47 protein-coding genes and 15 pseudogenes (1 of these 62 running past the window's edge) are annotated in these 56,871 nt (G+C 68.7%); 33 read left to right on the forward strand and 29 right to left on the reverse strand.

Annotated elements, in window-relative coordinates; translation table 11 throughout:
• Positions 1 to 457 carry the 5' end (the start) of a hypothetical protein gene (locus BLW14_RS00335; protein WP_093703181.1) on the reverse strand. The gene continues 566 nt to the left of window position 1, outside the view, so the window shows 457 of its 1,023 coding nt (coding positions 1–457); its start codon is at positions 455 to 457; its stop codon lies beyond the left edge, outside the window.
• 469 nt (positions 458 to 926) lie between these two features.
• On the opposite strand from BLW14_RS00335, the pseudogene BLW14_RS35655 reads away from it, so the two are divergent.
• The 3 genes and pseudogenes from BLW14_RS35655 to BLW14_RS34870 all read left to right on the forward strand — a co-directional run.
• Positions 927 to 1,049, forward strand: a pseudogene (locus tag BLW14_RS35655) (transposase family protein); the annotation flags it as partial.
• A 383-nt stretch (positions 1,050 to 1,432) separates the two neighbouring features.
• Entirely contained in the window at positions 1,433 to 1,876 is a 444-nt protein-coding gene (locus tag BLW14_RS34865) for a transposase (protein ID WP_256332608.1), read from the forward strand.
• Positions 1,877 to 1,954: 78 nt separating this feature from the next.
• Positions 1,955 to 2,485, forward strand: a complete 531-nt coding sequence (locus BLW14_RS34870) for a transposase (RefSeq protein WP_371128034.1) — start codon at positions 1,955 to 1,957, stop codon at positions 2,483 to 2,485.
• Between the two features lie 50 nt (positions 2,486 to 2,535).
• On the opposite strand, the gene BLW14_RS00345 is transcribed toward BLW14_RS34870, so the two are convergent.
• On the reverse strand, positions 2,536 to 3,261 hold the full coding sequence (locus BLW14_RS00345; RefSeq protein ID WP_093703183.1) for a DUF4241 domain-containing protein: 726 nt from the start codon (positions 3,259 to 3,261) through the stop codon (positions 2,536 to 2,538).
• A gap of 252 nt (positions 3,262 to 3,513) precedes the next feature.
• On the opposite strand from BLW14_RS00345, the pseudogene istA reads away from it, so the two are divergent.
• A pseudogene (istA, locus tag BLW14_RS00350) lies at positions 3,514 to 5,154 on the forward strand (IS21 family transposase).
• Positions 5,151 to 5,948, forward strand: a complete 798-nt coding sequence (gene istB, locus BLW14_RS00355) for an IS21-like element helper ATPase IstB (protein ID WP_093703185.1) — start codon at positions 5,151 to 5,153, stop codon at positions 5,946 to 5,948. The pseudogene istA and the gene istB overlap by 4 nt, the downstream one beginning before the upstream one ends.
• Before the next feature lie 2 nt (positions 5,949 to 5,950).
• Here the strand turns inward: istB and BLW14_RS00360 are convergent, their stop codons facing one another.
• Entirely contained in the window at positions 5,951 to 6,736 is a 786-nt protein-coding gene (locus BLW14_RS00360; RefSeq protein WP_093703187.1) for a GNAT family N-acetyltransferase, read from the reverse strand.
• 415 nt (positions 6,737 to 7,151) lie between these two features.
• Between BLW14_RS00360 and BLW14_RS35660 the strand changes: the two genes are divergently transcribed.
• Positions 7,152 to 8,009: a helicase associated domain-containing protein gene (locus BLW14_RS35660; RefSeq protein WP_371128109.1), complete on the forward strand. Its 858-nt coding sequence runs from the start codon at positions 7,152 to 7,154 to the stop codon at positions 8,007 to 8,009.
• A gap of 14 nt (positions 8,010 to 8,023) precedes the next feature.
• Here the strand turns inward: BLW14_RS35660 and BLW14_RS00370 are convergent, their stop codons facing one another.
• Positions 8,024 to 8,248 carry a LexA family protein gene (locus tag BLW14_RS00370; protein WP_093703189.1) on the reverse strand — a complete coding sequence of 75 codons (225 nt, stop codon included), beginning with the start codon at positions 8,246 to 8,248 and terminating at the stop codon, positions 8,024 to 8,026.
• Complete coding sequence (locus BLW14_RS00375; RefSeq protein WP_093703191.1) at positions 8,245 to 8,493, reverse strand: hypothetical protein; 249 nt, start codon at positions 8,491 to 8,493, stop codon at positions 8,245 to 8,247. Before BLW14_RS00375 ends, BLW14_RS00370 begins: the two co-directional genes overlap by 4 nt.
• 253 nt (positions 8,494 to 8,746) lie before the next feature.
• Here BLW14_RS00375 and BLW14_RS00380 point away from each other — a divergent pair, with 253 nt between their 5' ends.
• Positions 8,747 to 9,931, forward strand: a complete 1,185-nt coding sequence (locus BLW14_RS00380; RefSeq protein WP_093703193.1) for a PP2C family protein-serine/threonine phosphatase — start codon at positions 8,747 to 8,749, stop codon at positions 9,929 to 9,931.
• Positions 9,932 to 11,029: 1,098 nt separating this feature from the next.
• Here the strand turns inward: BLW14_RS00380 and BLW14_RS35665 are convergent.
• Positions 11,030 to 11,401 (reverse strand): transposase, encoded by a 372-nt coding sequence (locus tag BLW14_RS35665; RefSeq protein WP_371128035.1) that lies wholly within the window; start codon positions 11,399 to 11,401, stop codon positions 11,030 to 11,032.
• Positions 11,332 to 12,269 (reverse strand): annotated as a pseudogene (locus tag BLW14_RS00385) (IS110 family transposase). The gene BLW14_RS35665 and the pseudogene BLW14_RS00385 overlap by 70 nt, the downstream one beginning before the upstream one ends.
• 437 nt (positions 12,270 to 12,706) lie before the next feature.
• On the opposite strand from BLW14_RS00385, the pseudogene BLW14_RS00390 reads away from it, so the two are divergent.
• A pseudogene (locus BLW14_RS00390) lies at positions 12,707 to 12,981 on the forward strand (transposase); the annotation flags it as partial.
• Positions 12,982 to 13,042: 61 nt separating this feature from the next.
• Here the strand turns inward: BLW14_RS00390 and BLW14_RS00395 are convergent.
• Complete coding sequence (locus BLW14_RS00395; RefSeq protein WP_256332610.1) at positions 13,043 to 13,633, reverse strand: DUF1700 domain-containing protein; 591 nt, start codon at positions 13,631 to 13,633, stop codon at positions 13,043 to 13,045.
• A complete protein-coding gene (locus tag BLW14_RS00400; protein WP_093703195.1) occupies positions 13,630 to 14,022 on the reverse strand; it encodes a PadR family transcriptional regulator in 393 nt (130 codons plus the stop codon). Before BLW14_RS00400 ends, BLW14_RS00395 begins: the two co-directional genes overlap by 4 nt.
• Before the next feature lie 343 nt (positions 14,023 to 14,365).
• Between BLW14_RS00400 and BLW14_RS34875 the strand changes: the two genes are divergently transcribed.
• The 4 genes and pseudogenes from BLW14_RS34875 to BLW14_RS34880 form a co-directional block, all read left to right on the forward strand.
• On the forward strand, positions 14,366 to 14,713 hold the full coding sequence (locus BLW14_RS34875) for a helix-turn-helix domain-containing protein (protein WP_256332971.1): 348 nt from the start codon (positions 14,366 to 14,368) through the stop codon (positions 14,711 to 14,713).
• 199 nt (positions 14,714 to 14,912) lie between these two features.
• A complete protein-coding gene (locus BLW14_RS35670; protein WP_371128110.1) occupies positions 14,913 to 15,287 on the forward strand; it encodes a transposase in 375 nt (124 codons plus the stop codon).
• Positions 15,244 to 15,780 (forward strand): IS3 family transposase, encoded by a 537-nt coding sequence (locus BLW14_RS00415; RefSeq protein ID WP_177153859.1) that lies wholly within the window; start codon positions 15,244 to 15,246, stop codon positions 15,778 to 15,780. Before BLW14_RS35670 ends, BLW14_RS00415 begins: the two co-directional genes overlap by 44 nt.
• A 2-nt stretch (positions 15,781 to 15,782) precedes the next feature.
• Positions 15,783 to 15,860 (forward strand): annotated as a pseudogene (locus BLW14_RS34880) (hypothetical protein); the annotation flags it as partial.
• An 89-nt stretch (positions 15,861 to 15,949) separates the two neighbouring features.
• On the opposite strand, the pseudogene BLW14_RS00425 reads toward BLW14_RS34880, so the two are convergent.
• Positions 15,950 to 16,699, reverse strand: a pseudogene (locus tag BLW14_RS00425) (helicase associated domain-containing protein); the annotation flags it as partial.
• Here BLW14_RS00425 and BLW14_RS00430 point away from each other — a divergent pair.
• Positions 16,696 to 16,907 (forward strand): annotated as a pseudogene (locus BLW14_RS00430) (ISL3 family transposase); the annotation flags it as partial. The pseudogenes BLW14_RS00425 and BLW14_RS00430 sit on opposite strands and share 4 nt — an antisense overlap.
• A gap of 860 nt (positions 16,908 to 17,767) precedes the next feature.
• On the opposite strand, the gene BLW14_RS34885 reads toward BLW14_RS00430, so the two are convergent.
• Both BLW14_RS34885 and BLW14_RS00440 read right to left on the reverse strand, forming a co-directional pair.
• A complete protein-coding gene (locus BLW14_RS34885; RefSeq protein WP_256332611.1) occupies positions 17,768 to 18,160 on the reverse strand; it encodes a transposase family protein in 393 nt (130 codons plus the stop codon).
• A gap of 64 nt (positions 18,161 to 18,224) precedes the next feature.
• On the reverse strand, positions 18,225 to 18,980 hold the full coding sequence (locus BLW14_RS00440) for a vWA domain-containing protein (RefSeq protein ID WP_177153860.1): 756 nt from the start codon (positions 18,978 to 18,980) through the stop codon (positions 18,225 to 18,227).
• 492 nt (positions 18,981 to 19,472) lie between these two features.
• Here BLW14_RS00440 and BLW14_RS00445 point away from each other — a divergent pair, with 492 nt between their 5' ends.
• Both BLW14_RS00445 and BLW14_RS00455 read left to right on the forward strand, forming a co-directional pair.
• Positions 19,473 to 19,844, forward strand: coding sequence for a hypothetical protein (locus tag BLW14_RS00445; protein ID WP_256332612.1), 372 nt, complete (start codon positions 19,473 to 19,475; stop codon positions 19,842 to 19,844).
• A 511-nt stretch (positions 19,845 to 20,355) separates the two neighbouring features.
• Positions 20,356 to 20,955 (forward strand): GNAT family N-acetyltransferase, encoded by a 600-nt coding sequence (locus tag BLW14_RS00455; protein ID WP_256332613.1) that lies wholly within the window; start codon positions 20,356 to 20,358, stop codon positions 20,953 to 20,955.
• Between the two features lie 334 nt (positions 20,956 to 21,289).
• On the opposite strand, the pseudogene BLW14_RS33875 reads toward BLW14_RS00455, so the two are convergent.
• A pseudogene (locus BLW14_RS33875) lies at positions 21,290 to 21,430 on the reverse strand (IS5/IS1182 family transposase); the annotation flags it as partial.
• Between the two features lie 270 nt (positions 21,431 to 21,700).
• On the opposite strand from BLW14_RS33875, the gene BLW14_RS00460 reads away from it, so the two are divergent.
• Together BLW14_RS00460 and BLW14_RS34190 are read left to right on the forward strand one after the other, a co-directional pair.
• Positions 21,701 to 23,158, forward strand: coding sequence for a YVTN family beta-propeller repeat protein (locus tag BLW14_RS00460; RefSeq protein ID WP_256332614.1), 1,458 nt, complete (start codon positions 21,701 to 21,703; stop codon positions 23,156 to 23,158).
• Between the two features lie 542 nt (positions 23,159 to 23,700).
• The gene (locus BLW14_RS34190) at positions 23,701 to 24,051 is read left to right on the forward strand and encodes a hypothetical protein (RefSeq protein WP_143051985.1); all 351 of its coding nucleotides are present in this window, start codon (positions 23,701 to 23,703) and stop codon (positions 24,049 to 24,051) included.
• A gap of 28 nt (positions 24,052 to 24,079) precedes the next feature.
• Here BLW14_RS34190 and BLW14_RS00470 read toward each other — a convergent pair whose 3' ends face one another.
• Together BLW14_RS00470 and BLW14_RS00475 are read right to left on the reverse strand one after the other, a co-directional pair.
• Positions 24,080 to 24,559: a DUF5707 domain-containing protein gene (locus BLW14_RS00470; protein WP_093703206.1), complete on the reverse strand. Its 480-nt coding sequence runs from the start codon at positions 24,557 to 24,559 to the stop codon at positions 24,080 to 24,082.
• Positions 24,560 to 25,295: 736 nt separating this feature from the next.
• A complete protein-coding gene (locus tag BLW14_RS00475) occupies positions 25,296 to 25,922 on the reverse strand; it encodes a TetR/AcrR family transcriptional regulator (protein WP_093703208.1) in 627 nt (208 codons plus the stop codon).
• A gap of 132 nt (positions 25,923 to 26,054) precedes the next feature.
• On the opposite strand from BLW14_RS00475, the gene BLW14_RS00480 reads away from it, so the two are divergent.
• Positions 26,055 to 27,506, forward strand: a complete 1,452-nt coding sequence (locus BLW14_RS00480) for an amidase (RefSeq protein WP_093703210.1) — start codon at positions 26,055 to 26,057, stop codon at positions 27,504 to 27,506.
• 300 nt (positions 27,507 to 27,806) lie between these two features.
• Positions 27,807 to 28,175, forward strand: a pseudogene (locus tag BLW14_RS00485) (transposase family protein); the annotation flags it as partial.
• A 254-nt stretch (positions 28,176 to 28,429) separates the two neighbouring features.
• On the opposite strand, the gene BLW14_RS00490 reads toward BLW14_RS00485, so the two are convergent.
• A protein-coding gene (locus tag BLW14_RS00490) for an IS5 family transposase (protein ID WP_093703212.1) occupies positions 28,430 to 29,247 on the reverse strand; the annotation gives its coding sequence in 2 pieces (ribosomal slippage) (positions 28,430 to 28,899 and positions 28,899 to 29,247; 819 coding nt in all).
• Between the two features lie 181 nt (positions 29,248 to 29,428).
• On the opposite strand from BLW14_RS00490, the pseudogene BLW14_RS35675 reads away from it, so the two are divergent.
• Positions 29,429 to 29,842: pseudogene (locus tag BLW14_RS35675) on the forward strand (helix-turn-helix domain-containing protein); the annotation flags it as partial.
• A 133-nt stretch (positions 29,843 to 29,975) separates the two neighbouring features.
• The gene (locus BLW14_RS34895; RefSeq protein ID WP_256332615.1) at positions 29,976 to 30,329 is read left to right on the forward strand and encodes a hypothetical protein; all 354 of its coding nucleotides are present in this window, start codon (positions 29,976 to 29,978) and stop codon (positions 30,327 to 30,329) included.
• A 660-nt stretch (positions 30,330 to 30,989) separates the two neighbouring features.
• Here the strand turns inward: BLW14_RS34895 and BLW14_RS34195 are convergent.
• On the reverse strand, positions 30,990 to 32,147 hold the full coding sequence (locus BLW14_RS34195) for a hypothetical protein (RefSeq protein ID WP_143051986.1): 1,158 nt from the start codon (positions 32,145 to 32,147) through the stop codon (positions 30,990 to 30,992).
• 402 nt (positions 32,148 to 32,549) lie between these two features.
• Here BLW14_RS34195 and BLW14_RS00505 point away from each other — a divergent pair, with 402 nt between their 5' ends.
• Complete coding sequence (locus BLW14_RS00505) at positions 32,550 to 32,978, forward strand: hypothetical protein (protein WP_093703214.1); 429 nt, start codon at positions 32,550 to 32,552, stop codon at positions 32,976 to 32,978.
• Positions 32,979 to 33,529: 551 nt separating this feature from the next.
• Here BLW14_RS00505 and BLW14_RS00510 read toward each other — a convergent pair.
• From BLW14_RS00510 to BLW14_RS00540, 7 genes and pseudogenes are all read right to left on the reverse strand, one after another.
• Positions 33,530 to 34,081: a hypothetical protein gene (locus BLW14_RS00510; RefSeq protein ID WP_093703216.1), complete on the reverse strand. Its 552-nt coding sequence runs from the start codon at positions 34,079 to 34,081 to the stop codon at positions 33,530 to 33,532.
• Positions 34,082 to 34,556: 475 nt separating this feature from the next.
• Positions 34,557 to 38,030 carry an NYN domain-containing protein gene (locus BLW14_RS35600; protein ID WP_107468430.1) on the reverse strand — a complete coding sequence of 1,158 codons (3,474 nt, stop codon included), beginning with the start codon at positions 38,028 to 38,030 and terminating at the stop codon, positions 34,557 to 34,559.
• Entirely contained in the window at positions 38,027 to 39,055 is a 1,029-nt protein-coding gene (locus BLW14_RS00525) for an AAA family ATPase (protein WP_093703218.1), read from the reverse strand. The genes BLW14_RS35600 and BLW14_RS00525 overlap by 4 nt, the downstream gene beginning before the upstream one ends.
• Positions 39,052 to 41,001: a VMAP-C domain-containing protein gene (locus BLW14_RS00530; RefSeq protein ID WP_093703220.1), complete on the reverse strand. Its 1,950-nt coding sequence runs from the start codon at positions 40,999 to 41,001 to the stop codon at positions 39,052 to 39,054. The genes BLW14_RS00525 and BLW14_RS00530 overlap by 4 nt, the downstream gene beginning before the upstream one ends.
• Positions 41,002 to 41,040: 39 nt before the next feature.
• Positions 41,041 to 41,451: a CU044_2847 family protein gene (locus BLW14_RS34345; RefSeq protein WP_177153862.1), complete on the reverse strand. Its 411-nt coding sequence runs from the start codon at positions 41,449 to 41,451 to the stop codon at positions 41,041 to 41,043.
• Positions 41,452 to 41,562: 111 nt separating this feature from the next.
• A pseudogene (locus tag BLW14_RS34910) lies at positions 41,563 to 41,715 on the reverse strand (beta-1,3-glucanase family protein); the annotation flags it as partial.
• A gap of 304 nt (positions 41,716 to 42,019) precedes the next feature.
• Complete coding sequence (locus tag BLW14_RS00540; RefSeq protein WP_093703224.1) at positions 42,020 to 42,742, reverse strand: SMI1/KNR4 family protein; 723 nt, start codon at positions 42,740 to 42,742, stop codon at positions 42,020 to 42,022.
• Between the two features lie 283 nt (positions 42,743 to 43,025).
• On the opposite strand from BLW14_RS00540, the gene BLW14_RS00545 reads away from it, so the two are divergent.
• The 4 genes from BLW14_RS00545 to BLW14_RS34350 all read left to right on the forward strand — a co-directional run bounded on the left by BLW14_RS00545 (position 43,026) and on the right by BLW14_RS34350 (position 45,490).
• Positions 43,026 to 43,292 (forward strand): hypothetical protein, encoded by a 267-nt coding sequence (locus BLW14_RS00545; RefSeq protein ID WP_256332616.1) that lies wholly within the window; start codon positions 43,026 to 43,028, stop codon positions 43,290 to 43,292.
• Between the two features lie 16 nt (positions 43,293 to 43,308).
• Complete coding sequence (locus BLW14_RS34915) at positions 43,309 to 43,584, forward strand: hypothetical protein (RefSeq protein WP_256332617.1); 276 nt, start codon at positions 43,309 to 43,311, stop codon at positions 43,582 to 43,584.
• Positions 43,585 to 43,996: 412 nt separating this feature from the next.
• Complete coding sequence (locus tag BLW14_RS00560; RefSeq protein WP_093703226.1) at positions 43,997 to 44,323, forward strand: STAS domain-containing protein; 327 nt, start codon at positions 43,997 to 43,999, stop codon at positions 44,321 to 44,323.
• An 879-nt stretch (positions 44,324 to 45,202) separates the two neighbouring features.
• Complete coding sequence (locus tag BLW14_RS34350) at positions 45,203 to 45,490, forward strand: DUF6355 family natural product biosynthesis protein (protein ID WP_177153863.1); 288 nt, start codon at positions 45,203 to 45,205, stop codon at positions 45,488 to 45,490.
• Between the two features lie 53 nt (positions 45,491 to 45,543).
• On the opposite strand, the pseudogene BLW14_RS00565 reads toward BLW14_RS34350, so the two are convergent.
• Together BLW14_RS00565 and BLW14_RS00570 are read right to left on the reverse strand one after the other, a co-directional pair.
• A pseudogene (locus BLW14_RS00565) lies at positions 45,544 to 45,865 on the reverse strand (transposase); the annotation flags it as partial.
• 165 nt (positions 45,866 to 46,030) lie between these two features.
• Positions 46,031 to 46,711 (reverse strand): DUF5701 family protein, encoded by a 681-nt coding sequence (locus tag BLW14_RS00570; RefSeq protein ID WP_093703228.1) that lies wholly within the window; start codon positions 46,709 to 46,711, stop codon positions 46,031 to 46,033.
• A gap of 215 nt (positions 46,712 to 46,926) precedes the next feature.
• On the opposite strand from BLW14_RS00570, the gene BLW14_RS00575 reads away from it, so the two are divergent.
• Entirely contained in the window at positions 46,927 to 47,364 is a 438-nt protein-coding gene (locus BLW14_RS00575; protein WP_093703229.1) for a DUF6924 domain-containing protein, read from the forward strand.
• Between the two features lie 45 nt (positions 47,365 to 47,409).
• Here BLW14_RS00575 and BLW14_RS00580 read toward each other — a convergent pair.
• A pseudogene (locus BLW14_RS00580) lies at positions 47,410 to 48,204 on the reverse strand (IS5 family transposase); the annotation flags it as partial.
• 437 nt (positions 48,205 to 48,641) lie between these two features.
• Here BLW14_RS00580 and BLW14_RS00585 point away from each other — a divergent pair.
• Positions 48,642 to 49,076, forward strand: a pseudogene (locus tag BLW14_RS00585) (transposase); the annotation flags it as partial.
• 462 nt (positions 49,077 to 49,538) lie between these two features.
• Here BLW14_RS00585 and BLW14_RS34355 read toward each other — a convergent pair.
• A complete protein-coding gene (locus BLW14_RS34355; RefSeq protein WP_093703231.1) occupies positions 49,539 to 49,721 on the reverse strand; it encodes a hypothetical protein in 183 nt (60 codons plus the stop codon).
• Positions 49,722 to 49,738: 17 nt separating this feature from the next.
• Between BLW14_RS34355 and BLW14_RS00595 the strand changes: the two genes are divergently transcribed.
• A complete protein-coding gene (locus tag BLW14_RS00595; protein WP_256332618.1) occupies positions 49,739 to 50,056 on the forward strand; it encodes an ester cyclase in 318 nt (105 codons plus the stop codon).
• A gap of 1,389 nt (positions 50,057 to 51,445) precedes the next feature.
• Here BLW14_RS00595 and BLW14_RS00600 read toward each other — a convergent pair.
• On the reverse strand, positions 51,446 to 52,657 hold the full coding sequence (locus BLW14_RS00600; RefSeq protein ID WP_093703233.1) for a YncE family protein: 1,212 nt from the start codon (positions 52,655 to 52,657) through the stop codon (positions 51,446 to 51,448).
• Between the two features lie 391 nt (positions 52,658 to 53,048).
• Here BLW14_RS00600 and BLW14_RS00605 point away from each other — a divergent pair, with 391 nt between their 5' ends.
• The 4 genes and pseudogenes from BLW14_RS00605 to BLW14_RS00620 all read left to right on the forward strand — a co-directional run bounded on the left by BLW14_RS00605 (position 53,049) and on the right by BLW14_RS00620 (position 56,772).
• The gene (locus BLW14_RS00605; protein ID WP_093703235.1) at positions 53,049 to 53,693 is read left to right on the forward strand and encodes a TetR-type transcription factor C-terminal domain-containing protein; all 645 of its coding nucleotides are present in this window, start codon (positions 53,049 to 53,051) and stop codon (positions 53,691 to 53,693) included.
• A 665-nt stretch (positions 53,694 to 54,358) separates the two neighbouring features.
• Complete coding sequence (locus BLW14_RS00610; protein WP_093703237.1) at positions 54,359 to 55,099, forward strand: SDR family oxidoreductase; 741 nt, start codon at positions 54,359 to 54,361, stop codon at positions 55,097 to 55,099.
• A 55-nt stretch (positions 55,100 to 55,154) separates the two neighbouring features.
• Positions 55,155 to 56,055 (forward strand): annotated as a pseudogene (locus BLW14_RS00615) (SDR family NAD(P)-dependent oxidoreductase).
• 150 nt (positions 56,056 to 56,205) lie between these two features.
• Positions 56,206 to 56,772 (forward strand): TetR/AcrR family transcriptional regulator, encoded by a 567-nt coding sequence (locus tag BLW14_RS00620; RefSeq protein WP_256332619.1) that lies wholly within the window; start codon positions 56,206 to 56,208, stop codon positions 56,770 to 56,772.
• Positions 56,773 to 56,871 lie beyond the last annotated feature (99 nt).

Below are 56,871 nucleotides of genomic sequence, written 5' to 3' on the forward strand. Positions count from 1 at the left end.
CGGGCGCCCACAGCACCTGCAGCAGATCCGCGCCCTCCGGGAAGGTCAGCGCGGGCACATCGCGCGCGTAGAGCTGCACGAGCGGGATCAGCGGCTGCGGGCCCGAGGACAGCAACGCCGGGTCATGCCCCGCACGCAACCGATTCACCGTCTCGCTCTCCTGCGCGGACAACAGGTTCTCCCGCGGGCCGCGCGGTCTCGCCCACGCTTGGGTCAGCACGGCCCGCACCTGGTGGACGTCTGCCAGCGTCTGCAGGGGCTTAACCGGCGGGTACCCCGACTCGCCCTCTGGCCAGGGTTCGTCAGCCGGCCACAGCAGGGGCCCGCCCACCGAACTGTCGTGGACGGTCGGCATTCCAGGCGTCGGGTGCAGACGGGTGGTCATCCTGGTCAGACCGGCCAGCTCCGGAAACACTGCAGTGATGTCCAGCGGTCGCGGTGGTGTCGTGCGCGTCATGTCCTCTTCCTCCCGCCGATGGGGGCAACGCCGCATCCAAGCACGGCGCGCCGACAGCCCTGGCGGCGCGGTCGTTCCTGACGTATGCCGACGTCGGGTCATCCCTGGAGCGATCAGCTCCGAGCGGAAGCGCTGCTGCATCGTGTGAACATCCCGCCATGGCTCTATCGAGCAGTAGTGGGTTCTGGCACAGATCTTGGGGAACCATCGCGGAGCGTGACCTCGGTGTTCGATTGCGAGTGACTGACTCGTGCGAGACGGCGCACGCCTTGGCGTCTGAAGGCCGGAAGTGACGCTCCCTCAGGTGCATGCCGCTCGCTGCTTTGGCTGGCTGTGACCAGTGATGGTGCTAGTCATGCAGACCGGTGCACCGTTCTGGGATTCGTTGGTGTTCGACTGGATCGACGATGTGGAGGTCGAAGCGGTTGCGGTCGCGTTCGGCACGGTCGAGGTGGTAGCAAGAGGCCGCATGGCGGGGGCGGCGTGTCCAAACTGCGGCCGCTTCGCGGACCGGGTCCACGACCGTTACCAGCGCAGGCTGAAGGACCTTCCGCTCGCTGAGCAGGGCTTTGTGATCCGGCTGATGGTCCGGCGATTCATCTGCGGGTCGGCGGACTGTCCGCGCCGAACGTTCGCCGAGCCGTTCTCCCGGCTGGCCGCGCCGTACGCACGGTTCACCACGCGGCTGAACCGCGCCCTGGAGCGGGTGGGGCTCGCCTTGGCGGGACGAGCCGGCGCTCGACTGGCGGCCCAGCTCGGCTTCGGTGCGGGACGGATGACCTTGTTACGCAGGGTCATGGCGTTGCCCGATCCGCGATTCAGTACTCCACGCGTGCTGGGCGTGGACGACTTTGCGATCCGTCGCGGCCAGACCTACTCCACCGTCTTCACTAGCGTCGAAGACCATCGCGTGGTCGACGTGCTCCCGACCCGTGAGCCGGGCCGCTGGCAGCTTGGCTGGACCGCCACCCCGGCGTGGAGATCATCTGCCGGGACCGGGCGGGTGCCTACGCCGAGGGCGCGCGGCGCGGTGCACCCGACGCTTTGCAGGTCGCCGACCGGTTCCATCTGTGGCAGGGCCTCGGCCGCGCCGTGGAGACCTGCGTCGCTGCCCACCGCGACTGTCTGCGCACGCCGTCGCCCAGCGGCACGCTGACGGAGGCCACCCGACCGACTTCAGGGGGATCGCAAGACGACGCGGAGCCCGTCGGCCGGCGGGCCGCGCGAAACAAGGCCGCACACGCCCTGGTCCACGAAATGCTCGCCCAGGAGCACTCGCGCCGGGCGATCGCCCGGCACTTGGGCTGGGGCCTCAACACCGTCCTCCGGTACGCGAACGCCTCACGCTGGCAGGACACTATCCGTGAGAACCGGCCCCGGCCCAGCAGACTCGATCCCTACAAGCCCTACCTCGAATGACGATTCACCGCGGGATGCACCAGCGTCACCCAACTCCACGGCGAACTGGTCGCCGAGCAGGCTCCCGTCACCTACGGCATGGTCCGAGCCCACATCGCCACCTTGCGCAGGGACCCGTCCGCCGCACCGCCACGGCCACGGCCAGCGACCGTACGGCAGGTGACCGGCTGGCTCACCCGCCACCCCGCAACCCTGAGTGAGGAGGACCGCATCGGCCTCAAGGACCTTTTGACCCGTTGTCCGGAACTGGACACGGCTGCCGGACATGTCCGCGACTTAGGCGAGATGCTCACCGACCGCCTCGGCACCACGCTCCCTGCCTGGATCGACGCAGTCGAAGCCAGCCGGCTGCCCGGGCTCACTGGCTTCGCGCTCCACCTGCGGCGAGACCTCGACGCCGTGATCGCCGGTCTCACCCTGGACTGGGGCTCGGGCAGCGTCGAGGGAGCCGTGAACCGCATCAAGAAGATCAAGAGACAGCTCTACGGCCGAGCCGACTTCCACCTGCTCCGGAAAATGATCCTGCTGCAGTGGCGCCTCGCAGTGGCTATTCGAGGTGCGACTCCCGATACCTTTCCTCAGGCTGTTCCTCCCAGTGAAAGCGGGTAGCCACGTCCGGCTGCTCGCGACTTGCAGGACAGGGAGAGGCGGCAGCGATGTCATGCTTTGGCATCGGGCATGCCGCTGGTGACGACGATCGCCGCCACGTCGCCGGTCTTCGTGCGTCCCAACCAGACGACGCCGCCCGACTCGGCCCCGAACGTGACCAGATCGGCTTGCTGCGACTCATCGCGTACCCGTTCGCACCCGTCGGCCAGCTGCTCAGAATCGCGCGGGGCAGGGACCCCGTCTATGAACGTGCGAAACGGTGCGGACAAGGTCGTCCACGCGCCTGCATCGGCGAAGCAGCCGACATTCGCATCGGAGAAGAAGCGGGGCTCCTCGTCCGGCTGAAGCCGGGCGATGTCGTCCTTGACACTCAGGCCCATCTCCCATCCGACGACAGGGTCGTCGCTGATGCACAGGCGCGTCGCGGCGCACTCAACACCGTCGACGTGCTCGCCCATGAACTCGTACGGGCCTGCCGTCCACGCTATCTCTACCCGGTAGACGCCCGGGGGAATGCGCACCGCCAACTCCCGCGGGGGCCTGGTCGGCAGCCCCCTCTGGTACTCCCAGACCTGGTCGTCGTGCCATGGCGCATCGACGACAAGCCGGCCGCTCGGTACGCGGATCGTCGCCAACTCCTCGATGCCCGTCACGACTACCGGCGTCATTGGATCGTCGTACACCGTCCCAAGGTGAGCACCGGGCGTGAACACCGCCTCCAAGTACCAGGTGGCCTCAGGCCCGGCTGCCAGCCGTGCGTCCCTGACCCACTCCATGTCTCACTCCCTCCTCGCCACCCGGCCGGGCGGTCAGCTGAAAGCTACGTGGGCCCGCTGACATCGGCACTTCTTGCATCGTCGCAATCCGTGATCGCTCCCCAAGATCTGTGCCAGAACCCAGTAGTGACGTCACTTGTCGACGGGTTTGGGAGGCGCTCAGAACCACGGTCGGATGATGTTGATGAGTCGGGAGGCACCGGGGTTCTTGCCAGGGCAGCATCGGGATGCTCCTGGTGAGAGGTCCTGGTCATGCCGCAAATGTCGAAGGTCGAGTTGTACGCGGCGATCCGACGTGACCACCGCGGCGGCATGTCGATGCGGGAGCTTGAGCGCAAGCACGGCGTGACCTGGAGGACGGTACGGAAGGCGTTGGACTCGTCCTGGCCGGAGCCTCGTAAGAAGCTCCCTCCACGAGCCACCATGCTGGACCGTATAAGCCGGTGATCGATGAGATCCTGCGGGCGGATCTGGACGCGCCGCGCAAGCAGCGGCACACGGTCACCCGGATCTTCCACCGGCTGGTCGAGGAGCACGGGCGGACGTCTCCTACGGGGTGGTGCGCTGCTAAGGCGCCGGCCGGAAGCCCGAGATCCTGGTCGAGTCAGGCAAAGCGCCGCTGGAGGCGTTCGTCCCGCAGACTCACCTGCCCGGCCACGAAGCGGAGGTCGACTTCGGTGACGTGACCGTGCGCCTGGCCGGCGATCTGGTCACCTGCTATCTGTTCTCCTTCCGACTGTCGTACTCGGGCAAGGCCGTCCACCGCGTGTTCGCTTCGTGCGGGCAGGAAGCCTTCTTCGAAGGCCACGTCCACGCACTGCGGACCCTGGGCGGGGTCCCGCGGACCAAGGTCCGCTATGACAACTTGAAGGCCGCCGTCGCCAGGGTGCTGGGGCAGAGTCGGGGAAGAGTCGAGGCAGACCGGTGGATCGCGTTCCGCTCGCACTTCGGCATCGAGAGCTTCTACTGCCGGCCCGGCATCGAAGGTGCCCACGAGAAGGGCGGGGTCGAAGGGATGATCGGCTACTTCCGGCGCAATCACTTCGTCCCTGTCCCCGAGGTTTCCTCGCTCGCTGAGCTGAACGGGATGGTCGAACAGTGGGACCGGCAGGACGACGCCCGCCGCATCGGGTCCAGGCCCAAGACGGTCGCGGAGTACTTCGCACTCGAACAACCGCTGCTGATGCCGCTGCCCGCGGAACCGTTCGAAACGGGCCGGCTCTTCACACCTCGGTCGACCGCCACGGACAGATCCCGGTCCGCACCAACCGATACTCGGTCCCGATCCGGCTGATCGGCAAACGCGTGCGCGTCGTGCTGCACGCCTCTCACCTGGTGGTTTACGACCAGGACGTGGAAGGTGCCCGGCACGAGCGGCTGATCGCGAAGGGCGCGGTCCGACTGGACCTGGACCACTACCTGGAAGTCCTGGTTCGCAAGCCCGGCGCCTTCCCTGGCTCAACCGCTCTCGAGCAGGCCCGTTCGGCGGGCAGGTTCACCCCGGTCCACGACGCCTGGTGGGACCAGGCCCGCAAGATTCATGGCGAGCGGGACGGCACCCGGGCCCTGATCGAGGTACTCCTGCTGGGACGTCACCTGCCCCATGAACATATCGTCGCTGGCCTGGCTGCGGCCCTACGGGCAGGGGCGATGACTGCGGACGCGGTCGCTCTGGAAGCCCGCACGGCCGCCCAGGCGGAGACCGAGCCCGCCCTCGCAGAAGAGCGGCCGGTTTCCGGCGAGCCGTCGGCGACGGTGACGTCCCTGCACGAGTGGCGTCTCGCACACCTTCCTGCGGACACCAGGCCTCTGCCCTCGGTGGCCCCCTATGACCAACTACTCCGATGCCGCCGCACCTGCGGCAGCGACCACCGAGAGGGAGAAGCACAGTGACCCTGCCCCGCCAGCGAGGCTTGACCGAACAGGCCGCCGAAGCCGCCATCGACACAGCCTGCCGAATGCTCCGGCTGCCCTCGATCCGCAACGAGTTCTCCGACATCGCCGACCGGGCGATGAAGGACCAGATGACCTACCGGGGCTTCCTTGCCGAGCTGCTGATGACCGAGTGCGACGACCGGTCCCGCCGCCGCTCGGAGCGGCGGATCAAGGCGGCCGGATTCCCGCGGGAGAAGACCCTGCGGGCCTTCGACTTCGACGCGAACCCCAACATCGACGCGGCCACCATCCACACTCTGGCCAGCTGCGAATGGATCAAGAAAAGCCAGCCGCTTTGCCTGATCGGCGATTCCGGCACCGGCAAGTCCCACATGCTCATCGCCCTGGGCACCGAGGCCGCCATCAATGGCTACCGCGTCCGCTACACGCTCGCCACGAAGCTGGCGAACGAGCTGGTCGAGGCCGCCGACGAGAAGCAGCTGAACAAGACCATCGCCCGCTACGGCCGCGTCGATCTCCTCTGTATTGATGAGCTCGGCTACATGGAACTCGACCGCCGCGGCGCCGAACTCCTCTTCCAGGTGCTGACCGAGCGCGAGGAGAAGAACAGCGTCGCCACCGCCTCGAACGAGTCCTTCGGCGGCTGGACCAAGACATTCACCGACCCCCGCCTCTGCGCAGCCATCGTCGACCGCCTCACCTTCAACGGCACCATCATCGAGACCGGCACCGACTCCTACCGCCTCGCCAGCACCCGCGCACGAGCCGAAGAGCCCGCCAAGGCCGGCTGAGCTCAGGGCGACCACACATACGGCGTCGTCGTGGTGACCGCGTGCAGTCCAAGGCGGGTGAGGATCGGGGCGCTGTCGGCTGAGGCGTCGACGTAGACGTAAGGGACATCGCGGGCAGCAGCGAGTTGAGCTCGGTGGGCGACCAAGGCCCGGTAGATGCCCTGTCCGCGCCATTCCTTGAGCGTTGATCCGCCCCAGAGACCTCCGAAGTCGACGCCGTCCTTGAACACCAGCCAGGCGGCACAAACGACTTCGTCGCGTGCCTCGGCGACGAGGACGATGGTGTTCTCCGGGGCGTTCTCGATCCGGGCGGTCAGGTCGTCGGCAAGCCAACTCCAGTCCTCGCCCCAGACAGTGCTCTCCATGGCGGCGATGCGCTGGAGGTCTGATCTGGCGGTGACACGGCGGAGAGCCACACCGTCGGGCAGGACGGGGTCGGCAGCAAGGTGTGAGGACTGCCCGATGAGCACGGTCTCGCTGTCCTCGGCGATGAATCCAGCCGCCGTGAGGCGGTCGGCGAGGTCGGCGGGGAGATCATGGGCGCGAGTCTTCCATTCGACCGCCTCACCACGGGCAGCGTAGAAGTCACGCTGCCGCGCTATGAGCGCGTCGAGTTCTGCCCCGTACACACCGAGGTCTCGTGGGCCCGTGACGAAGCCACGGTGCCACCCGACGACACGGGTCAACGGGCCGTCCATCTCGACGCGAGCGCTGCCGCCAGGCGGGGTGACACCACGGAGTTGGGCGTCATACGCGGTGCGGAGTTCGTTGATCAGAGTGTCCTTCACTCGAACACCCTACGGACCGGGTCAAGTGAATAATCGCCGGTCGCCACCGGAGATCAGAACAGGTACTGACATCTGCCGCTACCTGCCGCGACGGCCAGCCGCCCTTCGAGCGGTCGGCCGTCGACACGTTCGCATCCACGCAGCGCCGTCATTTCTCATCCACATTCCAAAGCCGGTTGATCATCGACCGCCTTCCGAAACCGTCGACGAACGCTGTCCTTGGAGATCAACGAAGCCAGTGAAAGTTCTGGAAGGGCTTCGGGCGCACGATGAGCGTGCTATCGAGTTTCTTGCCATTCCGCAGGAGCAGCGGAAGGCGGTTGTTGATCCGTCGCCTCCGATCGGTCCTGAGTCGGAGGAGGGTCAGGAGGACATGCGGCCGCTGTTGCGGTTCGCGGCTCCCAGGGATCCGGTGATGATCGCGAAGTGGGAGCGGTTCAACGTCATCAGCACCGAGCGACAGGACTGGCAGCGCGGCTATGAGGCCGCCCGCCGCTACTGCGAGCGAGAGGGCGACCTGGAGGTGCCCTACGAGCACACCGAGGGCGCCTACCCGCTCGGGAGGTGGCTGTCCGACCAGCGGCGCTCGTTCCGGGCCGGGACCATGAACGGCGAACGCGCCGACGAACTCGAAGAGCTCGGCATGGTGTGGGACACCGCCGACGCCGCCTTCCTTCAGCACTCCCAGGACCCGCAGCACGTCCGCCCGTGCCGTGTTCATCGAGCCGGCCGCGTTCGACTTCCGCCTCCCCGCCGTCATCAGCTCGCCGCCTTCGCCGAGCGTCGCTCTGCCACTCGGCCGCCGGCTGGGCTTCGCCGGGCGTCCGGGGCCGGCACCCGATGCTCTCCTCCACTACAAGGAGGGGAGAAGAAGGGGTATGACAACGCTCCGTTCCGCCCTGACCAGCCACTTTGCCCGGTTCCGGCGACCGGGCACCAAAGGGGGATCCCAAGGGGCATCCGCAGGGGCCGCCGCAGGACGCTGCCGGGCCCGGGCCGCCGGGGCGCCAGGCGGCCGGCTCGTATGGCGCGCACGGTACGGCGGGCGGGTGGGGCTGGTCATCGTGCTCATCGAGGGCTCCTTCGCTGCGCCGGGACAGAACACGGGCAGCATGCGAAGGCACCCCTTGTCCACGGGCTAACGGTGCTCGGCAACCACCCCTGTCCAGGGGAAACAGGACCACCCCGGACCGGCCCTACAGGGCGTGGGTCACTGTTTGGGTCACTGCCCGCAGCAAATGGGCCAGCGCTCCCGGGCCCCCTTGTCCGCTGACCCAGCACCTGGTGTCAGGGGTGCAGGCGGCAGGTCCGCCAGCACCGGCCGGTCCGGCTGATGAACCCGGGCTCCTCCCGGCGCCCGAGCTGGTAGGCGCCCGAGCTCGTACTCGACGGACCGACCCGGGCACCGATCTCCCGGAGCGAAGGCCCCTCGCCGTGTTCGGCGATCCACTCCCGCACCCCCCGAAGGACCGCCTCCTGCCGCGCCGACAACCCGGCAGCCTGGCGGCTCACGCCGACTGCTCCCCGCGTGGTTGTGCAGCCGCGCGGGCCTGGCGGCGCAGCTCGACCCGGTCCGCCGGAACATCGCCGGGGGTGGTCGACCAGAACGGGTGGGTGTGCAGGAGGACCGACAGCCGCAGCAACCGCCGGCGCAGCCCGGTGGAGTGGCGGGGGTTCGGCACGGCAAGGGCGTCGTAGGTGGCGTTCCATGCCTGCTGCGCACGGAGGAGGCCATCAGGGAAACGGAGGGAGTCCATCCACCGACTAGAGCACCTGTTCGAATAACGGTGCACGCAGGTCCCCGTCCGTGGGCATGTAAGCGCACGGCTGTCCTGTGTCAACTAAGGTTGATCAGTGTCATCGAAGTCTGAGTGACTCCGGCCGCTCCTCAGCTGCTGGTCATTGAGCTGCTCCTGCGCGATACCGTCGAAGGCTGACGTACCGGTGGCCGCCGGCCGTGATGGCTGGGCGTCGGCGGGGAAAGAAAGGGTGTATCCGAAGGAGGCTGTGGTGGAGTGTGATCGGTTCGGGCTTGCTGAGGTGCTGGCAACGGCGGAGGATGCCGCGCCGGTGCATTCTCTCGATGTCGTGGCGGACAATCTGCGCGAGCGGTTCGGGGCTCGGTACGTGTCGTTCCTGTTCGTGGACGTCGTCGGTCGGCGTCTGCTGCGGGTCCATGAGGAAAGGGCGACGTCGCGGGAGCGCGGCGGCGATCAGGTCTCCTTGCCGGGCAGTGTCTATGACGAGGTCTTGCGCACCCAGAAGCTGGTGCAGCTGACGGAGGGGGCACAGGGGTACGGGGTGTTCGCTCCGGTCACCAACCGCGGCGACGCCATCGGGGTTCTGGAGCTTCATCTCGCCCATGTGACGCCGGATGTGCTGGAGCAAGTCGAGGAGGCGGCGCACGCGCTGGCGTACATCATCGTCACCGACCGCCGCTTCACCGACCTCTATTACTGGGGCAACCGCACCACGACGGTAAGCCTGGCTGCGGAGATTCAGCGCCAGCTTCTGCCCTCTGCTCCCTCCTGCGACGCGGCCGAGTTCACCCTGGCCAGCGCCCTCGTCCCGGCCTCCGACATCGCCGGTGACACCTACGACTACAGCCTCGACAAGGACACCCTGCATCTATCGATCACCGACGCCATGGGCCATGACGTCGACGCCTCCCTCATCGCCACTCTCCTGGTCAACGCCTCTCGCAGCGCCCGCCGCGCCGGCGCGGACCTCGCCGAGCAGGCCCGCCAGACCCACCAGGCCATGATCGACCACGGTCGCCGCACATTCGCCACCGGCCAGCTCCTGCGCATCGCCTTGGACGGTTCCGGCGCCCAGCTCGTCAACGCAGGCCACCCCTGGCCGCTACGGCTGCGCGACGGCATCCTCGAGGAGATCAGACTGCACGTCAACCTCCCCTTCGGCGTCCCCGCACAAAGCGTCTACCAGGTACAAGACCTCGACCTGCGTGCCGGTGACCGCCTCGTGCTCTACACAGACGGCATGCAGGAACGCCAGGCAGAAGCAGTCGACCTGCCCGGCCTCATCCGTGACACCGCCACCGAGCACCCCCGCGAGGCCGTACGCGCCATGGTCGACGCGGTCACCGAAGCGTGCAAAGGCGATGTGAGAGACGACGCCACCATCCTGTGCCTGGACTGGCACGGCCCCGGCCCCGGCCCCGAAGGTGCATCGTGAACGCAGACGCCCGAACCGACCACGTACCTCAGTAACTCAACCTTCGATGCCACCCTACGTTGTCTCACGGGACAGGGGGTGAGCCCGTCGTATGGTTCTTCCACCCGAGGCGTCGGGTGTGGCTCTCGCGGTTCTGCCGCTTATGGCTTCCATCGATTGGCCGCCCGACGCCCCACGACGACTCGGCTGCCACCCCGACGGCTCCTCCTGCTCCTGGTCCTCGTCGAGCGCGGCAGCCATCTTGCACGGGCCGCGCGAACGCGGGCGAGTACGTCGTCAGGGGAGAGGCGTTCTCCCGAACCGTACATGTGACTCCTCCTGGGCTCCGGCCCGGCGCGTACGGGGGTACCGGGCTACTGAGTCTGCGGCGGAACCGGCGCCGGGCCGGCTGTGCACGGAAGCCGTGGGCGGCGGCGCGTCCTCGCCGGCTCGTCTGGAGCATGGCGGCCAGTTCCGCCGCGGCGGCTTCGACGGTCCGGCGGGTCTGCTCCAACGAGTCGATGTCGATGCTGGACGCGGGCTCCAGGGACAGGGAGCGGCCAGCCTTCGCACAGGTGCGCAACGGCCGCTGGTGCGACCTCGATGCGGCGGATACGACGACCGAGCCCGGCCGGGCTCGGGAGCCCAGGCGCTCCGCACGCCGCCCCGCGGCAACCCGGGCCGCCAGTGCGCTGGCGGCGAGGCGGGCCCGGCGCGTACGGGGACGCGGCACGGCAGCGGGCGCAGCACGGCCTGGTCCTCGGTGTCGTCGTTCGGGTAGAGGGCGGACAGGTCGGCGGTCATCGTCCGCCGGTTCGCCGGGCGGGTGTGGTCGTCGACGGCCGTCTGCACGATTTGTTCGTCCAGGCCGGACTGATGGAGGCGTCCGCGCAGGGTGTAGGGCGAGGTGGCGGCAGGCTTCGGCCGGCAGGTGGTGGTGGTGGGGCGAAGGCGCCGCCCATCACGTGGACCACGGCGGCCGGGACGACGTCGACCACCGGCCTCACCCGGGCCCGCACCCCGGCGGCCGCCGCCCGCGCCCGCGCGGCGAGCTGGGCGACGATGCCGACGCCGAACGCCCGGACAGCCGCAACCCTGTCTTTGGCTTCCGCTGCCGGGTCAGGCTGGCGCTGGGAGAAATGATGCGAACGCTTGTTGCTCGTCGAAGTGTTGCCGGGTCTTCAAGCAGTGGTGGAGCTGGCCGAGGAAGCGGTTCAGCAAGTGCCGTTGTGCGGCGGCGTGCCAGTCGCCATGCTCGCGTCGGCGCCGGTAGTGTGCGTTCGCTCCCGGTGAGGCGGTAAGGGCGGCGAAGGCCCAAAGGAAGCCGACGTTGATGAGGCGGTTGTTCTTGACGAAGCGGCGGCCGACGAAGCGCTTCTTCCCGGAGGCCCGGGTAATAGGCGCGGATCCGGCATACGACTTCAGAGCCCGGGCGTCGGTGAATCGTTCCGGGTCATCGCCCAGCTCGGCGAACACGCGGGCGCCGGGCATCGGGCCCAGGCCGGGGAAGCTGAGGAGGATCTCGCTGTCGGCGTGCTGGTGAAAGGCGGCTGTGGCCGCCTCGGCGAGATTCTCCGCGGCCTCGCAGGTGGCGTCCAGCTGCTTGAGCAGGGCCAGGAGCTGGTGGCCGAAGGCGTCCTCGACGCCGGGCAGCTGGTGGGCGTATTCCGCGCGGAAGACGTCCCGCAGCCGCGGAGGCGGCCACTGCGTTTGAGAGTAGCCCGCAACTGGGCGAGGGCGAGCTTCGCGGCCTTGACCGGGGTCGGGGCCAAGGTGAGGACGACACGGGCGTCAGCCCTGGTCAGGCCGCCTTGCTTGCCCTGGAAGGCCAGCAGGGCGGCAGGGTAGTACTCGCGCAGGAGCGAGCGGACCTGGTTGGCGACCTGCTGCCGGGTCCGGACGGCGTCCTGCTGTGCTCGGGCCAGGACCGTGATGGCTTGGGCGAGTTCGGAGTCGGCCGGCCGGGGCCGGTGAGCGTGCATGTCGGTGCGCAGGATGTTCGCCAAGACCAGGGCGTTGCCCGGGTCGCGGTTCTTGCGGCTGACGCCGTGGCGGTCGCGGTAGCGAGCGGGTTGATCGCGAACACCCGTCGGCTGCCGGTGCGCAGGCTCGCGACCAGGAGGCCGTGGCTGGTCTCGATGGCCACCGGTATCGGATCTCCTGGGCTGTCACCGTGCTCGGCCAGGAGGGCCAAGAGTTGGTGGTATCCGGCCGCGTCGTCGATGATTCGGGCTTTGGCGAGCAAGGTGCCGGCTTCGTCGACGAGGGCAATGTCGTGGTGGCGCTCCGCCCAGTCGATGCCGCAGAACACAGTCAAGCGATCCTCCCAGATCCGTCCGTTTATGCAGGTCACGAGCACATGCGGGTCACGCGGCGCCCTAATCCAAGGACTCGTTGGTCCGCCATCTCAGTAGCCGTTCGCGACACCAGCGCACCCCAGGGGCTCGATCTTCCTGCAGAGCTCGCGGGCTCGCGGATGAACAAGAGGTCGACTCTGGAGCGGGCTCGCGCCGTGACAATCAACGTCCGAGCAGCCCCCGGGAGTTTCGCGGTGATCACGGAGGCGCCGGGCTGCACCGCTCTTGACAGAGGCCTCAAGGGCCCGGGGAAACGGAGGCATCAGCCCGGCGCCCGCGTCATCACCGCGGACCCCGCAACGGACAGCAATGCCGCTCTTTGAGGAGGCCTTGATGACCAGGGGGGATCCAGGCATTCGCTGTCCTGCGCGAGCAGCTGTCCGGGTTGTTGCATGGTCCCGGCCGTCTGCCTACTCACTGGATTAGGAGGGCTCACACCGGACCTTCGCCGGTCGACCGGGCTCAGCCCGCCAGCAAGCACCACTTGATGCCGACCCGCATGGCAGTCCGCTGGTCGTCTCGCTGACCAGCGGAAATCGGCACGATGTCACGCAGCTGATGCCCCTGCTGGACGCGGTACCCCGCATTCGGGGCGTTCGCGGCCGGCCACGTCACCGACCAGGCCGGCTGTTCGCCGACCGCGGCAATGACTGCGACGAGAACCGTCGGCTTCTCCGGGCCCGCAGCATCACACCGAAGTTCGCCCGAAATGGCACCACACCGGTTGCCGGCCGAGTCGGGCACCGCCAGCACATTCCGTTGACGGCCAGGGCGCTCAGCGGCGGCGGTTCCGCCACAGCCATCCGGTGCCGGCCAGCGTCAGAAGGAAAACCACGGTGATGAGCGTCCAGCGCACCACGGGTTCCGCAGAACTGCCGTGGTGGGGAACCGGGGAGACGTACCACACGATTTTCGCGAGGACCGGGACGATGACGGTCAGGGTCAGTCCGGTCCATTTCTGGGCCACCGTCCAGTAGCGGGCCCGGCACACGATAACGACCGCGGCGATCATGGCGGCGATGCTGAGCAAGGAGAGGACGATGTTTTCGAGGTACGGCAGCACCTCGCTCGCCACCAGAAGGGCAAGCGGCAGCCATACCCGGGAGCGGCGACGGCCGGGGGCCGTGGCCGGTGCGGCCGGGATCCCGCCGAGTTCCTGGCGGGCGGTCTCGGCTATCGCGCGCGGATCGCCCATCTCGCGCAGGATTTCGTGCACGCTGCCGGGCCGTTCGGCGAGCGCGACCGCGATGTGTTCACCGAGGTCGGCGATGAGCTCCTGACGGGCAGCGGCCGGCAGCATCGACGTCTCGCGTTCGACTGCCGCCAAGTACTCGCGCGTCAGCGTTTCATCGGTCTTCGTCTTCAATGTGGCGCCATCCCGGGCCCCTTGCCCGGGATGACGAGGCCGTCGACTGCGTTCCGGAACCCCGGCCAGACGGCGGCGAACCGCGCGAGGGCGGCATGACCCGCCTCCGAGAGCTCGTAGTAGCGCCGCGGTGGCCCGGCCGCCGACTCGCGCCAGGTGGTGACGACGAGTTCCTCCCGCCGCAGCCGCGACAGCAGCGGATAGACCGTGCCCTGGCCCGTCGCCAGCGCACCCTTCTCCTCCAGTTCGTGCAGCAGCTGGACCCCGTACTTCGCCTCGTCCCGCATGAGCGCGAGCACGCAGTACTCCAGGACGCCCTTGAGCAACTGGCTCTCGATCCTGCCCGGGGTCCGGCCGCTCGGCTTTTTACTTGCCTTGCCGGGTTCCATGCAATGCATGACACCAGGATCCGGGTCGCTTCCACACTGCACGCGCCCGAGGAGGACTCCCCCGTGACCTTGACTGCCGTCCGTCGACCCACGACAGGTATAGGCGTACGGTCCGAGCACTCCTTGGAACTCGCGCCTTTGAACAGCTCGTGGTTGCCCTAACGAGCTCGTGCATGGTTGGCGGTAGCGCGTCGAGACCTTGATCGTTGATCATGATCCCTGTGGTGGGAACCGGACGCATACGGCAATCATCCGTAGCCAGCGGATCACCGGGCTGACGCCCGACGTGATCGCAGAACTCGTTGCTGAACTCGGCCCGTTGTGGCATGAGCGACACCAGGCCGTGCCGACGTCACGACCCCGCCGCCGGGCCGTCGGTGCCGGGGCCAAGCACAAGCTCGTCTCCGTCGACCGACTGTTGGCCACGCTGGCACACCTCCGTCATGGCGCCACGCACGACATGCTGGCCTGCTGGCTCGGTGGCGATCGCTCCACCATTGCGCGTGCTTCCGGAGTTTTCCCTGCTCCGGGACGGATAGGGGATGGCCCGCGCGTAGAGGCTGGCTGCTGGACCTCACCAGGTCTCAGGTCTCGACCGTGGGGCACCGGGGGAGGGGTAGTCGTGGGGGCTACCGAGTGCTGGGGCGACTCCCGAGCCGTTGTCATGGAGGCGGCCGGTCCCGCCCAGTAGCTTTGCCGGCGTCCGGTGTGGGCCGCGCATCGGCGGCGTGCCGAGCGCCAGCGCGGTCTTGGCACCACTCGCTCAGTGAGCCTGTTCCAACCTGGCAGCCGGGTTTGCTCGTTGGGCTGACGGAGCCTCCCCCTGAGTGGTGGACACGCTGATAATGGATCTGCTTGATCCGGAGGAAGCGAGAAGACCGCCGATGGCGATGAAGGACTACTCGGACGAGTTCAAGGCCGATGCCGTGGCCCTGCACGAGTTCACACCCGGGGCGACCTACGAAAGCATCGCCGCCGACCTGGGCATTGACAGGAACACTCTGCGGAACTGGGTACTGCGCTCCCGGGAACTCGGCAGCGGCGTCCCGGACGCCAGGACAGCGGCCCGGGCCACGCAGGCGACGCCGGCCGCGGAGCCTGACGAGCAAATCCGGCAGCTCGAGGCCGGGTCGCCGAGCTCGAGGCCAGTGAGCGGATGCTGGCGACCGAGCGGGACATACTCCGCAAGGCGGCCAAGGATTTCGCCGGTGAGACGAACTGGTGAGCCGCTTCGAGTTCGGCCACGACCACCGGGACGCCTTTGAGGTGAAGCGGCTCTGCGAAGTACTGCAGGTGAACAGGTCCAGCTACTACAAGTGGCTGTCCGGCCTGCAAACCAGGCGGGCCAGGCAGCGGGCCGATGAGCGCCTGGCCGCGAAGATCCGCGAGGTCGACGCGGCCTCCGGCGGCGCCTACGGCTCCCCGCGGGTCACCGCCGAGCTGAAGGACAAGGGTCTGCACGTCAACGAGAAGCGCGTCGCCCGGGTGATGCGCACGTTCTCCATCACCGGCGTCCGCCTGCGCAGACGCGTCCGCACCACTGTTTCCGACCCGTCGGCCGCACTGGTCCCGGACCTGTTCCGCAGGGAGTTCACCGCACCCGAACCCGGCATCACATACATGGGCGACATCACCTACCTGCCCCTGGAGAACGGAGAGTTCCCCTGTCTCGCTACGGTGCTGGACTGCTTCAGCCGGAAGGCGTCGGCTGGTCCATCGCCGACCACATACGCACCCACCTGGTTGCCGACGCCCTGAAGATGGCCGCCCGCACCCGCGGCGGCCTGGACGGCGCGGTCTTTCACTCCGACCACGGAGCCCAATACGGGGCCAGGGTCTTCGCCGCCCTCTGCGACCAGCTCGGGGTGACCCGGTCGACGGGCGAGGTCGGCTCGAGCGCGGACAACGCGGCCTGCGAGAGCTTCCACGCGGGGAGGGCCGTGCCCCGTACGCCCAGCGCCTCCAGCCGCTCGCGCTGTTCGGGCAGGAGCTGGGCCCAGGTGCCGGGTTCCTGCTGCCGCCAGTGCCAGGTGCTGATGTCGTCGCCGTCGAACGTGGCGCCGGGTTCGATGTGGGGCAGGTGGCCGTCGGCGTCGACCAGGTCGGCGAGGACTCGGTAGTGGCGTTGCCAGTTCAGCGGCCAGGGGCAGTTCTAGTCCGGGTCGACGGCCGCCAGCTGCTTCGCGCGTTGAGCCGCGCGCTGCGGGTCTTTCCCGAGGCCGCTTTGGCGGCGGAGGTTGGCGAGGTGCTGGCCGATGGGCACCATCGCCTCGCCCTCGCCCCACACCGCGTCCTGACGCGGCGCGAGGTGCCCGGTGGCACGCCGGTATGAGCGCAGGACGGCGAGCTTGGCCTCCCATGCCTCCTCGCCCGGCTCCCGGAACATCCCGGCTTCCGGGGCGTCCAGGAGCGTTTTGCGCCGGTCCTCCAGTTCCCCGGTGCGCAGGGCATTGCGCTGCTGATGCACCCACCGTCCAAGCGGAAAAGACTTCGTGACCCCCACTTCGACCTCGATGTCGTAGGGCACGGCGTGGACGCCGGTGATCTCGTTTTCCGCCCGCCAGCGCAGTAGGGCTCGGTAGCCCTCCAACCAGACCAGAGATTCGGGCCGGTACACCCGCGTGCGGAGGAACGCCGCGATCGTGGCCGCGTCGCGCGGGCTGGAGAAGTCGCACAGCGAACACGCCCCGCCCGGCCGGCGCCCACGAGCAGACCCACCGCGAACGCTGGCATCAGATCCACGACCTCCTCGGCAAGGGCGTCGGCCTGCTCGAATGCGCCCGACGCCTGAACCTGTCCCTCAACACCGTCAAGCGCTATGCGCGCACCCGCGAACCTGAAGCCCTGCGCCACGCTACCGTCCCACTCTGGTCGACGCTGCCCGTCCTGCGGACCGGCTGACCACGGTACCGAGACGATCTCCGCCTACGAAAATCGTGCCAGAGCACGTTCGTGTATACGCCGACACCCGGGGACAGAGTACGGGGGCGATGCCGTCGGGGCATGAGGGTTCACCTCCCTTCGTAGCCGTCGGAGCCGCATGCGCGCACGCATCATGATTGAAATTCCCTCAGGCATCAGTGAGGGCCGACCAAGGAGTCCTTGGCGGCAACCGAGTCCTTGACGTGCGTCAGCGAAGAGGGCCCGAACGTCGACTAGGTCGCCCTTTTGCCTGGTCAGACACGTGCGCCCTCGCATGCTCGTGTGCACCGATCGATGCGCAAGTGCGGATAGTTATGATCCGTAGCGCCATGTGAGCACCATCTGATTCCGTCGCTTCATCTCGCCGAACAGGGAGGGCGTCATGTCGTCCAAACCCACCCGCCCCGCGCTCGAACTCCGCATGGGAGGACTGCACTTAACCGTGCAGCACTTCCCCGGGTGGCTCGTCGGCCTGATCACCACAGCCACCGGTGCAGCGGGGACGTGGTGGGTACAGCGCTAGCGAGCTCGTGCATGGTTGGCGGTAGCGCGTCGAGGACTGCGGGCCAGCCGGTTGTGTTCACGTTCGCGTACCGTTGGCGATGGTGGCAACCTGCTGGTGGGAGAGCAGTCCCGCGACGGTCTTGATGGTGTCGCATGTGTTCTCGGCGGCCGTGGTGCCGTGCGAGGGATCGCCAGTTCTTCAGGTGGCTGATGCCGTGCTCGACCTGGATGCGGCGTGAAGAGTGTGCCTTGCGCTGCCGGTCGTGCATCTCCTCGTACCACTCGGGCGGGTTCTTCTTGAACTTGCGGTGCGGTGGCGTCACCACGCGCCCGCCGGTCTGTGCACCCAGTCCCTGGTAGTCGGCATCGGCCAGGATCTCCACGGGGGCCCGTCGGCCAGTAGCCCGACCAGGCCCAACTTCCGGGCGTGCGTGACGTCCGCGCAGCTGGCCGGCTCGGCCGGACTGCAAAACAGCAACCGCACTATGGCGTCCGTGACGACCATCGACTTCACGGCATGCTGCTTGTTCTTGCCGGAAATGAACTTCTCCCGGTCCTTGCGCCCGGTTGCCGGACAACGCACCCGGACCTCTGTGCCGTCGATGATCCCGGTCTGTCCGCTCGCGCCGAGATGGTCGATGACTTCGGCGAGTGTGCGTAGTCGCATGTCGGGCGCGACGGTGCAGCCCCGCTCGGCGAGCAGGGGCCGCACTTCAGATAGGCTTTGTGGATCTACAACGTCTTCCAGGCCGGCGCACCGAGTCCTGAATGGCCGCTTACCCCAGCACCCCCGCGGCGCGTGCCGCCTCGATCCACTGGGGGAACTCCTGCAGGAGCTGATCGAAGAGCTGGTCGTCGTCGACGTCGCCTGGCGCATGGCCGGCGTGGAAGAAGCCCGCGTTGTCGACGACGCGACGCGTGGGAACGGCGAGGGTGTCGAGCTTGCGCAGGAAAGCGAACTCGTTGTCCTGCGGATCACCGAACCCGATGAACTGCCAGAACAGCGGCAGCCGGGCTGCTTTGCAGAGATAGCGTTCGGCGGCGAGCCTGCTGGTCGGCCCGCCGTCGGTCTGGAAGACGACCAGGGCGGGGGCATTGCTGTCCGAGGCCAGGTAGTGGTCTATGACCGCGTCCATAGCCCAATGGTAGTTGGTACGGCCCATGTGGCCGAGGCTTTCGTGCATCCTGTTCACGTGCCCGTGGTGCCGGCCCAACTCCAGATCGGTGGACCCGTCGACGTCCGTGGAGAAGAACACCACTGGGACGACCCCGTCGTCGTCGAGGTGCGCCGACAGCGACAGCACCTGCTCGGCCAGCCGCTGCATAGTGCCGTCCCGGTAGTAGGGCCGCATCGACCCGGAACGGTCCAGCACCAGGTACACCGCGGCTCGCACCCCTTCCAGACCGTGAGCACGCACGCTGCTGCCTGCTGCCTCGTAAAGGGGCACCAGATCGGGTGCGTGCTCGATCACATGGGACAGACTGATGGCCGGAACGCCTTCCCGGCTGTTTGATGAACTCACACCCCCCATCCTGCAACCATGCCAAACAGGCTGAGTTGGAATACGTCGACCCGCTCCTCGCGGCGTGGGCAACGGTCAGGCGCCCCGCACGCGGTGATCTCCTTCCGAGCTGTGAGAGGCCGTCACTTGGGGTAAGCGGCATGGACGCGGACGCCGGTGTGTTGGCGGAGCTGGTGACGGAGGGCGGGGCTGTGTCTGTGCGCCGTCTCGTGTGGAGGGCTGCGAGCGTCGCTTTCTTTGCGTGCGGGATGAGTCGACTGGGCCCGCGCGACGCCATGGGACGTCTACGCTGGTTCCAGGGCACGCACGTGTCCATGAGCGTCGGGAGATTCCATGACCGCGCCTGCGGCAGAGCAGCCCACCCCGCCTTCCTATCCGCCCAAGACTCCGCCGCCGCCGAAGAAGCCTGTTTCGCCGCCCCGGCCGGAAACCCTGACTGCCCCGCCGTCAGGACCTGCAGGCTCTGGGGGGCTCGCGCGTACGGCCCGGCGCGGTGTAAGCATGCGCAACCGGCGCGGCGTGAACTGGACGCTTGAGTCGGCTCCCTGGACCGCCGGTGTCGCGCGGCGCAAGGTGAACGAGCAGCTCAAGGAGTGGGGGCACCGACCGAACGAGGAAGCGATCGAATCCGTGACAGGCCTGCTTGTGGCTGCCGCGGTGGCCGACGGCGGCCGGCGCGTCAGCGTGCACGTGTCCGACCAGGACCAACAGGCATGCATCCTCGCTCTCTCCCACCACACCCCCGCCGCCGTGGGGCACGAGCCGGGCGGCGACGACGTCCTCCACCGGATCACCGCGCACCCCGATGTCACGGGGTGCGGGACGGACACGGGACCGGACGGCCGCCGCATCTGGGCCGTCATCAATCTCTGACACCCGCTCTGCGAGACCGGCATCATGCCATGCCCGGTACTGTAGGCCGTGCTGACAGCCTCATGGTTCTCGGCGACGACGGCCTGTCGGGACGCCGTAGTCTGTGCGTGCATCCCGGCCACCGGCTGTCCTGGCCAGCGCTGGAAGCCGGGGCGGCCTCGACACCAACGCCGACCCGGGCACGCTCGCAGCCGTCAACCGCACCAACGCCGAAGCGCTCATCCCCGCCTGGCCGCCACTCCCCCGACGCCGGCCTCGACCGTACCGGCCCCGATACGTCTGCGCCACGCGGCCCAACGCACCACTGCGCGCCTGGCCTTCAAGTTCCTCCAGCCCCGCACCGACTGAGACAAGTTCCTCATGTCCACCAGCCCCCACGGTACGTCCGGCGGTGTGTTCACGAGTTTGACGGCGTAGTCAGTGCCGTCCGTGTGTTACCTGACGTCACTGCGGCGTTCAGTCGACGGCGAAACCTGGCCAGCGGGCTTGCTGGCTCTGGAGTTCGGCGCTCTTGCCGGGCAAGATCGGGTTCATGCCCAGCCAATGCGAGTTTGTTCTGCCGTCAATTATTCGGTTATCAGGAGACGGGATACTGCTGAGAGAGTGGGCCGAGACCGACCTGTCGGCGTTGGTTGAGCTCTATGACGACCCCGAGATCGACCGATGGACTCCGGTGCCCTCACCGTTCGACTCCACGGCGGCAAGTGAATACCTGGCCAGGGCCCGCGAAGGCCGCGAGGAAGGCCGCAAGAAGGCGCAGTTGGTGATCACTACCGACGGTGAGCAGCCGCGTGGTGAGGTCCTCCTCTTTCGCAGCGAGTTCGACGCGCGTGACGTCGAGCTCGCTTACGGTGTCGGCAGCCGATATCGGCGGCAGGGCCTGGCCTCACGAGCCGTCAGGCTGTTGGCTGACTATGCCCGTCGCCAGCGGGGGGTAAGGCGAGTGCTACTGCGCATTGAACCGGGGAACAGCCCAAGCGTGGCTGTCGCCCGCGCAACCGGCTTCCAACTCACCGACGACGAGCCCACCACGCTTGAGGTCAAGGGCCGTCAGATCAGGTTGCTTACCTGGTGTTATCAGAATGGCGGAGCAGACTCCGTTTCGCCTTGAGCGACTGAGGCACCTCGGAGGTGGCCGCGCAGGGTCGGGGATCGTGATGGTGCCGTCGAGCTGAGGGACATCGTCCTGGGGAAAGGCTGACATTCGGGCCAGGCCGTTGTCGGTGCCCCCGTTTACGTTGGCCCCATGGACGAGCGGCAGCAACCGTCGGACGTACGGGACGCGCAGGCGCAAGGCGGTGGTGCAGCGACGCCCGGGGCACCGCAGGCGATGCGGGTCGCGGAGGGGTGGCCTCTGTGGCCTCTGCGGCACAACCTAAGACCGTGTCCTATGCGGTGAGTCGGGCGAGTCGTTTGTAGCAGCAGAGGGCGGCGTCGAGGCTGCGGAGGGGCAGTCCGTTCGCGTCCGACAGGACGTGCATCTTGGAACCCCGCTTGCCCCGGACCACGGGGCACGAACCTGCGAGTTCGCCCATCGCCCACCCTCTTTTGGCCCTGACATAGGCGGAATCGAGGACGGCACGAGTCCCTCGTCGGGGCGGTGGCGCCGGGGCGTCGTCCTCTTCTTCCGGGATCCGACGGCGGGCTCTGCGGGCGCCGGGACGTCCACGGCTTGATACGCCCCGGCGCACGCCCCGCACGCACACCCGGCGTGCACCCTGCACCTCTCGCACCCGGCTGTACGCGCTCAGCCACGGTACATAGCATGTCCCCCGTTCCTGTCAGGGCGAGTCAACTCACCACCCGGCGAGCCCCGTTCGCGACTCGGCGGGCCTCCGGTGCATCAGGGGGAAGCGATGTCCAGTGGTCAGCGACGCGAGCACGTCGGGGCAGCCGGCGTCAGACGCACCAGAGCGGTCCCGCCCCTGGGGCGCTGGAAGCGTCGTACGATCGGAGCTCTGTCGTCACTGGCACTGGCGACCGTCGCGGCGGTAGCGGTGCCGTCGGGCCAGGCTGCGGCCGTCCCGTCCGGACCGTACCTCTACGTCGCCGGTTACAGCAGCGGCACCGTGTCGGTGGTCGACCCGGCGACCGACACGGTGGCCGCGACCATCGCCGTCGGCGGCGCTCCTCGCTCCGTGGCCCTCGCGCCGGACGGCACCCGCGCGTACGTCTCCGACTACAGCAGGAACAACAGCAAGGTGTCGGTGATCGACACCACGACCGACACCGTGACCGCCACCATCGCCACTGGCAAGAGCCAGGAACAGCTGGGCGTGACCCCGGACGGCTCACGGGTCTACGTCGCCAACGCCGGCAGCGCGAGCGTGTCGGTGATCGACACGGCCACCGACACGGTGTCGTCCACCGTTCCGGTCAGTGGGAGTCCTCGCGGACTCGCGGTGTCGCCTGACGGCTCGCGCGTGTACGTCACCAACTCCAGCAGCACGGTGTCGGTGATCGACACCGCGACTGACACGGTCTCGGCCACCATCGGGCTGGGCAACAGCAACGGACTCGCGGTCGCCTTCGCGCCGGACGGCGCGCACGCCTACGTCTCCAGCGCCGGCGACAACAGGCTCTACGTGATCGACACGGCCACCGAAGCGGTGACCGCCTCCGTCGGTGTCGGCCTCAGCCCGCACGGGGTGCTCGTGACGCCTGACGGCTCGCGCGTGTACGTCGCCAACTACTTCAGCAACGACGTCTCCGTGATCGACACGGCGACCAACGCGGTGACCGCCACGATCCCCGTCGGCCAGTATCCATGGGAGGTGGCGCTCCAGCAGGGCGGCGACCACCTCTACGTCTCCAACAGCGGCAGCAGCGACGTGTCGGTGGTCGCGCTCGCCACCAATACGGTGACCTCCGGTGTCGGCGGCGTGGGCAGCACGCCTCTCGGGATCACGTCGGGCGTGGTGCGCCCGGCGAAGGCGGACCTCACCGTGGCGCTGAAGGCCAAGGCCAACGCTCTGCTCCCGGGCGCCATCGGCTACACGCTGACCGTGCACAACGCCGGTCCGAACAAAGCGACATCGGCGAAGGTCACCGCGACACTACCCGCAGGAGCCACCGCGACCGGGCTCTCACCCGGCTGCACCGCCACGGGCAACACGGTCGTCTGCGCGTTCGCGGACATGCCCGCGAGTACGTCCGTCACAGCCGGCTTCAAGCTTCCGCTGTCGCTGCTCAACCTCGGACAGATAACGGTCCAGGCGGCACGCACGGCCTCGTCCCCGACCGATCCCGTCCCCTCCAACGACACGTCGTCGGCGTCCTGCACGGTGATCTCCATCCTGCTCGCCACCTGCTGACGTCCCTACGGATCAGATACCTCCGCACGTCGAGTGGGAGAAGTGCAGCGTGTGTCCAGGCGTAAGCGGTCCATAGGATCCATCGCGCGCCAACGGGCCAATGCGGATTGACCTTGCACCGTTTCCCCGGCCTATGCTCACGCCACACAACTCAAAAAGATGGCCCCGCGGGTGCTGCCAACACCCCGGGGCCACTTTCGATACACACCCTCATCGCGGTACTGGACGCTCAGATGGGGGGGCCACCTGGAGACTGTCTACGACCGATCCGACGGCACTCTTCCTGATGTTGTCGCCGCCGGGGCCGGCCGGGCGCTCGTCGACCACCTCCCGGGCCCTTCCACTTCGCGTCTCCGGACGTCCCTGATGACAACGCCCACGCTGGAGGATGCTCCACCTTCACTGGGACGTCCAGGAATTCCCCCACCACCGGCCCGATCCCGCTGGCGAGCGGTCACCGCACCGCACCTCGTCGCTCTCGCTCGGGCCGGCGCCCGCCTCGAGAACGGCCACCTCATGGAACGGCCGGAAGGCAAGGCGGCATGGACAGCCGACACCAAAGCGACGAGCCCACCGAGCACCGGCGATTCGCCCAGTACACGCAGGCCCTGAAGACCGTCGCCGCGACGGACGAAGCCGACCTGCTGGCTGCTGTTCTGCGCGACGAGGACACCACCATGGCCGTCAGCGCGGTGAGCCGACACATGGACTGCCGGGCCACCGGACTTCTCACCGACCCGGCATTCACGGCATGGGCCCAGGCCATGTCCGGGGTGATCGACCAGCACGACTTCCTCACCACCCGACTCCGCGAATGGTGCCTGCTCAGGGCCCTCGCTCCGGGCGAACCGTGGGGCCCCGGTGCAGCACCAGGTGCCTGCGCTGTTCCATGAGTGTCGGTCTGCTGAGCGGGGGCGTCGCTCAGCCGACGGTGAAGGTCGCCGTCTTGTCGTTGAAGGTGGTGTCGCCGTTGTCAGCCGTGGCGAGGGTGGCGACGTGCCAGCGGCCCGTCCCCGAATCGGCGGCCTCGGCCGCGCTCACCGTGACCTTGTAGGTGCAGTGAACGGTGTCCTCACCGGCAGGCTTGCACGTGGCCGAGTCCGCGCCAGCCAGGTCCTTCTTGGTCAGCGGGTTCTTCGTGAACGGGCCGGCAGCGGGCCACGCCAGTACCTTGAGACCTTTGACGCCGGAAGCCGCCTTGACGTCAGTGGTGAAGGTGAAGGAGCCTTCCCTGTCGCCGGCAGGGGCCGAGTAACGGGCGGTGCTGTTCTCAAGGGCGAGCGGCTGCTCCTCGGCGTGAGCCAGCGCGAACGCTCCGGCGCCGCCGAGGATGACGAGTGCGGCGGCCGAGCCCACGATGATGCGTCGAGACATGATGGTTCTCCCCGTGATGGTGTCCACTTGAACGGCGCCTCAGGGGCCCCGTTGCATCAATGATCAACGGAAGGGAAAGCTCGACTGTGAGTACGAATACTCAACTATGGATAGGGACTTGAACCACAGACCGCAGCCCTTTCACGCAGTCCTTCACTGAGCAGGTCCACGTTCCAGCCCGAGGCCCACGCGCGCCGGGCCGAGGTCGTGCACGCAGCGGGCACGATCACCGCCCCTGACCGACAGACCCTGCCACCTTCGCGGGGGGGCCAGCGCCGCGTCGTCGAGCACGCCATGTTTCTGGGCGCACGGCATCCGACCGGTCGCCGTCGTGAGGATGCTGGTGTCCGGAGGAGCCTTCGCGGCGGTTTTGCACCGTGGGCGTCCGGGCCGACGAGGGCGCGGCTGTCACCCAGGACGGACGCCAAGGCGGGGTCGAGCGCTGCCCGGGGCCGCCACTGGCGGCTTCGGCGCGCTCGGACGTGCAGGTGATGCGCACGAGGTCGGCGAAGTGGGCGCCATCCGGGGTCGGGCGGTCGGTAGCCGCACCCTGGCCTCGGCCGCACGGGCCCGCCACTCCCCCGCCTCCGCCACATCGAGGGAGGGTTACCCGGCCCAGCCGCGTGGGGCAGGTGCGCGGCGAGGAAGAGGGCATCCAAGTGGGTGTCGGCCGCCTCGATCCGGGGCCACGCCCGCAGCTGCCACCGTCGCACCCCGGCGAACACACCGGCAGGCCTGTGGCGGGGGCCTGCCGTCCAGGCTGTCAGCTGATGGCCGGCCGGGACGCGTCAAGAGGGGAGTGGCGCCGATCCACGATCCCCCCGACGATCCCCATCAGGCGGTCCCCCGCCCGATCGATGCTTCCGTTCTGTGTGCTGACCTGCGCGCCTTCGAGTATGAAGGTGATCTCGGCTGCGGCCTGCTCGGGGTCGGGCAGTCCGGCCTCGGCACACATGCCCTCCAGCCTGCGAGCCTGCTGGGCCTTGTGCTCCTCGATCACTTGCCGTGCGGGATGAGAGCGGTCGGGCAGCTCGGCCAGGGAGTTGATGAACGGGCATCCCCGGTGCGAGATAGCCGGCAATCCTTCGGCGATGAAGCGGGCCAAGCCCATGAGCTGCTCCCTGGGCCGACCGGGGTATTCCGTCTGGACCCGGTCGAAGGCCGCCTGGTAGTCGGCGGCGACGATCCGCATCCACTCCGCGACCAGCGCGTCCTTGGTCTCGAAGTGCCGGTAGATCGCCATTTTCGTGGTCTCGGCCTTCTCAGCGATCGCCTGGACGCTCACCCGATGGATTCCCTCGCTCTGAAAGAGCTCTTCCGCCGCGTCGAGGATGCGCTCGCGGGGCGGCAGTTTCGCCACCCTGCTCGGCCTGCTGGCGGTCGATGCCATGGCTGCTCCGTGACGTCCACTCGGGTGCGGGACCTCTTGCCCCATTGCCCTTACGGTACCACTTCGTTCCGCACGATACCGTTGGGTATCGTCAGATACTTATGAGTATCGTCCTTTCCGTTTGGAGTAGAAGTGAGAGTTGCCGAATACGTGAACTATGACGCCGTCGGACTCGCGAAGCTGGTGGCCGAAGGGGAAGTAACTGCCTCCGAACTGCAAGCAGCCGCGCTCGATGCCACACAGGCGGTCAACCCGCGGATAAACGCCGTCGTGGAGACCTGGCCGACCGACGACGAACCCGAGTCCGGCAGCACACCGCTGGCCGGGGTCCCTTTCCTGATCAAGGACATCGGAGCCTCCATGGCCGGGCGGCGCATGGAGCTTGGCAGCCGCCTCGCGGCCGGCAACGTGGCACGCGCCGACTCATTCCTGATGCTGCGCTTGCGTCGCGCCGGACTGGTGACGTTCGGGCGTACCGCGACATCGGAGATGGCCTACAGCATCACGACAGAACCGGTGCTGTACGGCGCGACCCGTAACCCGTGGAACCTGGAGCGGAGCGCGGGAGGATCCAGCGGGGGCGCGGGCGCGGCCGTAGCGGCCGGGGTCGTGCCGCTTGCCCACGGCACTGACGCCGCCGGCTCGCTCCGTGTTCCCGCCGCCTACAACGGTCTCTTCGGGTTGAAGCCCACCCGCGGCCGGGTCTCCATGGGCCCCGACTTCGACGAGCTCTTCAGCGGCTTGGCCGTGCCCGGCAGCGTCAGCCGCACGGTGCGGGACAGCGCGGCCCTGCTCGACCAGATTCGCGGCCCGGAACCGGGTGACCCCTACTTCGCCCAGCAGCCGTCCCGGTCGTACACGGAGGAAGTCACCCGTCACCCGGGCCGGCTGCGGATCGGTGTCCTCACCCACGCATGGGGCGGACGCCGCACCACAGCACCGGTGGCCGACGCCCTCTCTCGTACCGCCGGTCTGCTCGAATCCCTCGGCCACCAGGTGGAGGAGACCGAGGTCGGCCTCGGGGCCGGCTGGGAGGAGTACATCCTGGCCAACGCCCAACTGTTCACGGCGAACCTCGCGGCCAGCGTCGACGAGCTCGCTGCCGCCTTCAGCCGGCCCGTCGATTCCTCAACCCTCGAACCGTCGACCCTCGCCGGCTACCACTACGGGCAGCGGGTCAGCGGCGTCCAGTTCGTCGCCGCTCTCACGATCCGAAACCGTGTCTCCCGCAGCCTGGCCCGGTACTTCGACACCTACGACATCTTGCTCACCCCGACCGTGCCGGAGCTTCCCTTGCCCCTGGGCGCCTACGCCGAGAGCGCGCAAACGCTGGACGGCCTCGGCTGGATCGACACCGTCTTCGACCGCGCGCCGTTCACCATGCCGTTCAACATGGCGGGCACGCCCGCCATGTCCGTGCCGTTGACGGCCGACGTTGAAACGGGGCTTCCGATCGGTATGCACTTCGCCGCCGGATACGGCCTCGAAAGCCGCCTCTTCCGCCTCGCCGGCCAATTGGAACAGGCAAGCCCGTGGTCGGGCCGAATCCCCGCGATGTGGGCAGGCAATCACACGGGCCGCTGAGAAGCGCCTCTGCAGCCGGGAGCCGACGAGCCATGCGCTGAGCGAGTGCGAGAACCACCTCGCGTATGCCGTCCTGGTACTGCGGGACCCCGCATACGGTCACGGAACGCGCCGCATGCCTCGTTCTCACAGAGAGGCGCGGGCCCCACGGGACTGATGGGGCTGACGGGCCTAAAGGTTGTTGCAGAACGTCTGGGATGGGGCATTCCTCTTGTATGGGTGGGGTGTTGCGGGCTGAGTCGTTGTGGGTGGAGACGTTCACTGGCTTGGGGATGGACCGGTTCGAGAAGTTGGTGAGGGTTCTCGGCGAACGTGCAGGTCATCATCGATGCGGTGATCGCCTCCGCCCGCCCCGTCCCCGGGAACAAGGCTGACGCACACGCCTGGCGGGAATCGGACCTGCCCGCCGTCGCGGCCGGGACTATCGCAGACGGGGCGTACCTGGGCACCGGGCTGATCGTCCCGCACCGCAGAAGAGCCGGACGGCCACTCCTGCGCGGCCAGGAGGAGGACAACGCCGAACACCGACGCGTCCGCGCCCGCGTCGAGCACACCTTCGCCCGCATGAAGAACTGGAAAATCCTGCGCGACTGCCGCCAGAAAGGAGACGGACTCCACCACGCCGTCCAAGCCGTCGCCACCATGCACAACCTCGCCATGACAGGCTGAACCACCAGGTCAAACACCACCCCGGCTTGCCCGCACCCACCCTTCTGCAACAACCTTTAAAAGCTGTCCCGTAACACTTTCAGCCGCTCACCTGCGTCCAGTTCATCCCGATTCGCCAGGCCGTGACCGAGGTCGCGACTCGCGTCAAAACCGGACAAGCCAATCCGTCGCCGGTAGGCCGCCGGTCCACGCGTCGAGTTACGGGACAGCCTTTAGGAAGGGGTCAGGCGAGTCGTGCGGAGTAAGACCGTGTCCTATGTGGTGCGTCGAGCGAGTCGTTTGTAGCAGCAGAGGGTGGCGGCGAGGCCGAGTAAGGCCAGGTAGTTGCGGGGTTGGCGTTCGTAGCGGTGGTTGAGTCTGCGGTAGCCGGTCAGCCAGGACATGGTCCGCTCGATGACCCATCGGCGGCGCCCTAAGCGTTCGCTGGACTCCACTCCCTTGCGAGCGATGCGGACGCCGATGTGCTTGCCCCATAACCATTTCCGCCAGTGAGGGACGTCGTATGCCTTGTCTGCATGGAGGCGTTGGGGTTTGAAGTAGCGGCCGCGGTGGGGGTCGTGTCTCGTTTGGTGACCTGTGATCATGGGCTTCAGCGCGAGGCTGTCGTGGGTGTTGGCCGCGGAGAGGCCGACAAGGAGGGGCAGTCCGTTCGCGTCCGACAGGACGTGCATCTTGGAACCCGGCTTGCCCCGGTCCACGGGGCTCGGGCCTGTGAGTTCGCCCCATTTTTAGCCCTGAGGTGGTCGGAGTCGAGCACGGCCCGGGACAGGTCGAGCAGGCCGGCATCGTCCATACGGTGCAGGATCTCCTCGTGCAGCCGGCCCCAGACACCGGCTCTTGACCAGATCAGAAACCTGCGGTGGGCCGTCGACTTCGATATCCCGAAGCACGGCGGCAACGCCCGCCAGGCACACCCGCTGACCAGCACGTAGACGATCGCCGCGAACAGCGTCTCATCAGGCGTGTCCTGCGTCCCGCCGCCCTGCGGCCGCACCTTCGACCGCGGGATCAGCGGCTTGGCGATCTCCCACAGCCCGTCCGGAACAATCCAACTCCACGTACCCCGCCCCATGACGAGCCCAACGAGCCAGCACCACATAGGACACGGTGTAAACACCCCAACGCCGGACGCGGAGCTGCCGCTGGAGCGCCTGCTCCAGCTGCAGCGGCGTATCGAGCAACTCCTGCCTCCCGTGGTCGGCCGGACGAAGCGCATGGGTGTGTCGTGGGAGGCGATAGGGCGCATGCTCGGCATGAGCAAGGACACCGTGCGCAAGAAGTTCAGTTCCTCGGTGGTGCAGCGAGCCTTGAGCCGTGCGCATGTCCGGATCCCCGAGCCTCGTCCGGCGACGCACAGTGTTCCTCCCGTGGCCGCAACAGCGCCCTCGACCGTTCCCTTCCCGTCCTCGTCCGTCGCTGCGTCGGCAGACCCCGTCGACAGCGCCGAGAAGGCGAGCGCCGACCCTGCACCAGAAACCGGGCCTCCGGGTCCTCTGGACTTCGCCTGCGTGCTGAGCAACCTTCAGCGTGCCTCTGGATACAGCCTCCGGGCCCTCAGCAAGAGGACGTCGCTCTCCCCCAGCTTCTTGTCGAGGGCCATGAACGGTGAAAGGTTTCCCAGCTGGAAGGCGACCGCGTCGCTCGCCCGTGCCTGCGGCGCGGACCCCGAGGTCCTCAGAAAGGTCTGGGAAGACGCCGAGGCACGCCGCAGCCGCAAATTGGTGTCCCCCCAAGGGCTTGCCTCCGCCCTGCGGCATCTACACCACCGGGCCGGGAGCCCGACGCCGTGGGTCGGTGTACGTGAACAGCAGCTACGCGCTCTCCCAGGAGCTCGTCACCGGGCTGCTCGAAGGAACTACCGCAGGGCCCTGGGAACACGTTCAGATCCTCGTGCAAACGCTCGACGGCGAGTACACCTACTTCGAACCCCTGTGGCACCAGGCCGTCCAGGCCTCGTCCGGGACCGAGTCCGAGTCCGAGACCGCGCCCGCCGCTCCCCCGCCGGTCTCCGATCCAGGGCCCGCCACCCGGGTCGAAGAGCTCATCGCCGCCTTCGGAAAGGTCCTGAGCACAGCCGGCAACCGCACCCACTCCCCCGGACGCCCCCGGCCCACCCCCATCCAGGCCGCAACCACCTGGACCAGCAGCTTGTGAGGGAAGGAGAAACACGGCAGCACTCAGAGCGGTAACAGAGGGGGAGGGCTGTCGGGCACGCCTGTGAGGCATTCGGCTCTCTAACAGGACTACGAGAGATGCAAGGCCCGGACCCAGTGGTCCGGGCCTTCGCTATGCCCTTGGGAAATTGCTTCCCGGCCGCTGCTGTCGAAGGGCGCCCGGGCGGCCCCAGGGGGTGAAGAAACCGCTCCCGAACGAGGCCGGGACGTAAGCATCCGCGATCTGTCACGGGCCCGCGTGCCCGCGCCCCGCATCGAGCGGCCGGTGAGGATCGGGTACGCCCTTACCTCCACCGCCCGTCAGGAGCTGGGGGCGTTCCCGTCCCCGACATCGCGAAGAAGCTCACCATCAAGACCGGGAAGATGCTGGGAAATCCCCCTTGGTCGCCTCGCTCTACCGGGCGCTCGCGGAAGCCGAGGCCGCTGCGGCGGACGACGGCTTGCCGGTCAGGTCCAAGCCCGTCCACATCCGCCGGCCCGAAGATCCGCTCACCTCCGAGGAGATCGACCTCCGCGAACGGCTCCAGTCCCAGCCCATCCGAACGCGGAGATCCGCAGCTAACGGCAGTGATCAAGTGCTTAGCGCCAACGGCTGTCCACCAGTACCATGGCCGAACCACGGTGCAGCTCGGGCAGGCCGTTACAGTTCGACGGCGGCGGTGGGCGTCGTGTTGTCCAGTGCCTGTTGCGCTCGTGCGGTCACCGTCCGGGTGAAGGCGTTGAGCGCGTCGAGGTCGACGGTGCTGCCGTTGTGGTTAGAGACGACGACCCTCACCACGAGGCTTCCACAGCGGACTACCGCACGTCCCTCTGATATGTGCAAACCGCTGCCGGGCACGGTGGCGTTCATGGTGATGGCCGATGACTCGTCACCGTAGGAGGGCAGGGTCGCCTGCGTTACCTGCTTCGCCTCGTTGCTGTCAGCGTTTTCCACCTCCACTCCCACAAAGCCCACGGCTGCCGCGGCCACCGAGGGGTACGCCAGGACCTCGACGTACACCTCGTTGTAGCCGACCCCGGGCCCCGGGTCGTATCCCGACTGCAGGTCGAGAACCGGGCCCGTCTTACAGATGTAGTGGTACTCCCTGTCCTTCGAAATGCCGACGCGGCTGGTGGGACACTGCTTCGTCGTCGGCGAGCCGCTCGCGACGGCCCAGCCCTGCGGCAGACTCGCTGCGTCCGGGAGGATCTGCTTGCCCCTCTCCGCGTCACGCACCACCGGGGCGGCATCATCCGGCATACCGGAGGCCGACCCCGAAGGCGTTGCCGTATGGGACTGCGGGCCAGACGACGCCCCACCCGCCGAGCGGGGGGAATCGTCACCCGTGAGCAACTGCACGCCCCCGTAGAGGCCCAGGGCCAGCAACGCGACCAGCAGAGCTGCGATCCCGGTGAGGGACGCACGGGTGGCACGGGTATTGGTAATGGTCAGCGGGCCCAGCGAGATCTGGCTGCTCCGTACCTTGCTGCCGCCCCCGATGATGATGCTTCCGGTGTACTGGGGGCTGACGGCGTGCGCAGGCGGCGCGTCGGGCGGCGGGCCGGCAAGCACCGCAGCCATGCGGGCCTGGAAATCGGGATCGGCAGCCAGCGCCTCCCGGATCGCCTCCTGCAACCCCCGGACCGCCGAGGGATCCGCGGGGTCGGCGCTGACCCCGTCCAGGGCGGCGCGACCCTCCTCGGAAGTACCCAGCCGCGCCCGCACGAGGTCGCCCACCGCCCGGCCCGCCTCGCTCCCCACCGCCGTGGCCGCCCCTGTCGCCAGGCCGGTCAGTATCTGTACGGCGGATGACGCCATGCTCCCTGCCACATCCATGTGACACCCCCTAGCCAGTCGGGCCTTGAGACAACCACAGCCGCAGCCGCCGCGCCAGGATGCCCGGCGCTCCCTCACCCAGCGACAAAGGGCGGTGCCCGCTGGAAGTGGAAGGCTGTTCCTCGCCCTTGCCGCAGACGGACGGGGCGGAACCCCGCGCCTCACACTGGTTGTCGCCAGCGCACCAGAACCGCCAGGGGATGCTGTTGCCGCGAGCGGGCCAGGCCACATACAGATCAACGCGGCCAAGTACCGATCAACGTCTCAGATTCGCCCCTTTCCTTGAAGCAGGGAGGAATCTCTGGTCTCTGTCCACAGGCCCGCCCGCCAACCATGCGATGAGCACGCCGCGAGTCGCGCGGCGGCCATCGTGAGGAGAGCTTGATGCCGTACCTGATCCCGTGCCGCACGCCGCTGACGCCCGACCAGGTGGGGCAGGGCTTCGACTGCCTCCTGGCGTTCCAGATGGGCGGTGGGAACTACGTCTCCGGCCGCACGCCGGGCTCTCCAGAGTTGGCCTTCCTGCTGCTGCGGCTCGCCGAGAACATCGTCTTCCCCGTCACGGGGGCCCTGGGCGACGGGGAACCGCACGCGGACTCCTTCGCCCTGGACGAAGTCGGATGCATCTTGCTGTCCGCCCTGCGGGACTGGACGCGCGACTCCCCCACCACGGCCGCGCTGGGCATCGCCCGCAGCATCATCCGCTTCGTCGAGAACGTCATCCCCGACCCCGACGACCACGGAGACACCCGCGCCACCCTGGAGACCATGCGCGACGAACACCGGAGTGGGCCCGCACCGTGCAGTCCATGACCGCGCGCCCGTAACCACACCCCGATGCGCACCGGTGCGGCGGGCGCGCAGGAGTGGTGCGCACCGGTGCGGTGCGGTGGTGCGCGCACCGGTGCGGCCAGCACACGGAAGTAATGCGCGCCGGATGGATACGGTGCGGTGGAGTAGGCCCGGGTGGGGGCGGTGCGTTTCTCCTAGATCTGAGCTAAGCGGAGCTGAGGCCAAGGAGAACACCGGGTGGTCTCCGCCCGGTGGCGTGCATTCCCGGTCGGAGCGGGCTCCGCTCTGTGGAGTGGATGTCGAGCACGGTGGCGTCTACGGAGTGGAGCGCACCGAGTGGGGCCCAGCAGGTGGAGTGGGACCGCACCACCGCACCGGGTGCGCGCACCATCGGGTCCACTCAGCGGTCGGCCTCCCGGCCTCGGTGCGGTCCGGGCTCCTGTGGGTGGTGCGCCTGCCGGTCGCCTGAGCCCACCGCGCCGACATCGTCGGTGAGTATCGGGTGGACCGCGCCGGGTGCACTCAGCGGTCGGCTTCTCGCCGCGGTGCAGCCCGACGGCCGGGGATACGTTCTATGCGGCTGAACGCTGGTAATGGGATGGCAGGGCCTGTGCGAGCCAGTCGGGGGTGGCGCCCGCTCCCACCAGTCGCCCGTGCTCCTGCCCTGTGTCGCGGCCGACGCGAGCCCGCCGGAAGTGGATCCCGATCTCGCCGCGGCGGCCTCCTCCCACATCGAGGGTGTACCAGCAATTGCGCTCGGCTCCCTGGTCGCAGTCGCACGGCTTGCACATGCAGTGCTCACGGGCTGCCTTCAGCGGCATCCCCCATGCCGGGTGCTCCGGCAGCGAGTGCTGGGGGCCGAGTTGGGGATCGAGTTCCACGACCAGGTGGTCGGCGCCGGGGTGGACCTGGGCGACGCCGGCGGGGTGGGCGCAGTAATCGCTCGTGCCGCCCAGCCGCTCGAACACGGCGGCCTCCAGGCGTGCCTGGGCCCGGTCGGCAGCCGCCGGGACCGGGTCTTGCCCCTGGAGGGCTTGGAGGTGCTGGAGGCTGGTCTGGTGCCCGAGGTCCGTGCATCGGGCACGGTATCGGACCCTCTGGGTGAGGATTTCACCGTGACTCATCAACGTTCCTGACTGCGGACCGTCCGGCCCCGGCCCGCACAGGTAGGTGCGAACGGGTTGCGTGGTGGGGGTCGGGGCCTGGCTCCTTCGCATCCGCGAGAAAGAGCAGGGGCGTCTGGTCCGGAGAACGCCCTGCGGATGCCGGCCCACCGAGGGGGGTCACTGAGAAGTGTGCCGCCAGAACGGCCCGCTGACCGCGCATCATGACCAGAGAGCCATGTCCGCGGGTCAGTGCACCTAGAGTGACGCAATGAGCAACGATCCGGTCATATTGCGTCCAGCGGCCGAGGGGGATCCTCCGGTGCTTGAGCGGTTCCTGACAGATCCGGAGGCGACGGGGCCGTTCCAGTGGCTGGCTGGTCGGATCCCGGGCGTTGATCACTCGGGAAGGTACGCCCTTCGCGTGCCACCCGAGCCCCGATCCACAGGTCCTGAGCATTGCTCCCCCGGTGGCCGTGCCTCACTGCGGTGCGGTTCACTTCCTGTCGACCGTCGATTCAGGATTTTCACGCGAGAGCCAGGCCAGCAGCACGGCCGCGTTCACCGGACGTGCTCCCGCCCGCACCGCCCGGACGGCCACCTCGCGGTCCGTCGACACCACGACGATCGGTCGGCCGGGGGGCTCCGCCGCCACGAGCCGGTGGACGAACTCATCACTGGTGGTGCCGAGCCCGGGGAACAGCACCCGTACCCCGCGCGGTGTCACCGGCTCGGTCCCCGCCTCCGCTTCGGGGCGGTCGAAGACGCAGGTGGTCTCGGCCCCGGTCGGCACGGCGCGGGCTGCGAGTGCGTCGAGCAGCCTGAACCTCTGGGCGTCCAGGGGTAGTTCCGGGTAGCCGGACATGGCTACGTTGGAGCCGTCGATGATGAGGTGCACCCGGGGCAGGGCCAGCAGTGCGTCGAGAACGGCGGGGTCGGTCTCATGCAGCGCGCGCCGGGCACCGGCCTCGGCACTCCCCCGCTGCCCCCGGTCGTCGAGACGCAGGATCTCCACGTCGGTACCCAACTCGGGCACAGACAGAAGGGAGTCCGCGCTGATCACGAACCGTACGCGCGGCAACGGCCGCAACGGACGGATCAGGCTCTCGACGATGTTGCGGCGCGTGCCGGGACGGCACTCCTGAAGGTTGTCCAGGAGTACGACCACCATGTCCGCCGGATCGGCCAGTCGGGCCGTCCACTCCTCGGGGGAGTCGCCGGGCAGATCCAGCCGGCCGGCCAGGGCCCGCCACAGGTCGCCCGCGCTGGTGCGCGCCGCGTCCAGCAGGACGGTCCTGACCCTCCCGCCACCGTCGGATTCCCGGTCCTCGGCGCCGGAGAGGTGCGGGTCGAGGAGCCCGAGAAGCGTCGTCTTGCCCCAGCCGGGGTCCCCTGTCACGATCCTGGGCCGACGGTCGTCCGGCCGCCGCCGCAGCCAGTCCGAGACGGACCTCATGGCGTTCGCCTGATCGGAGGTCGGAAGCAGGAGCATGTCGGTCGTCAACGTGTGCGTCGTGGTCACCGACCGGCTCGATCCCGCGAAGAAGCGGTCGAAGCCGGACTCGTCGACCGGGCCCCAGCACACCATGCCCGGATTCTGCGCCCCCTGCTCGCGCCTCATCCGCACCCCGATGCGCGAGGCCAGTTCCGGCAGATCCGCCGGGCTCGCGGAACCGTGCCTGACGTCCGCGAGTTCTGCGGTGAGCGCCCGGGCGAAGGTGCTTCCGCGCTTGTCCTCCACGACCTGTACGCACGACAGGAGCCACAGCGGGGGTTGCGGGGTTTTCCCAGTGCCGGGCCGAACGGTGGAGACGGACGGATAGCAGGTGTCGAGGACGAACAGCAAGCCGCCTCGCGCGCCCGAGAAGGCCCGATGCAACTGCGCGACGGTGACGCCCCGGGCTCCGTCCGGTCCGTCGGCCCAGTCGCTGTCAAAGGTCATGAGCGTGGCCTCTCTGTCCGAACTGAACGCATGGCCCGCAAAGTAGACGACCACCGCGTCTCCGGTGCGCAGGCGGCCGCCTCGTACCCAGGACTCGATGGAGCGCAGCACGACCGACGCCGTGGGGTCGTGCGCCAGCTCGGGCAGCACGGCGGTGTACCCGTGCGCTTCGAATTCCGCGCGCACCCGTGCCACGTCCGCGGTCACCCCGGGAAGCGCTCCCGTGCGGGGGGCCCCGTACCGGGAGACCCCGATGGCGATCAGGAAGCGGCGGCCGCTGCCGTCCGGCCGGGGCGGGGACGGCACTTCAGCAGGGGTGGCGTCCGGCGGCGGTGCGGGCAGGTCGTCGGGCCGTACGACGGCGGGCCGCTCGTCGGCCGCCCGAGTGCCATGCTGGGGTGCGGGCCCCCTGCCCGGGTTCGTGGGGCCGGCCGGTGCGGTCGCCGGGGCCGAGGACCTGCGCCGTCGGCGACGGCGCACCAGGTTCTGTACGTCGGCCCAGTGCCGCGCGCCGGCCGGCAGGAGCATGGTGCCGTCCGGGTCGGCGAACGCCGCGGTGAAGCGTGGGGCGCCGGCCGGCACGTTGCGCTCGACGTAGGCGGAGACACTGGCGATGACCTGGTCGGCTTCGTCGCGGCGCAGGGTGCTCAGCAGGCGTTCGCGGACACCCGGAGTGAACTCGTACGCCTGCTGGAGCGGATCGTCGGCCGCGCCCGCTGTGGGGAGCCTGCGCAAGAGGCCGCTGAACACGACCTCGGCCAGGTCCGACGGCGGGCTGTCCGGCAGCATCGCCGACTGCACCAGTCGCATGACCGCGAGGTTGAGCGGGGCGGCGGACAGGTAGGCCGCGAGACGGAACGGCCGGGGCTGGGACTGCGCCAGGAACTCCTCGAAGCCGACCGGCTGCCGGGTGGGCGGCGGCATGAGGGGGCCAGAGGCCGCGGTAGCGCCTGCGGGCAGACGCACCGCCGCCCCGTCGAACTCGCCGGCGCCGCCCACCGCACGGGCCCACGGCGCCAGCCACTCCGGGCAGATGGCCAGCACCGGCACCGCGACCTCGCCCTGCTGCGGCGCGCGTGCGCCCAGCATGTACGGGGTGAAGCGCAACCGCGCGGGTGACCTGCCCGACTCGGCGCTGCGGAAGCGTCCCGGCTCCGGTGCCAGCGCCGTCTGTCCCCACAGATGCTCGGGCAGCGCCTGGAGGATCGCCGCCGGGCCGTTGCGGGCCCACTGCCGCAGCACCCCGCGCAGGGCGTCGCCGCCCCAGCCCGGATCGACTCCGTCGGTCAGGAGCAGGGTGACGGTGCGTCCGGTGGGATCGCTCGCGGTGGCCGGCGAACGCGGCACGCGGTGCGGGCCGGTGGCCAGCCCGGGGGAACCGTCGAGGCGACGGCGCAGCCAGTACGTGCGGATGTCACGGAAGGCGCCCAGCTCCTGGAGCATCCCCAGCAGTTCGCGGCCCAGTGGCTGCCACAGGGCGGCGCCGTCGCCGTGGACGTCGAGGACGAGCGCGAGGTCCAGCCACCGGTCCCGGGCGGGGACGAGGACGGGCATCCACGGGGCCTCGTCGGCGATACGCTCCGCGGTGGCGTCCTCGTCGAGAACGAGCCGCGTGGTCGAGGGGACCCGGCGTTTGAGCGGCCGCAGCGATCTGGCCAGGGCACGCCGGCGCGGCAGCGCGGACGCTCCGGCCACCCGGACGGGCGAGGCGGGATGAAGGAGCGCGCCCTCGGCGCCCGGCGCGTCGGCGTCCGGCAGGTACAGGCGGCCGTCCCCCTTCGCGCCGTCCTCGTGGCCGTCCGCCGCCGTAGCACCGGGCTCGATCTCCGCGTGGTCCGGTGACGGCTGAGCCGGCCCACCGGCGGCCTCGGCGGACGGCGGCTCGGACCTGACGACGGCCCCAGGAGGGAGGTTCGCGGCAAGCCACAGCAGCTCGGCGACCTCCCGCGAGCCGGCCGGTGACCCCTGCGGGTCGAGTGCGCCGAGCAGCGCGCCGAACCGTGCGATGCCGCCGCGCTCGCTGATCACTCGACGGGGGCCGTCACGTTCAGGTGCTGGAGCACCAGCCGTGCGATCCCGTCGGGATCCGGCGCGCCCTCTTGGACAGTCCTGCTCATCAGGTACACGGCGTTGAGCAGTTGGTCGGTGGCGAGCTCACCGGTCGCCGCACGTTCCAGGAACAGCCCGATGACGGCTTCGGCCTGCTCGTCGGCGCCAGGCAGATGGGCGCGCACGATCGCCCGCAGCCGCGTCTCATCCGTGGTGACAGACGGCAGTTGGAGGCGGACGCACCGCCTCAGGAAGGCGGGCGGAAACTCACGTTCCCCATTGCTGGTCAGGACGACGAACGGGAAGGCGCGGCACCGGACCGTGCCATTGCGCACCGTGACGTGGGCGCCGCCGTCGGCCGGCCGGACCGTGACCGTCGCGTGCGTGTCCGCGGCCCGCGCCAGCTCCGGGATCTCGAAGCCTCCCTCCTCAAAGACGTCGAGAAGGTCGTTCGGCAGGTCGATGTCACTCTTGTCGATCTCGTCGATCAGCAAGACCCGGGGCAGCGCGTACGGTGCCAGCGCGGTGCCCAGCGGGCCCAGGCTGACGAACCGGCCGAGATCCGCGGGCGCCGCCGGGTGTCCCTCCGGGCGGGCCCGGTGCCGGGCCACCCCTGCCTCCTCCAGTCGGCCCAGAGAGTCGTACAGGTACAGCCCGTCGCGCAGTGTCGTCTTGCTGTTCACAGGCCAGCGCAGCACGCCGCCCAGTCTCAGCTCGCTCGCCACCGCGTCCGCCAGCGTCGACTTGCCGACACCGGGGTCCCCGGTCACCAGCAGCGGCCTGCGCAGATACAGGGCCGTATTGACGGCTTCGACGATGCTGTCGTCGGCTTGGTAGGCCGCGGCACTCGGCAGTCGGCGCCGGCCCTGGGGAGGCACCTCCCGGACGAAAGGTGTGACTTCGTCCCGCTCGTCCCCGAAGTCGCGCCACGGCGGCGGATCGGGCAGGCGGTCGATCCCGTCGTGCGGGTCACCGACACCCCGATAGATCCTCCACTCGCTCAACGGGTCTGTCCTTCCTCGACGGTTGGAGCCGGGACCAGGGAAGTACGCGGGATCAGCCGGCTCGGGTCGTCCCACAGCAGGACGACGTGCTCACCGATGTGGTCCTCGCCCTCCGCCTCGATCTCGGCGTCGTTGCGCAGCTTGCAGATCCGGTCGGGCACCTTGTCCCGCGCCGTGGCGGCGAGGGACTCGCGTGCCCGGGTGAGGAACGCCGCGTCGGGACACGTGTCCCGGCCCGGTATGCCGCAGGGGCTGCCGCAGACCGGCGGGCCGGGTGCGGAACCCCGCCGCCACAGCATCATCGGCACTCCCGAGGTGAGCGCGACCGTGTACGCGTCGGCGACCGGTGGCCGGCCCGGCGACCCGGCCAGCGCCAGCGCGGCCAGCGCAGGGTCGTTGTTGAACGTGGCGTCGAGTGCCGCCTGACTCTGGCGGTCGCGCCCGCAGACGCAGACCAGCGCCTCACCCACCCGCTTGCCCTCCAGGTGGCGCCAGCGCTCCTCCCAGGCGGCGTGCAGGTGCGGGGCCTCGTGTCGTTCCAACGGCCTTACCACCAGGTCGTACTTGCGGCCCAGCGACCAGTAGCCGACGTCCGGCCACAGCTTCCAGGCCGCAAAGTCCTCGTCGAGGATCTCGCGGGGCAGGATCAGCTCGACCAGCCCCCGGCGCCGCACGGTGTCACCGATCAGTTCGACCTGCCGGGCCAGCAGGCCGGACAGCAGGGCGAGCGCCTCCCTCAGCGGCAGGGCCGCGGATTCCGGTGTGCCCGGCACGATGTCGTGCGGCGAGCGGTACCGCCAGGTCATTACGTGGTACAGGCTCCGGTCCCGCAGCGAGTGGCGGACCCTGCCGATCACGGACGGTCGCCTCACCGCGTCGCCCTCGCAGGCCAGCCGTGCCTGCACAGCGGCGCCCAGTCCGAGCCGGCCGGCGGCGATCAGCACTTGGTCGCGCAACGCGGCCACCGCCTCAGAGGAGGCGGCCGGTGGCCTCTGCGCCTCACGGGCCAGGTCGGCGCAGTAGGCGAGTTCGTAGGGCAGTTCGCCGGGGGGCGGGGCGAGGCGGGCGGTCAGCTCCGTGTACACGTCGCGGCGGGTCAGCAGGGGGCGATCCGGCAGCTGTGTGCCGGGTGCGGCGGCAGCCAGGAATGCCGAGGAGTGCGAATCCGCGGTGTCTTGAGGGTCGGGCAGGGCGGCGAGCAGGCCGAGAAAGCACCGGTCGTCGGTCCGCTCGGCGCTGACCTCGCCGAAGAGGTCCTGTTCCACCCGGTCGGAAAGCGTGTGCCACCGCGGGTCCGTTCGGTGGAAGCGGTCGTGCCCCTCGATGACGGTCCGGTACACCTGCGGGTCGATAAGCCGCAGCGCGTCGACCGGGACCGCGTACCCGCCCATCGTGGTCTCCTCCCGGCGGGTGGCTTTGACGACCGCGCACACCCCGGTTCCGGCGTGGTCGAGCACGGGACCTCCCGACAGACCCGGATTGATCTCGCCCGCGACGAGTTCCAGCAACTGGCCGCCCGCCTGGGCGGTACGGCCGCCGGCCGTCAGCATCACCCGGCGCGGCGCGGCCGCGTTGGCCTCCAGCGTGTCGGTGAAACCCAGCGCCGTCAGGGCCGTCCCCTGCGCGGGTCCGGCCATGTCCAGCCACACACAGGGATGGCCGTCGGGCGGTTCGAGCAGTTCTACGACGGCCAGATCGGGAAACGCGTACAGAACGCCGCCACGGTCGGGTGTGTCCGCAGAGGCCGCCCTGACCACGCCCTCGTGGTCCCGGCCGCACCAGCGCACCCGTACGGGCAGCCCCGCTTCGCCCCCGGCCACGTGGGCGCAGGAGACGACGAACCCGGGGGCAACGAAGAATCCGGTTCCGTCACTCGCGCCGTCGACGAACACGCGGCATTCCTCCAGGAGTTCCTGGAGCGCGGCGATCGGGCTGAATCCTCGCATGGCGACCGTCGGAGTCTCGGAGGGTGGAGCGGGACGGCCTCACGCCGCGTTGGGTGACGCGGGCGCGGCAGGAGCGTTCGGGGGAGGAGCGGAGGACGGGGTAACGGGATCGGGCTGGGGAGGCGCGGCGGCCGGTGTGAGCTCCGACGCCGTCCACTTCAGCGCCACCTTAAACGTGGCCTTGCCCCCGACACCCGTGATCGCGGCGACCACTCCGTTCTTGCCGGCGGCCAGTTCGAGTCCGAACTCGACGCTCACCTCGCCGGGCCGGGTGGCCGCCACTGCGGCACGCACGTTCTCCGCGACGGTGCGCAGTGACTCCTGGAAGCCTTCGACACGTTGGGCGACCTGGTCGCCGAGACCGGTGTCCCGCACCCCCTGCCGCTCCACCATGGCCCACACCGTCTGCCCGTCGGGCATGGTGAGTTCGACCGGCTGCTGCTGTGCCAAGGTCCCCCTCAGGAACGGTGTGACAGTCGCGCTGCCGGACATCCTACGACGTCGGGGGACGGGAGAGGCCGCCGCCAGGCAGGCGGCGGCGTCCTCCCCGTGTGGGTCCTGGAAAGCCGTGCGCGTCAGCTGGATGCCGGTGGGAGCCGTGTCCTGGATGTACGAGGCGAAGTCAGCCACGTCATTGAAGGCGAAGCCGTAGGCACGACCCTCCTGGGTGGCGACGTGGATGGTCTTGGCGTGGTTCCGAAAGTGGCGGGTGAGCTGCGCGCACCGGCGCCTGGAAGCCGCTCTTGCCACAACACGCCGACCCCGGCCAGGAGTTCAGCGATCACAGCTGCCGACAGGCCTGCGATCTTCCGGTCGCTGATGATCGCTGTGCGCATCGCGTTCCCCACCACGCAGCCATGATCGACCAGGCAGCGCTCGACGTCTCAGCGCCAAGCGTGCACGAGGTCGTTAGGCCGTGCGTTTGTCGGCGGCACGCTTCCTGACAACCCTGCGACCGGCACCCGACGGATGTGGTCATTTTCCCGCTCGGGGCAGCCGCCAGGAGTCTTCGGCCCGGTCAGCGATAGTCGTTGAGCCAGTCGCCCGGGATCAGGTCACGAATGCGGTCAAGGTCTTCTGCCGTCCTGCCGCGGGCCAGGATGGCCGCGCCGTCGTCGTCGCGCAAAAGGGCGTCTTGGCCCAGGAACCACCGGGTCTCCTCGCCGATGGGGTATGCCGGGAACGGCAGTCGGACGTAGTTCCGCTCCAGGAGCTCGAGGCTGCCGACATCCGGGGCGAGGAAGTCGCAGAGCTCTTCATCGGCCTGCAGGGACTCCGACAAGATGATCTCAACGAAACAAAGGGAAAGACGCTCCAGCCAACCCGCCCACCGCTCGGCGCTCTTGTCAGCAAGATCAAGCCGGATGAGCACTGCAGGATCGTCATCCTGGAGGCTGTCGAGGAGGATGCCCCAGGATGCGGCCCCCTGATTCTCGTGACGGAAGACCAGCGCCTCCTTGCCTTCATCGACATACAGTTCTGCAGGGCCGAGCAGCACATCGTGGTTGCTGGTGAGATCCAGCCGACGTCCGAAGAGCAGATACGCCTCGCGCAACGCCGCCGGCAGCCGGACACCCAGCCTCTCCTCGGCAGCGTCGAGGTCGGCTTCCGTCCATCCGTCATCGCTTCCCAGGGCGGCACCGACCCAGTGGGCGGTGAAGCCCTGGATGAAGGTCCATGCACCACTACGGCCCCCGACGCCGCTGGCGAGCGACGCGGCAAGATCGAACTCATGTGTCACGCCAGGACGATATCCGTCCCGCTCATCAGCCCACTTCGCGCCCTGACACGGCGACCCGCTGTTTCTGAAATCAGGCAACATTCTCGACCTGCTTGATCAACATCTGTTGCCTGCACTCGGCGTCAATCGTTCTCATCTCACACCAACGAAGCCAGCTGGTACGTGACGTCGGTCAGTTCATCGAACGGGGCCAGCTGCGCTGGGGCATCGAGGGGCGGTGTCAGGAGTGCCCCGAGGGGTGGTGCGAGACGGGTACGGGGCTGGCCCCCAGGAAGTCAGGCAAGTGCTGCTGGCTGAGTACGGGGCGGTTCGGCTGCGTCTGGACGGTAAGGGCGGCAGTCTCGTTCCGGTTCTGCGGGAGATGAACGGCCTGTCCCTGGGCGAGGCCCGGCTGGGGGCGGCCGACCTCAGCGAAGAGGGCCTCATCAGCACCTTCGTGGAGATGACGCTCCTGGCGCAGGGTCTTGGAAGGTGGTCCGTCGCCACGACGCTGGTTTCGTCGCAGTCTGACCCCCGGGGGGATGCACCCCGGACAGCGAAGCCGTCTTGAAGCGTCGTGGATCGAGATGATGGAGGTGTCTCTGCGCCATTTCAATCAGACCGGCTGGACCGCGATCTTCAACAGCACCGACACCGAGACCGGCCGCACGGTGCGTGTGGAGGGCTGGGACCAGGTGGCCGGGACGGCGCTGGTCGTCGACCCCATGCGTGGTGCCCTGCGGGCGGTGACGGACTATGAGGACTTCTCGCACTGGAGCGAGCCGACCAGGTCGTGGCCGCGGTACCTGGTGGAGGGTGGCAGGTCCACTGGACAGACGAAGGCACCGGAGGAACGCCGCTGACGGAACAGGTGCTGACCTCACAGGGCCGGGCGACAGCCATCGCGGTCGATACTCAGGGGCACGTCGAGGATGCCGGCAGCGCTGACGCCTTCATCCCGCCGAGCAAGAGCCCCGCACGCTGGCCCGTGCGGGCGAACATCGGCCGGAGGCGGAGTAGCGAACCGTTTCGCGAGGACAGGTAGCTGCCATGACTCTCCTGCGTACCCGGCAGCCCAGCACCAGCGTGCTCCTCGCGGCCGCCGTCCCTGTCATCCTTGCGGCCCCTCACCGGCCTGACCCCAGCTCACGCCACCAGCCCGGGCCCAGCCGCCGCACCCCAGGACAAGATCGCCTGCCCCGGCGGCTTCGTATGCATCCATCCCGACATCAACTTCGTCGGGCACCGCATATGCCGGGGTGCGAGGTCCTTCACATGACGAGCCCTGAAACCCGTGAGCCGGCGGGGGCGGTGCCGGTACTGGCCCCGCACGGAGGCGTCGACATCGACGCCCTGCCCCCGCTCCAAGCCCAGGCCGTCACCGCGCTCGCCCAGCACGGTGCGCTGATCCTCGACGCGAGCGGCATCGAGTTCGCCGACTCCTCGTTCCTGCGCCTGGTCCTGACCCTCCACGACCAGGGCGACCTCGAAATCGCCAACCCGTTCTATCCCGTGCAACGCCTCCTGCACGTCGTCGGCGCCGACACCTTCCTCAACCGCTGCCCCACCCTCGAAGCCGCCCAGCAAGCCAGCCACCCCTGACGGTGGTGGCCTCACACAGTCCCCAGCAGCCTCAGGTGCGCCGACGCGAGAACCACCGGCCGGGCTTTTGCCGCTCCGGCTCCGTCTGCTCCTGGCCTTCCTGGGCGTGGCGCTCGGCACGGTGATGAAGCGTCTGGGCAAGCTGCACGGCGACGAGAGTTCGCCGCTTGCACCGGTCACAGAGGGAGGGGTACGTGTCCACGGGGGATGCCCCAGCCGGGGGCCTGGGCCGCCTTCCAGCGTTCATCAGTGAACTTCGCCGAACAGCGCGCACACGCCGGACGCCGCGCTTCCCGCTCCACCGCCCGGCGTTCGGCCTTCTGACGCTCCCGTTGCCGGGTCTCGCGCTCACGGGCCGGCTGCCGATCGCGTTGAACAGGGCCTGCGGGCCGGAGCGGCCCAAGCGACTGAAGACCTGGCCGTGCGGGCCATGGGCGCGGAGGTCGTACAGGGTGGCCGTGACGACGGCAATCTTCCTGTCGTAGGAGTGCTAGTCCTCGTCGTACGCCTTGTCCCCGGCCCACAGATGGCGGTAAGAGCTACCAGGCGCGGGATGGTGCGCTGCGGGCTGCGGGCACCGGCCGTCCAGGGGCTGGGGGGTGTCAGGCTGCCTGCCGCAGCGCTTTGGAAGGCGTGCGCACCGCCCGCTGGCGTCGGTCGAGGGCGGGCGGTGCGCCACGTGCAGCCGTCCAGTGACGCCGTCCGTTAACCAGCAGAGATCAACTGATCGGCGCAGCAGTGAATCGATTCGCCGGGTGAATGGGGGTCTTCGTTGATCAAGACGGCTTCCCGGAGCTGTGATCCTGGGCCTCGCATTGTCAGCGGATCGACGAACGGCAGCAGTTCGGTCGACGATCCCCCCACTGAACGGAGCTCACCTTGTCAACTCGTCGTGTCGTGAACAGCGTCCTTGCCTCCCTCGCGCTGGCCCTGGCCTCTGTCGGCGCCGTCACCCTGAGCGCCGGTCCTGCGGCGGCCAATCCCTGCGGCTTTTATGAGACCTCCTCCGACGCCTACTACAACCACTGCACCTCGGACGGCTCGCACATCGTCATCGAGGTCGACGACTGGGGGCCCAACAGTGAACGGTGCGTGGTGCCCGGCGTGACCTGGCTCGGCTCCAGCTCCGACATCGACGGCGCCTGGTACACCGGCCGCACCTGCTGAGCCGTCCTGCCGTTCCGGGCCGCCCGATGTTGTCCCGTGAATGACCTCCGGCATCATCCAGTGAGGTTGTGGAGGCGTGCCATGCCGAGCATGGCGTGGTGGACGCCGTCGCCTTTGAGTCGGCAGTCGCGCAGGATCTTCCAGCTTTTCACGTGGGCGAGGGTGTGCTCGACGCGGGCGCGGACCATGAGTTGGGAGGCGTTGTGGTCCTCCTTCCAGGTTGGTAGTTCTTCGTTCTTGTGCCGGCGGTGGTGCGGGATGGTCAGGCCCGGTGCCGCGGTAGCCGCCGTCGGTGATCACCCTGGGAGTGGTGCCGCTGGCGGCCTTCGCGCCGGAGTCCTGCCGGGCCCGGCAGCCGTTGCGGTTACCGGGCAACGTCATGCTCCTCGCGACTGCTACCGAGATGCCACACAGACCACGACCGGAGCCCTCAACGTGGAGCCGGCCGGCAGCGGTCCCCCTTGAACCGTGCAGCCTCGCGCCTCCACCGTGTGGAGGTCCCGCACCGACCACCGCGCGCTCCGGGGTTGCGAGGTACTTCTACGCGTTGTGGGTTCTGCGGCCCGTCGTGGAAGCGATGCCCAGCCAGGTGTGTCGGTTGTTTGCCCAGCACCAGCCGACCTTGGGTGCGTTGCGGCGCTCGCGGCCATCGCGGCCGGTGCCGTTGCTGATCCAGAGTGCCGGCGTGCGGGCGTCGAGTGCGCCGTTGTCTTTGCGCAGGCGAGCGCCAATGGTCATGAAGCAGTGGTTGCGTTCGAGGACGGTGGGCTGCTGCAGCACCCAGTGGATGCCTTCGGTGAGCAGCAAGGGGGTTCGGGTACCTGCGGTGATGGCGGGGAGCGCCTCTTCCGGGCTCCAGTTGGCCATCTGGTCGCCACGGTCGAGGCCGGTGAGGAGGTAGAGCGGAGTGCCGGGCAGCGCAAGCGTGTCGAGTGGGGCGAAGCGGTCGACGTCCGCCATGTCGGTGACGACAAAGCCCTCCTTGCCGTCACGGCGGAGCAGCGGCGCCAGGGCGGAGGCGGGTGCGTGGTCCGGGTGAACGGCGAGTAGAACGTCTTCGTCGCTGGTGTGGGTTTCGGCGGCTGCCGCGAAGGTGCGAAGCTCGGTGGCAGGTAACCCTGCCAGCTCGTGCACCCCCAGTTCGATGAGTCGTTCCGCCTGCGCGCTGGGCGTGGGGAGTGCGGAGGCAAGAGTGGAGGCGGCTGGCGTGGTTCCGGGCACGAGACTCCTAAAGGTAGCAACGTGGCTGAGCTCAGGGGCAACGAAACGCCTCACCGGAAAGTTCCTGCTGCTGCTACTTAAAGAGCGTTTTCTCCAAGCAAGGATGTTTGGAAACGCCGACCAGCCGGTCAAGGTCTGGGAGGTCGCGTCGACGCGGTTGGGGTGCCCTGAGCCTGCCGGGGTCGATGTCAGCGCCGGGTGAGAGGATCGCGTTCATGCCTCTGCCTCAGCCCGGTGACCTAACGTCGCTGATCCTGCGCACCGACTTCGGTGACGACGGGGCCTGGGATGCGGTGCGTATCGCACTCGACGCTGCTGGCGAGTATCCCCACGCCACGTATGTCAGCGACGTTCGCTTCGCTGCCGTGGACGTCCAGGCACTGCTGGACGAAGAAGCTGCTGCGGAAGAAGACGACCGGATCATCGACTTGTTCCTTGCGGACGCGACCACGATGGACGATCCGGATCACCCTCTTTTGGCCGTGGACCTGTCGGACGAACCTGGGCGAACGTTCAGGGTTCCGGCTCAGTGGTTTCCTGACGTGTCAGCCAACCTCAGCATCGCCAATATGGACTTTGCGGACTTCGCCGATGCCGCTGATGGATCAGGAACGTTCCGCGGCTTTGACGGGGGGCTGAGGCCTCTCTGCTGAGGTTCGTCCGGGGGGAGCTATGTGTCGCGCCAGTTCAGCGTGGGCTTCACGCGTGAGTCTGCGGCTCATCAGGTCGATCATCGCGATGCGGATCATGGCTTCGGATCGGTGGGGATGGGTTTCGTAGTCGCGGGCGAGACGGCGGTGATGCATGAGCCAGCCGAAGGTCCGCTCGACGACCCAGGGCCGCGGAATCACTTTGAAGCCCTTCTGAGCGGGGTTGCGGCGGGTGACCTCGACGTCGATGCCCAGGCGGGCGCCGTGGTCGATGACCTTGGTGCGATAGCCGGTGTCGGCCCATACCTTCGTGACGCGGGGGTGGCCTTCGGATGCCACCGGCGTTGTCGGAGACGCTGGCGGCGGTGACCAGCACGCCCAGGAGGAGGCCGAGCGTGTCGACGCCTATGTGACGTTTGCGGCCCTCGATCTTCTTGCCCGCGTCGATGCCCTGGCCGGCCGCGGGCACATTGGCCTAGGTCTTGACGCTCTGGGCGTTGAGAAGGCAGGCGCTGGGCTCGACATCGCGGCCTTCGGCCTTCCGGACCAAGCGCCGCAGGAGGCCGTTGAGCTGGTCGAAGACCTCGTCCTTCTGCCAGGCGGCGAAGTATCCGTAGACGGTTTCCCACGGAGCGAAGTCGTGTGGCAGATACCTCCATGGGATGCTGGTCCGGTCGACGTAGAGGCTGGCGTCCATGATTCGGCGCAGATCGTGTTCGGGCGGCCGGCCGATGTCCAGGCCCTTCCCCCTTCGCTCGGTCGCCAGGCCGTCAGAGTCGGTTCCAGCAGTTCCCAACGGGCATCGGACAGGTCGCTCGGATACGGTCGCGGTCCGCGAAGCATGTTTCTGTAGTAGCAATGGCGGCCTTCCCGTTGCAGGGCGCAAACAGGCGCGACCGGGGGCGCGTTGGGATCAGACAGGAGCGAAGGGATCGAAACGGACCCTCGAAAGACGGCACCCGCCCCGCCTGCCACAACAGACGTCCGAAGCCTCAGCCGACCCGAGCCGTTCTGCCACCTGAACTGCGATGAAGCACCCCTGCCGGGATAAAACGATCTTTTAAAGAGCGTTTTATCCCGGCAGGGGTGTTTGACGCCCTATATGGGTGGCCGAGTGAGCTGGGACTGCTGAAGCTAGGGTCGCTGTCCGTGATGTGAGAGACGGCTGACTCGATCGCCGGAGACGTTTCCGCCCGTTCGCTCCTGTCTGATCCCAAGGCGCCCCCGTCACCCCTGTTTGCGCCCTGTGACTGCGTGTCTGCCGACGGAACTATCGAAACATGTCCCGACAGCGGCCGTATCCGAGCGACCTGTCCGATGCCCGATGGGAACTGCTTGAGCCCATTCTGTCGGCCTGGCGGGCCGAGCGGCGAGGGAAGGGCCCGGACATCGGGCGGCCGCCCGAGCACGACCTGCGGCGGATCATGGACGCAGTCTTGTATGTGGGCCGGACCGGGATCCCCTGGCGCTACCTTCCCCACGACTTCGCGCCATGGGAAACCGTCTACGGATACTTCGCTGCCTGGCAGAAGGACGGCGTGTTCGACCAGCTCAACGGCCTGCTCCGCCGACTAGTTCGGGAGGCCGCAGGCCGAGATGCCGAACCAAGCGCGTGCGTGCTGGACGCCCGGAGCGTCAGGACCTCGGCCAACGTCCCGGCCGCCGGGCAAGGCATCGACGCGGGCAAGAAGATCGCCGGACGCAAGCGCCAAGTCGGCCTCCTCGTCCAGCCGCGCCTCGGTGAACCTCGCTTAGTTCTTGAGTCATAGGGACATCGCCAAACCGCCATCCACGGCATCGCAGACACACGGCTTGCCCACTCGATCGCGCCACTTGAACCATGGACAGCTGCGAGGCCACCACGAGGCCTGAGCGGTGGGCCAACCGATCGACGCGTCTCCGCAGGCTTCGTGTGCGGATCGTGGTCCGTGCCGTTGGAGACAACCGTCGTTCCGCGCCCCGCAGCAGCCGCAGTTCGCATCAGTCGAGGGTGTTACTACGGGCGGCCCGCAGAATCTCGTCGGAGAGCCCGGGCTCGACGTGGCGTACGGCGCGGGCGATCATCAGTGCGCCGACCATTTCGCTGAGCAGGCGGATGGCCTTCTGGCGGGCTTCGGCCGGGTCGGGGTCGTGGCCCTTTGCCTCGGCTTCACGCAGGAACTCGGTGGCGAAGCCGGTCAGATAGCCTCGACGCCTTCGGCGTAAGCGCTTTGCACCGCTTCGTTCAGCCGTACGGCGTCGGTGACCAGGGAGGCGGAGGGACAGCCGCCGTTCGCGTCGTCACGGTGTGCGGTGGACAGATACCCGGCCACGACGTTTTTCAGCGGAGGGCCGGCCTTGTCCTGACCGTCCTCGATCATGGCGGCCAGGCTCTCGTGTGAGGCTGCGAAGGAGGCCCTGCAGTCCCGACATCCACCGTGAGCTGCTCGCGGTGCATGTGCTCGGTGACGTCGTCGCCGTCGAACTGCGGATTCAGGGGACGCATCTCGGCGCGTTCCCGACTCCGGTCGGCGACATCCCTCCCACCGGAAGCCGCATCGACGTGCCGACGGCGGACCTTTGGTACCTCCGTGAGGGAAAGATCGAAACGTTCAACTGCTACAACGCGGCGCACGTACTGCTCGCGCAGATCGGGGCCACCCCCGACTTCACTTCGGCGATCGAGGCCGCCAGGACGGCTGCCACAGGGGCGTAGCACCACCGCACGGCGCCCAGCAGGCCACAGAGCTTCGCCGGGCCGGCCACCGCCGGCCGGCCCGGCCTGCTCGTCGTGCGCCCGCTGCTTCCCCTACGCGGACGGGCACACCGATCAACCGCATGCCCGCCACGGCCCTCGACACCCACGTCATCCCAACGCAATCCGCTCATGTATCAGATGACGATCTACACCCTGCGCACGGCAGAAGCGCTCGAGCAGTACGCCACCGTGCACTGGCCGAGGCATCTGAGCAGCATGCCCTCATTCGACGTCACCGTGCACGGCTTCTGGACCGATCACGAGGCCGGCGTTCACCGATCGATCGCCCTGCTCCCGTTCGACCAGGGGCAGACCCCGCCGCGTTCGCCGCCGCCTACCTGCCGAGCACCGAACCGGAGGCGGACACGCAGGGCTTCGACATCATCGCCGTCGAGGACCTGCTACTCGATCCGGTCGCCGAGTTTTCCCTGTTCCGGGCGTCACGCGCCGCGGCGAAAAGACCGAGCGCTCTCACCATGGGACTGCACATCCTTCGGTGCAACTCCTGGTCATGGAAGGTACTTCGCTGAGCACGTGGGTGAGCGGCATCACCGTACGGCAAGCCGTCGTCGTCCACCTCCACGCTCTACCGCGCCACGCAGCGACTGGGCAGGGCTTGGGTGTTCCAGCGGATGCGGCTGTCGACCTTCGTTGTGACCGGGTGCGCTGGTTGGCTTCGACGGACACTCGGCGCCAAGTCCCGGCTTTCTCGCGCGCATGGGTGCCGGTTGTCGTCGTCCATCACCTCACCGGCGTGTTCTTCCTGGCTGCCCCGCCTCCGTGGCGCTTTCGTCGTGAGTTACAGGGGGCTGTCTGGGACGGCTCATTGGATCGAGGTGCTTGGTCCCGCGTCTCGAAGCGGCCTTCCAGGCGTGCCTTGCCGCTCACGCCGCAATCCCTGTCGGGGTTCGCAACGGTCACCTCGGTTCGCCAGTCGGCAATCACCTGGATGACGGAGGTGCCTGCGGCGACCGTCCGCTCCTCAGCGTCTCCGCCAGGTGGACAGGCGACGACGTCCTGGGCGCCGAATCCCCGTCGCGCCCGGCGGCGTTCGCCCTGGCCGAGACGCCGGACCGGGCCGAGCGACGACCAGCCGAGCGGTTCGCTGGTATGGGCCGTGAGGGACACGACGAGGAGACGTACGAGGGCGGCACCTGAACCTGCTGGCCCGATCCTCAGCACTGAGCCTCGGCCGTCGCGCGACGACACGCCCAGCCCTCCAGCACAGCCCTCCGGCCACCGCTCACCGACAAGAGCAGAATCTTCGATCCCGAACAGCTCATGATCGACGTGCGGTCCCCTGGGCGTGGGGCGGGCACAACTCCACGCCCAGGAGGCGGAGAGGTGTCAGCCGGTGGGGCCGGTCCAGCCGGTGGGGAGGTGGGCGAGGCGTACCCGCTGGGGATGGTCGCCGACGGGCACAGAGGTGATCTTCCGGCCGGTGGTGAAGCTGATGGCTGTGACCTGGTCCGCGCCGCTTTCGGAGATGATGCATGCCTCGCCGTCGCCGCTCACGGTGGCCCAGTACGGTTTGGAGGCGGTGATCAGTGGGCCTTCCTGCAGGGTGGCGCGGTCGACAACGGAGGCGTAGTTGTCCATGGTTCCGGCGATGCAGAGCTTGGTGCCGTCCGGGTTCATGGACATGCCGTGGTGGCGGGAGTCGTTGACGTAGGTGGTGCGGTCGTCGCTGGTGCCGGGGTTTTTCGGCAGGGTCTTCATTCTGGTGATCTTGTCCGCGGCGACGTCGTACTCGAAGAAGCCGTTGAAGAACGAGACCTGGAAGTACATCTTGGACTCGTCGGGCGTGAACGCGACCGGCCGGATCGAGTCGGAGAAGTCTTTGCCGCCGGGATAGGCGTTCAGCCGATCCCGCATGTCGATGGTCTTGACCACCTTGAGCGTCTGGGCGTCCGCCACGGTGATCTTTCGGTCGCCCTTGAGGAAGTCCTGCCAGGGGGCGTCGAAGTCGTTGTTGACCTCGCCGATCGACATGTTCCATATCTTGCCGTCACGGGTGAAGACGTTCTCGTGGGGCTTGTCGCCGGTGGCGAAGGAGCCGATCTGACGCCCCGTGTTGATGTCGAGCACGTGCACGGCGTTTCCTGTGGAAGCCGACACTGCCACCCGCGACCCGTCGGGGGAAACTGCCATGTGGTCGGCCCGGTAACCTGATACGCGGAAGCGCCACTTGAGTGCCCCCGTGGTGGTGTCGATGGAGGCCACATCGCCGAAGCTGGGGCGCGACACCACGATCGCCGAGCCGTCGGGGGTGGTGTACATGTCGTCGACGAACTGGTCGTGGCCCTCTCCGGCGGTCTCCCGGATGCCCAGGAAGAAGATCAGCCGGATGGGGTCGGTGTAGATCTCCCTCAGTCGCTCGCTCTTGTCGGGGACCAGGTTGATCCGGCCGACCTTGGAGAAATCACCGGCGGACTTGATGACGTCTGCGGTGCCCTCCCAGTTGTTGCCGACCAGCATCACTTCCTGGAGAGCAGGTTCGGCGTGGGCCGTGCTCGCGGGCACCAAGGTGCCGGCGGCCATCAGGGCCGCTGCGGCCATGCTCCACAGCCGCCGGCCGTTGGTGCGGGGGCCGCCTTCGGCGCGCCGATGAGAGCCGAGCAGGGCGGAGGGTGGTGCAGTGTGCATGTTTCGCTCCTCTGCAGGAAGTGAGGTGCCGGGTGGGCAGGAAACTGGAGCACTGTGCGGTGAGTCCGCCCGCGGTCGAGCACGAAGCGACTCCGTGCGGAGAGACCGTGGTAGTCCTTGCCGACGGGTCTACGGCTCACGGTTCGCCCGAGGAGTCCGCGCGCCTCGCGGGCGTGACGCGCACCCTCAAGTCTGAACACCGTCTCATTCAGACTTGGGTTACCGGATAGTAGGGAGGGGTTGGGACGCGGCGCAAGGCCTGTGCGGCAGGATTGTGTGAACGAGGAGGCAGGAAGGGGTGGCAGTGGCGGGAAGAATCACCCCGTCCGAGGGCCGGTACGGAGGCCGGAATGCGGCCGAGCGGCGGGCGGAGCGGCGCGAGCGGTTCCGCACAGCGGGCCTGGACCTGTTCGGTGCCGGACCGGGGTACCGGGCCACCAGACTGGGCGACCTGTGCAAATCGGCAGGCCTGTCGACCCGTCAGTTCTATGAGGAGTACCGCACCCTGGAGGACCTCTTGGCCGACCTCCACCTGTACGTCAACGAGATCGCCGAGAACGCCGTCGTCGACTCGCTGCCCCAGGTCCAGGAGCTTCCCTTGGCGGAGCGTGTCAGCGCCTGCACGCGCGCCTACCTCAGAGGGGCCGCCGGTGATATGCGGCATGCCCGTATCACCTACGTCGAGATCGTCGGCGTCAGCCCTCGCATCAACAACCAGCGCCTGCAGCGCCGCGCCATCTGGATCGAGTTGCTGAACCACCTGGCGGACGAGGCCGTGGAACGCGGGGAAGCGCCGCCCGACAACTACCGTCTCGCCTCAGCGGCCCTCATCGGCGCCATCAACGGCCTGATGCACGACTGGGTCGTCGGCTGGGTGACCGCCACACGGGAAGAGATCGCCGATGAACTCGTGCGCATCATTCTCGGCAGGTACCGGCCCACCGGTTGACCGCGGCCGGAGAGGACCGGCAACTGCCCGGATTCGGTCGCCCTGGCGCGGGTGAACCTCGACGCGACGCCACGGGGTTGCGTGGTCCATCGGCACGGCGTTCATCTGCCCGCCGTGGGACGCCGGTCCACCGTGGTTCCCGGGCTGGACCCCGTTCTGCGTGCGGACCACCGCACCCGATTCCAGGTCGACGACCATCATCTGGCCGGTGGTGTTGTTGTCGGTCCGACGGCCGCTCCGGGGGCGTGGCAGACCAGCCCTCCGGTGCCGCGTACTCCAGCGCGGCGGCATTGCGCTCACGGTCGGCGGCCATCATGACCGGGCGACGGGCAGGTGCAGGCATCCTGCTGCCGACCGGTGAGTGAACCGTCCGCATGACGGAGCGGGCCCTCGATCCCGGTGGGCGGCCCACTTACGGTGGCCCCTCGCGGCTCGCGGTCCGAGTGCCCTTGGCGCCTGGCCGGGGCGTACGCCCGGGCCGGTGCGCCGCCCCTCCCGCCGGCAGGTCATCGAGGGTGGGGCCAGCCCGCCCCACGCGCAGGCGGTGGCGCCCACGCGAGCTCGGCCCGACCTAGCCACCACCCCCAACAAATGGACGTGCCGTTCATTTAATGACTATATGGACGAGGCGTTCATATAAAGCCAAAGAACGACGAGGAGTTCCCATGAACACGTCCGCACCCGACCGCGCCGCTCTCGTCACCGGCGGCTCCGGCGGCATCGGCCGCGCCACGGCCGAGAGGCTGGCCAAGGACGGCGTCGCGGTTGCCGTCCACTACGCCGGCAACCGGGCCAAGGCGGAGGAGACCGTCGCAGCCATCACTGCGGCCGGCGGCCGCGCGATCTCCGTAGGCGGCGACGTCGCCGACGAGAACGCGATGCGTACCGCCTTCGAGACCGTGGATTCCGCATTCGGCGGCATCGACGTCGTGGTGAACACGGCCGGCATCATGGTCCTCGGCCCGGTCGCGACCTTCGACCTCGACGAACTGGACCGCATGCACCGCACCAACATCCGCGGCACGTTCGTCGTCAGCCAGCAGGCCGCGCGAAGCCTGCGCCCCGGAGGCGCGATCATCAACTTCTCCACGTCCGTGGTCCGCACCCAGTTTCCCCAGTACGGCGCCTACGTCGCCAGCAAGGCCGCCGTGGAGGCCATGACCCTCATCCTCGCCAGGGAACTGCGCGGCCGCGACATCACCGTCAACGCCGTGGCCCCCGGCCCCACCGCCACCCCTCTCTTCCTCCGGGGCAAGGACGAGGAGACCGTCGCCAAGCTCGCTAAAGCGGCCCCGCTGGAGCGCCTCGGCAAGCCGGAGGACATCGCCGAGACCGTCGCCTTCCTCGCCGGCCCGGCCCGCTGGGTCAACGGCCAGGTCATCTACACCAACGGCGGCCTTGCGTAACCCCCCTGAGCGGCCCGACTCAACCGGCCGCAGCCACCCCCTCTGAAAGGCCCCCGTGTCCTCCACCAGCAACGTCGTCGTCATCACGGGCGCCTCCAGCGGTTTCGGCGCCCTCACCGCCCGGGCCCTGGCAGACGCCGGCCACACCGTGTACGCGGGCATGCGCAACACCGCGGGCCGCAACGCGCCGCAGGTCCAGGCCGCGGCCGACTACGCCCGCGAGCACGATGTCGACCTGAGCTCCATCGAACTCGACGTGAACGCGCAGGACTCCGTCGACGCGGCCGTAGCGCAGGTCGAGGCCGAGTCCGGCCGGATCGACGTGCTCATCCACAACGCCGGCTACATGGCCACCGGCCCCGCCGAGGCCTTCACCCCGGAACAACTCGCGGATCTCCACGACGTCAACGTGCTCTCCACCCAGCGCGTCAACCGCGCCGCGCTGCCCGGCGTGCGCCGCCGGGGCCGGGGGCTCGTGCTCCGGGTGTCCAGCAGCAGCGTCAAGGGCGGCACTCCCCCGTATCTCGCCCCCTACTTCGCGGCCAAGGCCGCCATGGACTCCCTCGCGGTGTCCTACGCGGCCGAGCTGGCCCGCTGGGGCATCGAGACCACGATCGTCGTACCCGGATCGTTCACCAGCGGCACCAACCACTTCGCCCACTCCGGCCGCCCCGCGGACACCTCCGTCGAGGCCGAGTACGCGACGAAGTACCCCGGGCTCATGGATCAGGTCGCGGAGAAGCTGGCGGCACTCGGCCCCCGAGAACGCGAACGCGTCCATGGTCTCCGACGAGATCGCGCGCATCGTCGCCCTGCCTGAGAGCAACCGGCCCTTCCGCGTACACATCGACCCCGCGGACGACGGGTCACAGGAGGTCTCGGACAACGCCGACCGCATCCGTGCCACGTTCCTGGAGCGGATCGGTCTCGCCGACCTGCTGGGCGGCGGACACTGACCTCGCCCGGAGGCGTGCGGGCTTCGGCCCCGCACGCCTCCGGCACGGACCGCAGCGCCACCAACCCCTCACCCCGATCAGGAGCATCCCGTGTCAGAAGCCGCGAAGACCCCGGCGAACAGAGGCCGTGGACGGCGACCCGCCGAGGAGGTGCGGGCAGAGATTCTGCACGCCGTCGGCGAACTGCTCCTGGCGGAGGGGACGAGTCGTCTCACCTTCGAGCGGATCGCGAAGGCGTCGGGCGCCAGCAGGACCACCCTCTACAAGTGGTGGCCGTCCATCGGCGCGCTCGCGCTCGACGGCTACTTCCATGCCGTCGAGGAGACCCTCGCCTTCCCCGACACCGGGGACATCCGAGCGGATCTGCTCACACAACTGCACGCCTTCGCCGAGGTGATGACCCGGACACCCGGCGGGCGCATCCTCACCGAGCTCATCGGCGCCTCCCAGACCGATGCGCAACTGGCCGCCTCCTACCGGGACCTCTACTCCGCCCGTCGCCGCAGGCTCGCGGGCGAGCGGCTGCGGCAGGCCCGGGCACAGGGGCAGATCCGCCCCGACGTCGACGTGCAGGTCATGGTGGACCAGCTCTGGGGAGCCATCTACCACCGGCTCCTGATACCCGACGAGCCGGTCACCGGGGCCTTCGTCACGGCCCTGGTCGACAACCTCCTCCTAGGGGTCGCCACCCGCCCGGGGACCGGCTCGGCCGGCTGAGCCGGACGGCCACCGAGCGGGGCCGCTTCCCCGCACACACGAAACCTCTGTTTTTTTCATCCTCATGACGGCCTCTTGCGGCGACGTGTTCACGTCAAT

The sequence above is a fragment of the Streptomyces sp. 2131.1 genome (assembly GCF_900105515.1).
GTDB lineage: Bacteria > Actinomycetota > Actinomycetes > Streptomycetales > Streptomycetaceae > Streptomyces > Streptomyces drozdowiczii.

Coding starts and splice junctions, on each gene's coding strand:
- BLW14_RS34870 (WP_371128034.1), top strand. CDS start 1,955: ATGGTCCGAGCCCACATCGCCACCTTGCGCAGGGACCCGTCCGCCGCA.
- BLW14_RS00345 (WP_093703183.1), bottom strand. CDS start 3,261: ATGGAGTGGGTCAGGGACGCACGGCTGGCAGCCGGGCCTGAGGCCACC.
- BLW14_RS35660 (WP_371128109.1), top strand. CDS start 7,152: ATGATCGCGAAGTGGGAGCGGTTCAACGTCATCAGCACCGAGCGACAG.
- BLW14_RS00375 (WP_093703191.1), bottom strand. CDS start 8,493: ATGGACTCCCTCCGTTTCCCTGATGGCCTCCTCCGTGCGCAGCAGGCA.
- BLW14_RS35665 (WP_371128035.1), bottom strand. CDS start 11,401: ATGCCCGGCGCCCGCGTGTTCGCCGAGCTGGGCGATGACCCGGAACGA.
- BLW14_RS00400 (WP_093703195.1), bottom strand. CDS start 14,022: ATGGAACCCGGCAAGGCAAGTAAAAAGCCGAGCGGCCGGACCCCGGGC.
- BLW14_RS35670 (WP_371128110.1), top strand. CDS start 14,913: ATGAAGGACTACTCGGACGAGTTCAAGGCCGATGCCGTGGCCCTGCAC.
- BLW14_RS00440 (WP_177153860.1), bottom strand. CDS start 18,980: ATGGGGGGTGTGAGTTCATCAAACAGCCGGGAAGGCGTTCCGGCCATC.
- BLW14_RS00445 (WP_256332612.1), top strand. CDS start 19,473: ATGCGCAACCGGCGCGGCGTGAACTGGACGCTTGAGTCGGCTCCCTGG.
- BLW14_RS00460 (WP_256332614.1), top strand. CDS start 21,701: ATGTCCAGTGGTCAGCGACGCGAGCACGTCGGGGCAGCCGGCGTCAGA.
- BLW14_RS34190 (WP_143051985.1), top strand. CDS start 23,701: ATGGACAGCCGACACCAAAGCGACGAGCCCACCGAGCACCGGCGATTC.
- BLW14_RS00475 (WP_093703208.1), bottom strand. CDS start 25,922: ATGGCATCGACCGCCAGCAGGCCGAGCAGGGTGGCGAAACTGCCGCCC.
- BLW14_RS34195 (WP_143051986.1), bottom strand. CDS start 32,147: ATGGCGTCATCCGCCGTACAGATACTGACCGGCCTGGCGACAGGGGCG.
- BLW14_RS00505 (WP_093703214.1), top strand. CDS start 32,550: ATGCCGTACCTGATCCCGTGCCGCACGCCGCTGACGCCCGACCAGGTG.
- BLW14_RS00510 (WP_093703216.1), bottom strand. CDS start 34,081: ATGAGTCACGGTGAAATCCTCACCCAGAGGGTCCGATACCGTGCCCGA.
- BLW14_RS00530 (WP_093703220.1), bottom strand. CDS start 41,001: ATGCGAGGATTCAGCCCGATCGCCGCGCTCCAGGAACTCCTGGAGGAA.
- BLW14_RS34915 (WP_256332617.1), top strand. CDS start 43,309: ATGATGGAGGTGTCTCTGCGCCATTTCAATCAGACCGGCTGGACCGCG.
- BLW14_RS00560 (WP_093703226.1), top strand. CDS start 43,997: ATGACGAGCCCTGAAACCCGTGAGCCGGCGGGGGCGGTGCCGGTACTG.
- BLW14_RS00575 (WP_093703229.1), top strand. CDS start 46,927: ATGCCTCTGCCTCAGCCCGGTGACCTAACGTCGCTGATCCTGCGCACC.
- BLW14_RS34355 (WP_093703231.1), bottom strand. CDS start 49,721: ATGATCGAGGACGGTCAGGACAAGGCCGGCCCTCCGCTGAAAAACGTC.
- BLW14_RS00600 (WP_093703233.1), bottom strand. CDS start 52,657: ATGGCCGCAGCGGCCCTGATGGCCGCCGGCACCTTGGTGCCCGCGAGC.
- BLW14_RS00610 (WP_093703237.1), top strand. CDS start 54,359: ATGAACACGTCCGCACCCGACCGCGCCGCTCTCGTCACCGGCGGCTCC.